The organism is Micromonospora sp. NPDC047465 (assembly GCF_040643125.1).
In the GTDB taxonomy this organism is placed as follows: Bacteria; Actinomycetota; Actinomycetes; order Mycobacteriales; family Micromonosporaceae; genus Micromonospora.
Window position 1 is genome coordinate 113,418 of record NZ_JBEYTP010000004.1, and the last position, 51,686, is coordinate 165,103.

The 51,686-nt window shown below is 71.9% G+C and carries 77 protein-coding genes and 1 pseudogene (2 of these 78 cut by a window edge); 55 read left to right on the plus strand and 23 right to left on the minus strand.

What is annotated here, in order from left to right:
* The 19 genes from ABZ793_RS06030 to ABZ793_RS06120 all read left to right on the plus strand — a co-directional run.
* Positions 1–126, plus strand: the 3' portion of a protein-coding gene (locus ABZ793_RS06030; protein WP_357452605.1) for a hypothetical protein. It extends 36 nt beyond the left edge of the window; 126 of the gene's 162 nt are visible here — the last part of the coding sequence; its start codon lies beyond the left edge, outside the window; the stop codon is at positions 124–126.
* The gene (locus ABZ793_RS06035) at positions 123–1,427 is read left to right on the plus strand and encodes an AAA family ATPase (RefSeq protein ID WP_357452608.1); all 1,305 of its coding nucleotides are present in this window, start codon (positions 123–125) and stop codon (positions 1,425–1,427) included. The genes ABZ793_RS06030 and ABZ793_RS06035 overlap by 4 nt, the downstream gene beginning before the upstream one ends.
* Positions 1,424–1,783, plus strand: coding sequence for a hypothetical protein (locus ABZ793_RS06040; protein ID WP_357452611.1), 360 nt, complete (start codon positions 1,424–1,426; stop codon positions 1,781–1,783). The genes ABZ793_RS06035 and ABZ793_RS06040 overlap by 4 nt, the downstream gene beginning before the upstream one ends.
* Entirely contained in the window at positions 1,780–2,241 is a 462-nt protein-coding gene (locus ABZ793_RS06045) for a hypothetical protein (RefSeq protein ID WP_357452614.1), read from the plus strand. The genes ABZ793_RS06040 and ABZ793_RS06045 overlap by 4 nt, the downstream gene beginning before the upstream one ends.
* The gene (locus tag ABZ793_RS06050; RefSeq protein WP_357452618.1) at positions 2,241–2,468 is read left to right on the plus strand and encodes a hypothetical protein; all 228 of its coding nucleotides are present in this window, start codon (positions 2,241–2,243) and stop codon (positions 2,466–2,468) included. The genes ABZ793_RS06045 and ABZ793_RS06050 overlap by 1 nt, the downstream gene beginning before the upstream one ends.
* Positions 2,465–2,659 (plus strand): hypothetical protein, encoded by a 195-nt coding sequence (locus ABZ793_RS06055; RefSeq protein ID WP_357452621.1) that lies wholly within the window; start codon positions 2,465–2,467, stop codon positions 2,657–2,659. The genes ABZ793_RS06050 and ABZ793_RS06055 overlap by 4 nt, the downstream gene beginning before the upstream one ends.
* Positions 2,656–3,057 (plus strand): hypothetical protein, encoded by a 402-nt coding sequence (locus tag ABZ793_RS06060; protein WP_357452623.1) that lies wholly within the window; start codon positions 2,656–2,658, stop codon positions 3,055–3,057. Before ABZ793_RS06055 ends, ABZ793_RS06060 begins: the two co-directional genes overlap by 4 nt.
* Complete coding sequence (locus ABZ793_RS06065; protein WP_357452626.1) at positions 3,054–3,419, plus strand: VVA0879 family protein; 366 nt, start codon at positions 3,054–3,056, stop codon at positions 3,417–3,419. The genes ABZ793_RS06060 and ABZ793_RS06065 overlap by 4 nt, the downstream gene beginning before the upstream one ends.
* A 76-nt stretch (positions 3,420–3,495) precedes the next feature.
* Positions 3,496–4,377, plus strand: coding sequence for a hypothetical protein (locus ABZ793_RS06070; RefSeq protein ID WP_357452629.1), 882 nt, complete (start codon positions 3,496–3,498; stop codon positions 4,375–4,377).
* Positions 4,374–4,580, plus strand: coding sequence for a hypothetical protein (locus ABZ793_RS06075; protein WP_357452632.1), 207 nt, complete (start codon positions 4,374–4,376; stop codon positions 4,578–4,580). The genes ABZ793_RS06070 and ABZ793_RS06075 overlap by 4 nt, the downstream gene beginning before the upstream one ends.
* Positions 4,573–4,911 (plus strand): hypothetical protein, encoded by a 339-nt coding sequence (locus tag ABZ793_RS06080; protein WP_357452635.1) that lies wholly within the window; start codon positions 4,573–4,575, stop codon positions 4,909–4,911. Before ABZ793_RS06075 ends, ABZ793_RS06080 begins: the two co-directional genes overlap by 8 nt.
* 10 nt (positions 4,912–4,921) lie before the next feature.
* Complete coding sequence (locus tag ABZ793_RS06085) at positions 4,922–6,022, plus strand: hypothetical protein (RefSeq protein ID WP_357452638.1); 1,101 nt, start codon at positions 4,922–4,924, stop codon at positions 6,020–6,022.
* Between the two features lie 3 nt (positions 6,023–6,025).
* Positions 6,026–6,304 (plus strand): hypothetical protein, encoded by a 279-nt coding sequence (locus ABZ793_RS06090; protein WP_357452641.1) that lies wholly within the window; start codon positions 6,026–6,028, stop codon positions 6,302–6,304.
* Positions 6,301–6,489, plus strand: coding sequence for a hypothetical protein (locus ABZ793_RS06095; RefSeq protein ID WP_357452644.1), 189 nt, complete (start codon positions 6,301–6,303; stop codon positions 6,487–6,489). The genes ABZ793_RS06090 and ABZ793_RS06095 overlap by 4 nt, the downstream gene beginning before the upstream one ends.
* Positions 6,486–6,812, plus strand: coding sequence for a hypothetical protein (locus tag ABZ793_RS06100; protein WP_357452646.1), 327 nt, complete (start codon positions 6,486–6,488; stop codon positions 6,810–6,812). The genes ABZ793_RS06095 and ABZ793_RS06100 overlap by 4 nt, the downstream gene beginning before the upstream one ends.
* The gene (locus tag ABZ793_RS06105) at positions 6,809–7,489 is read left to right on the plus strand and encodes a hypothetical protein (RefSeq protein WP_357452649.1); all 681 of its coding nucleotides are present in this window, start codon (positions 6,809–6,811) and stop codon (positions 7,487–7,489) included. The genes ABZ793_RS06100 and ABZ793_RS06105 overlap by 4 nt, the downstream gene beginning before the upstream one ends.
* Positions 7,490–7,502: 13 nt before the next feature.
* Positions 7,503–8,138, plus strand: a complete 636-nt coding sequence (locus tag ABZ793_RS06110) for a hypothetical protein (RefSeq protein ID WP_357452651.1) — start codon at positions 7,503–7,505, stop codon at positions 8,136–8,138.
* Positions 8,139–8,300: 162 nt separating this feature from the next.
* Positions 8,301–8,759, plus strand: a complete 459-nt coding sequence (locus ABZ793_RS06115; RefSeq protein WP_357452653.1) for a hypothetical protein — start codon at positions 8,301–8,303, stop codon at positions 8,757–8,759.
* Positions 8,760–8,797: 38 nt separating this feature from the next.
* Positions 8,798–8,992, plus strand: a complete 195-nt coding sequence (locus tag ABZ793_RS06120) for a hypothetical protein (RefSeq protein ID WP_357452656.1) — start codon at positions 8,798–8,800, stop codon at positions 8,990–8,992.
* Positions 8,993–9,147: 155 nt separating this feature from the next.
* Here the strand turns inward: ABZ793_RS06120 and ABZ793_RS06125 are convergent, their stop codons facing one another.
* Positions 9,148–9,336, minus strand: a complete 189-nt coding sequence (locus tag ABZ793_RS06125) for a hypothetical protein (RefSeq protein WP_357452659.1) — start codon at positions 9,334–9,336, stop codon at positions 9,148–9,150.
* Positions 9,337–9,448: 112 nt separating this feature from the next.
* On the opposite strand from ABZ793_RS06125, the gene ABZ793_RS06130 reads away from it, so the two are divergent.
* From ABZ793_RS06130 to ABZ793_RS06155, 6 genes are read left to right on the plus strand one after another with little or no spacing between them, the layout of a single operon-like run.
* Entirely contained in the window at positions 9,449–9,928 is a 480-nt protein-coding gene (locus ABZ793_RS06130) for a helix-turn-helix domain-containing protein (RefSeq protein WP_357453169.1), read from the plus strand.
* On the plus strand, positions 9,928–11,220 hold the full coding sequence (locus tag ABZ793_RS06135; protein ID WP_357452662.1) for a PBSX family phage terminase large subunit: 1,293 nt from the start codon (positions 9,928–9,930) through the stop codon (positions 11,218–11,220). The genes ABZ793_RS06130 and ABZ793_RS06135 overlap by 1 nt, the downstream gene beginning before the upstream one ends.
* A gap of 14 nt (positions 11,221–11,234) precedes the next feature.
* Positions 11,235–11,537 carry a hypothetical protein gene (locus ABZ793_RS06140; RefSeq protein WP_357452665.1) on the plus strand — a complete coding sequence of 101 codons (303 nt, stop codon included), beginning with the start codon at positions 11,235–11,237 and terminating at the stop codon, positions 11,535–11,537.
* Positions 11,537–11,797 (plus strand): hypothetical protein, encoded by a 261-nt coding sequence (locus ABZ793_RS06145; protein ID WP_357452668.1) that lies wholly within the window; start codon positions 11,537–11,539, stop codon positions 11,795–11,797. The genes ABZ793_RS06140 and ABZ793_RS06145 overlap by 1 nt, the downstream gene beginning before the upstream one ends.
* 12 nt (positions 11,798–11,809) lie before the next feature.
* Positions 11,810–13,402 carry a phage capsid protein gene (locus ABZ793_RS06150; protein ID WP_357452671.1) on the plus strand — a complete coding sequence of 531 codons (1,593 nt, stop codon included), beginning with the start codon at positions 11,810–11,812 and terminating at the stop codon, positions 13,400–13,402.
* Positions 13,403–13,405: 3 nt separating this feature from the next.
* Complete coding sequence (locus tag ABZ793_RS06155) at positions 13,406–14,551, plus strand: phage minor capsid protein (protein WP_357452674.1); 1,146 nt, start codon at positions 13,406–13,408, stop codon at positions 14,549–14,551.
* Here ABZ793_RS06155 and ABZ793_RS06160 read toward each other — a convergent pair.
* The gene (locus tag ABZ793_RS06160; protein ID WP_357452677.1) at positions 14,548–14,946 is read right to left on the minus strand and encodes a hypothetical protein; all 399 of its coding nucleotides are present in this window, start codon (positions 14,944–14,946) and stop codon (positions 14,548–14,550) included. The two genes, ABZ793_RS06155 and ABZ793_RS06160, sit on opposite strands and share 4 nt — an antisense overlap.
* A gap of 89 nt (positions 14,947–15,035) precedes the next feature.
* Here ABZ793_RS06160 and ABZ793_RS06165 point away from each other — a divergent pair, with 89 nt between their 5' ends.
* From ABZ793_RS06165 to ABZ793_RS06245, 17 genes are read left to right on the plus strand one after another with little or no spacing between them, the layout of a single operon-like run.
* Positions 15,036–15,890: a hypothetical protein gene (locus ABZ793_RS06165; RefSeq protein WP_357452680.1), complete on the plus strand. Its 855-nt coding sequence runs from the start codon at positions 15,036–15,038 to the stop codon at positions 15,888–15,890.
* Between the two features lie 9 nt (positions 15,891–15,899).
* Positions 15,900–16,868, plus strand: a complete 969-nt coding sequence (locus ABZ793_RS06170) for a major capsid protein (RefSeq protein WP_357452683.1) — start codon at positions 15,900–15,902, stop codon at positions 16,866–16,868.
* Between the two features lie 46 nt (positions 16,869–16,914).
* Positions 16,915–17,358, plus strand: a complete 444-nt coding sequence (locus ABZ793_RS06175) for a hypothetical protein (protein ID WP_357452686.1) — start codon at positions 16,915–16,917, stop codon at positions 17,356–17,358.
* A gap of 58 nt (positions 17,359–17,416) precedes the next feature.
* Positions 17,417–17,785 carry a hypothetical protein gene (locus ABZ793_RS06180; RefSeq protein ID WP_357452689.1) on the plus strand — a complete coding sequence of 123 codons (369 nt, stop codon included), beginning with the start codon at positions 17,417–17,419 and terminating at the stop codon, positions 17,783–17,785.
* Between the two features lie 3 nt (positions 17,786–17,788).
* Positions 17,789–18,136 carry a hypothetical protein gene (locus ABZ793_RS06185; protein WP_357452692.1) on the plus strand — a complete coding sequence of 116 codons (348 nt, stop codon included), beginning with the start codon at positions 17,789–17,791 and terminating at the stop codon, positions 18,134–18,136.
* A gap of 3 nt (positions 18,137–18,139) precedes the next feature.
* Positions 18,140–18,496, plus strand: a complete 357-nt coding sequence (locus tag ABZ793_RS06190; RefSeq protein WP_357452695.1) for a hypothetical protein — start codon at positions 18,140–18,142, stop codon at positions 18,494–18,496.
* Positions 18,497–18,498: 2 nt separating this feature from the next.
* Positions 18,499–18,948 carry a minor capsid protein gene (locus tag ABZ793_RS06195; protein WP_357452698.1) on the plus strand — a complete coding sequence of 150 codons (450 nt, stop codon included), beginning with the start codon at positions 18,499–18,501 and terminating at the stop codon, positions 18,946–18,948.
* 15 nt (positions 18,949–18,963) lie between these two features.
* Positions 18,964–19,725 (plus strand): IPT/TIG domain-containing protein, encoded by a 762-nt coding sequence (locus ABZ793_RS06200; RefSeq protein WP_357452700.1) that lies wholly within the window; start codon positions 18,964–18,966, stop codon positions 19,723–19,725.
* Positions 19,725–20,270, plus strand: a complete 546-nt coding sequence (locus tag ABZ793_RS06205) for a hypothetical protein (RefSeq protein WP_357452703.1) — start codon at positions 19,725–19,727, stop codon at positions 20,268–20,270. The genes ABZ793_RS06200 and ABZ793_RS06205 overlap by 1 nt, the downstream gene beginning before the upstream one ends.
* Positions 20,267–20,467 (plus strand): hypothetical protein, encoded by a 201-nt coding sequence (locus tag ABZ793_RS06210; RefSeq protein WP_357453172.1) that lies wholly within the window; start codon positions 20,267–20,269, stop codon positions 20,465–20,467. The genes ABZ793_RS06205 and ABZ793_RS06210 overlap by 4 nt, the downstream gene beginning before the upstream one ends.
* Positions 20,468–20,485: 18 nt before the next feature.
* Positions 20,486–22,447, plus strand: a complete 1,962-nt coding sequence (locus tag ABZ793_RS06215) for a phage tail tape measure protein (RefSeq protein ID WP_357452706.1) — start codon at positions 20,486–20,488, stop codon at positions 22,445–22,447.
* Positions 22,448–22,453: 6 nt separating this feature from the next.
* A complete protein-coding gene (locus tag ABZ793_RS06220) occupies positions 22,454–25,081 on the plus strand; it encodes a hypothetical protein (RefSeq protein WP_357452709.1) in 2,628 nt (875 codons plus the stop codon).
* A gap of 9 nt (positions 25,082–25,090) precedes the next feature.
* The gene (locus ABZ793_RS06225) at positions 25,091–25,594 is read left to right on the plus strand and encodes a hypothetical protein (protein WP_357452711.1); all 504 of its coding nucleotides are present in this window, start codon (positions 25,091–25,093) and stop codon (positions 25,592–25,594) included.
* 11 nt (positions 25,595–25,605) lie between these two features.
* Positions 25,606–25,896 carry a hypothetical protein gene (locus tag ABZ793_RS06230; protein WP_357452713.1) on the plus strand — a complete coding sequence of 97 codons (291 nt, stop codon included), beginning with the start codon at positions 25,606–25,608 and terminating at the stop codon, positions 25,894–25,896.
* Positions 25,896–26,747 carry a hypothetical protein gene (locus tag ABZ793_RS06235; protein ID WP_357452716.1) on the plus strand — a complete coding sequence of 284 codons (852 nt, stop codon included), beginning with the start codon at positions 25,896–25,898 and terminating at the stop codon, positions 26,745–26,747. The genes ABZ793_RS06230 and ABZ793_RS06235 overlap by 1 nt, the downstream gene beginning before the upstream one ends.
* Before the next feature lie 6 nt (positions 26,748–26,753).
* Positions 26,754–27,062, plus strand: coding sequence for a hypothetical protein (locus ABZ793_RS06240; protein ID WP_357452719.1), 309 nt, complete (start codon positions 26,754–26,756; stop codon positions 27,060–27,062).
* A 29-nt stretch (positions 27,063–27,091) separates the two neighbouring features.
* A complete protein-coding gene (locus ABZ793_RS06245) occupies positions 27,092–27,658 on the plus strand; it encodes a hypothetical protein (RefSeq protein ID WP_357452722.1) in 567 nt (188 codons plus the stop codon).
* 131 nt (positions 27,659–27,789) lie between these two features.
* Here the strand turns inward: ABZ793_RS06245 and ABZ793_RS06250 are convergent, their stop codons facing one another.
* Positions 27,790–28,083, minus strand: coding sequence for a hypothetical protein (locus tag ABZ793_RS06250; RefSeq protein ID WP_357452725.1), 294 nt, complete (start codon positions 28,081–28,083; stop codon positions 27,790–27,792).
* 85 nt (positions 28,084–28,168) lie between these two features.
* Between ABZ793_RS06250 and ABZ793_RS06255 the strand changes: the two genes are divergently transcribed.
* Positions 28,169–28,552, plus strand: coding sequence for a hypothetical protein (locus ABZ793_RS06255; RefSeq protein ID WP_357452728.1), 384 nt, complete (start codon positions 28,169–28,171; stop codon positions 28,550–28,552).
* Between the two features lie 168 nt (positions 28,553–28,720).
* On the opposite strand, the gene ABZ793_RS06260 is transcribed toward ABZ793_RS06255, so the two are convergent.
* The 6 genes from ABZ793_RS06260 to ABZ793_RS06285 form a co-directional block, all read right to left on the minus strand.
* Positions 28,721–29,227, minus strand: a complete 507-nt coding sequence (locus ABZ793_RS06260) for a hypothetical protein (RefSeq protein ID WP_357452731.1) — start codon at positions 29,225–29,227, stop codon at positions 28,721–28,723.
* Entirely contained in the window at positions 29,227–29,736 is a 510-nt protein-coding gene (locus ABZ793_RS06265) for a hypothetical protein (protein WP_357452734.1), read from the minus strand. Before ABZ793_RS06265 ends, ABZ793_RS06260 begins: the two co-directional genes overlap by 1 nt.
* A 14-nt stretch (positions 29,737–29,750) precedes the next feature.
* The gene (locus ABZ793_RS06270) at positions 29,751–29,987 is read right to left on the minus strand and encodes a hypothetical protein (RefSeq protein WP_357452737.1); all 237 of its coding nucleotides are present in this window, start codon (positions 29,985–29,987) and stop codon (positions 29,751–29,753) included.
* The gene (locus ABZ793_RS06275; RefSeq protein WP_357452740.1) at positions 29,987–30,334 is read right to left on the minus strand and encodes a hypothetical protein; all 348 of its coding nucleotides are present in this window, start codon (positions 30,332–30,334) and stop codon (positions 29,987–29,989) included. The genes ABZ793_RS06270 and ABZ793_RS06275 overlap by 1 nt, the downstream gene beginning before the upstream one ends.
* Before the next feature lie 75 nt (positions 30,335–30,409).
* A complete protein-coding gene (locus tag ABZ793_RS06280) occupies positions 30,410–30,586 on the minus strand; it encodes a hypothetical protein (protein ID WP_357452743.1) in 177 nt (58 codons plus the stop codon).
* A 2-nt stretch (positions 30,587–30,588) separates the two neighbouring features.
* Complete coding sequence (locus tag ABZ793_RS06285) at positions 30,589–32,061, minus strand: hypothetical protein (protein WP_357452746.1); 1,473 nt, start codon at positions 32,059–32,061, stop codon at positions 30,589–30,591.
* A 133-nt stretch (positions 32,062–32,194) separates the two neighbouring features.
* On the opposite strand from ABZ793_RS06285, the gene ABZ793_RS06290 reads away from it, so the two are divergent.
* On the plus strand, positions 32,195–32,410 hold the full coding sequence (locus tag ABZ793_RS06290; protein ID WP_357452749.1) for a hypothetical protein: 216 nt from the start codon (positions 32,195–32,197) through the stop codon (positions 32,408–32,410).
* A 4-nt stretch (positions 32,411–32,414) separates the two neighbouring features.
* On the opposite strand, the gene ABZ793_RS06295 is transcribed toward ABZ793_RS06290, so the two are convergent.
* The 3 genes from ABZ793_RS06295 to ABZ793_RS06305 all read right to left on the minus strand — a co-directional run bounded on the left by ABZ793_RS06295 (position 32,415) and on the right by ABZ793_RS06305 (position 34,236).
* Positions 32,415–32,618, minus strand: coding sequence for a hypothetical protein (locus tag ABZ793_RS06295; RefSeq protein WP_357452752.1), 204 nt, complete (start codon positions 32,616–32,618; stop codon positions 32,415–32,417).
* A complete protein-coding gene (locus ABZ793_RS06300) occupies positions 32,615–32,812 on the minus strand; it encodes a hypothetical protein (protein WP_357452755.1) in 198 nt (65 codons plus the stop codon). The genes ABZ793_RS06295 and ABZ793_RS06300 overlap by 4 nt, the downstream gene beginning before the upstream one ends.
* 194 nt (positions 32,813–33,006) lie before the next feature.
* Positions 33,007–34,236, minus strand: coding sequence for a helix-turn-helix transcriptional regulator (locus ABZ793_RS06305; protein ID WP_357452758.1), 1,230 nt, complete (start codon positions 34,234–34,236; stop codon positions 33,007–33,009).
* 180 nt (positions 34,237–34,416) lie between these two features.
* Between ABZ793_RS06305 and ABZ793_RS06310 the strand changes: the two genes are divergently transcribed.
* From ABZ793_RS06310 to ABZ793_RS06320, 3 genes are all read left to right on the plus strand, one after another.
* Positions 34,417–34,821, plus strand: coding sequence for a winged helix-turn-helix domain-containing protein (locus ABZ793_RS06310; RefSeq protein ID WP_357452760.1), 405 nt, complete (start codon positions 34,417–34,419; stop codon positions 34,819–34,821).
* A gap of 187 nt (positions 34,822–35,008) precedes the next feature.
* On the plus strand, positions 35,009–35,992 hold the full coding sequence (locus ABZ793_RS06315) for a hypothetical protein (protein WP_357452763.1): 984 nt from the start codon (positions 35,009–35,011) through the stop codon (positions 35,990–35,992).
* Positions 35,993–36,082: 90 nt separating this feature from the next.
* Positions 36,083–36,397 (plus strand): hypothetical protein, encoded by a 315-nt coding sequence (locus ABZ793_RS06320; protein ID WP_357452766.1) that lies wholly within the window; start codon positions 36,083–36,085, stop codon positions 36,395–36,397.
* Positions 36,398–36,651: 254 nt separating this feature from the next.
* Here ABZ793_RS06320 and ABZ793_RS06325 read toward each other — a convergent pair whose 3' ends face one another.
* Positions 36,652–37,173 carry a tyrosine-type recombinase/integrase gene (locus ABZ793_RS06325; protein WP_357452769.1) on the minus strand — a complete coding sequence of 174 codons (522 nt, stop codon included), beginning with the start codon at positions 37,171–37,173 and terminating at the stop codon, positions 36,652–36,654.
* A gap of 216 nt (positions 37,174–37,389) precedes the next feature.
* Positions 37,390–37,983, minus strand: a complete 594-nt coding sequence (locus ABZ793_RS06330; protein ID WP_357452772.1) for a hypothetical protein — start codon at positions 37,981–37,983, stop codon at positions 37,390–37,392.
* A 541-nt stretch (positions 37,984–38,524) separates the two neighbouring features.
* Here ABZ793_RS06330 and ABZ793_RS06335 point away from each other — a divergent pair.
* Both ABZ793_RS06335 and ABZ793_RS06340 read left to right on the plus strand, forming a co-directional pair.
* Positions 38,525–38,854 carry a hypothetical protein gene (locus tag ABZ793_RS06335; protein WP_357452774.1) on the plus strand — a complete coding sequence of 110 codons (330 nt, stop codon included), beginning with the start codon at positions 38,525–38,527 and terminating at the stop codon, positions 38,852–38,854.
* Positions 38,855–39,342: 488 nt separating this feature from the next.
* Positions 39,343–39,603, plus strand: a complete 261-nt coding sequence (locus tag ABZ793_RS06340; protein WP_357452777.1) for a hypothetical protein — start codon at positions 39,343–39,345, stop codon at positions 39,601–39,603.
* A 177-nt stretch (positions 39,604–39,780) separates the two neighbouring features.
* On the opposite strand, the gene ABZ793_RS06345 is transcribed toward ABZ793_RS06340, so the two are convergent.
* Entirely contained in the window at positions 39,781–40,779 is a 999-nt protein-coding gene (locus ABZ793_RS06345; protein ID WP_357453175.1) for a hypothetical protein, read from the minus strand.
* Between the two features lie 135 nt (positions 40,780–40,914).
* Positions 40,915–41,550, minus strand: a complete 636-nt coding sequence (locus ABZ793_RS06350; RefSeq protein WP_357452780.1) for a flavin reductase family protein — start codon at positions 41,548–41,550, stop codon at positions 40,915–40,917.
* Between the two features lie 206 nt (positions 41,551–41,756).
* On the opposite strand from ABZ793_RS06350, the gene ABZ793_RS06355 reads away from it, so the two are divergent.
* The 3 genes from ABZ793_RS06355 (at position 41,757) to ABZ793_RS06365 (ending at position 43,243) form a co-directional block, all read left to right on the plus strand.
* Positions 41,757–42,302, plus strand: coding sequence for a DUF4240 domain-containing protein (locus ABZ793_RS06355; RefSeq protein WP_357452783.1), 546 nt, complete (start codon positions 41,757–41,759; stop codon positions 42,300–42,302).
* Positions 42,303–42,357: 55 nt separating this feature from the next.
* Complete coding sequence (locus ABZ793_RS06360; protein WP_357452786.1) at positions 42,358–42,774, plus strand: ester cyclase; 417 nt, start codon at positions 42,358–42,360, stop codon at positions 42,772–42,774.
* Positions 42,775–42,838: 64 nt separating this feature from the next.
* Positions 42,839–43,243, plus strand: coding sequence for a VOC family protein (locus tag ABZ793_RS06365; protein ID WP_357452789.1), 405 nt, complete (start codon positions 42,839–42,841; stop codon positions 43,241–43,243).
* A 406-nt stretch (positions 43,244–43,649) separates the two neighbouring features.
* On the opposite strand, the pseudogene ABZ793_RS06370 reads toward ABZ793_RS06365, so the two are convergent.
* From ABZ793_RS06370 to ABZ793_RS06390, 5 genes and pseudogenes are all read right to left on the minus strand, one after another.
* A pseudogene (locus tag ABZ793_RS06370) lies at positions 43,650–44,099 on the minus strand (SRPBCC family protein); the annotation flags it as partial.
* Between the two features lie 224 nt (positions 44,100–44,323).
* A complete protein-coding gene (locus ABZ793_RS06375) occupies positions 44,324–44,947 on the minus strand; it encodes a hypothetical protein (protein ID WP_357452792.1) in 624 nt (207 codons plus the stop codon).
* A 109-nt stretch (positions 44,948–45,056) separates the two neighbouring features.
* Positions 45,057–46,346 (minus strand): MFS transporter, encoded by a 1,290-nt coding sequence (locus ABZ793_RS06380; RefSeq protein ID WP_357452795.1) that lies wholly within the window; start codon positions 46,344–46,346, stop codon positions 45,057–45,059.
* On the minus strand, positions 46,343–46,951 hold the full coding sequence (locus ABZ793_RS06385; RefSeq protein ID WP_357452798.1) for a helix-turn-helix domain-containing protein: 609 nt from the start codon (positions 46,949–46,951) through the stop codon (positions 46,343–46,345). The genes ABZ793_RS06380 and ABZ793_RS06385 overlap by 4 nt, the downstream gene beginning before the upstream one ends.
* A 76-nt stretch (positions 46,952–47,027) precedes the next feature.
* The gene (locus ABZ793_RS06390) at positions 47,028–47,645 is read right to left on the minus strand and encodes a pyridoxamine 5'-phosphate oxidase family protein (protein WP_357452801.1); all 618 of its coding nucleotides are present in this window, start codon (positions 47,643–47,645) and stop codon (positions 47,028–47,030) included.
* Positions 47,646–47,793: 148 nt separating this feature from the next.
* Between ABZ793_RS06390 and ABZ793_RS06395 the strand changes: the two genes are divergently transcribed.
* The 3 genes from ABZ793_RS06395 to ABZ793_RS06405 are packed head-to-tail and all read left to right on the plus strand — an operon-like array spanning position 47,794 to position 49,987.
* A complete protein-coding gene (locus tag ABZ793_RS06395; RefSeq protein ID WP_357452804.1) occupies positions 47,794–48,300 on the plus strand; it encodes a DUF2231 domain-containing protein in 507 nt (168 codons plus the stop codon).
* 22 nt (positions 48,301–48,322) lie between these two features.
* Positions 48,323–48,856 (plus strand): Hsp20/alpha crystallin family protein, encoded by a 534-nt coding sequence (locus ABZ793_RS06400; protein ID WP_357452807.1) that lies wholly within the window; start codon positions 48,323–48,325, stop codon positions 48,854–48,856.
* Positions 48,857–48,865: 9 nt separating this feature from the next.
* Positions 48,866–49,987 carry a glycosyltransferase family 9 protein gene (locus tag ABZ793_RS06405; protein ID WP_357452815.1) on the plus strand — a complete coding sequence of 374 codons (1,122 nt, stop codon included), beginning with the start codon at positions 48,866–48,868 and terminating at the stop codon, positions 49,985–49,987.
* A gap of 52 nt (positions 49,988–50,039) precedes the next feature.
* Here the strand turns inward: ABZ793_RS06405 and ABZ793_RS06410 are convergent, their stop codons facing one another.
* Together ABZ793_RS06410 and rfaE2 are read right to left on the minus strand one after the other, a co-directional pair.
* Positions 50,040–50,918 carry a glycosyltransferase gene (locus ABZ793_RS06410; RefSeq protein WP_357452818.1) on the minus strand — a complete coding sequence of 293 codons (879 nt, stop codon included), beginning with the start codon at positions 50,916–50,918 and terminating at the stop codon, positions 50,040–50,042.
* On the minus strand, positions 50,915–51,686 hold the 3' end of the coding sequence (gene rfaE2 / locus ABZ793_RS06415) for a D-glycero-beta-D-manno-heptose 1-phosphate adenylyltransferase (protein ID WP_357452821.1). 1,157 nt of this gene lie beyond the right edge of the window; 772 of the gene's 1,929 nt are visible here — the last part of the coding sequence; the start codon falls outside the window, past its right edge; the stop codon is at positions 50,915–50,917. The genes ABZ793_RS06410 and rfaE2 overlap by 4 nt, the downstream gene beginning before the upstream one ends.

A 51,686-nucleotide genomic window follows, 5' to 3' on the forward strand; every position in this document is an offset into this window, starting at 1 on the left:
GACAGCCTCGCCGCCGGCCAGGAGCCCGACCCCATCGAGCAGTGGATCGCCGACCTCGGCAGCCCCGACACGGCGGCCACCGAGCCGCAGACCGACACCGACATCGACCAGGGAGCCGACCAGTGACCGCCCTGCGCACCCGCAAGCCCACCGGCCGCGTGCCGTGGCCGCTCATCCTCGTCGAGGGAGGCGAGAAGTCCGGCAAGAGCTGGGCCGCCGCCACCCTCAGCGCCTCGCCCCGGGTCGGCCGGACCTTCTGGATCGACCTCGGCGAAGGAGCCGGCGACGAGTACGGCGCCATCCCCGGCGTCCGCTACGAGATCGTCGAGCACGACGGCACCTGGCCCCAGATCATCGGCGCGGTCGAGGCCATCCGCGACATCGCCCGCCAGGCCGCCGACGCCGGAGAGCCCCCGGTCGTCCTCGTCATCGACTCGATGACCGCTCTCTGGGACATGCTGAAGGACTGGGCTACCAACCGGGCCCGGGCGACCGACAGCAACCGGAAGAAGCTCCGCAACGACCCGAACGCAGAGATCGTCGTCTCCCCGAACTTCTGGAACGACGCGAACGCCCGGCACCGCCGGCTGATGACCATGCTGATGACGTGGCCGGGCATCGCGGTGGTCACCGCCCGAGGTAAGGAAGTCGCCGAAATCGGCGGCGGCGGAGCGCCGACCGGCCAGAAGGTCTACAAGGTCGAGGGCCACAAGGATCTCGCGTTCGACGCGACCGCCTGGGTCCGGATGTCCCGCGACGACCACCCGCTGATCGTGGGCGCCCGGTCGGTGCACGCCGGCATCCAGCCGGGCAGCGACAAGCCGCGCAAGGTGCCCGGCCTGGAGCTGGAGCGGCTGATCTTCGAGGTGCTGCGCTGCAACCCGGGTGAGGCGCACGTCCGGGACCTGGCCCCGTTGCGGGCGGGTGACGCCGGCCCGGACGGCGAACCGGCCGCACAGTCCCGCCCGGTGTCCGGACCACCGGCCAGCCGGCCGGTCTCAGGCCCGCCTGCCGCCCTGTCGGCCGCCGCCACGGGCTTGCTCGACGACCTCAAGAAGGCCGCCGACGAGACCGGCCTCCGCCGGCTGTGGAAGGACGGCGGCGAGGCCGCCAAGGAGGGCCGGATCAGCCCGGCCGAGCTGGAGCACTTCCGCACCGAGTGGAAGGCCCGCAAGGAGCAGCTCTTCCCGCCGGCGCCGAAGAACCCGGGCAACGACCCGCAGCGGCGGAAGATGTTCGCCCTCCTCGGCCAGGCCGACATCACCGACCGCGACGAGCGCCTGGCCTTCGTCAGCGACGTCGCCGGCCGACCGGTCGCCAGCACCAACGACCTGACCGATGACGAGGTCGCCCGGGTGATCGAGCGGACCGAGTCGTACATCGCGCAGAACACCCCGCCGGCCGAGGAGCTGGGAGCGGCGTCGTGACCGCGATCCTGCCCGACTGCACCATCTGCGGCGGCCGCGTCCGGCCCAGCTTCAACGCCGGCGGTCCGATCGAGGTGTGCGTGGGCTGCGGCCACGCGGAGCGGCCCATCGCGCCGGCCATCGATCTGCGGGACCTGCGCGAGCAGATCGCCACGGTGGTCGAGGCCCGCCCGGTGCTGTGCGACGCCTGCGTGATGAAGCGGTGCACGGCGTGCCGGACGGCTGGTTGCGACTGCCCCCGGCAGCGGCACCCCCAGCGTCCCGCCGGGGACGTCACCCCGGAGGGCCTGGCGTTGCTGGCCGGAGAGCGGCAGGGCCACCTGGAGCCCGCCGAGATGGCGGGAGTCACCCGGTGAGCCGCCAGGACCCGGGGGCCGCGAACGGTATCGCCGCCGTCGAGCCCGGTCGGTGCAAGTGCGGCCACCTGGCCCCCCTGCACCGACCCGAGCGGGGCGTCCTGAAGCGGTGCGAGCACCGCGCCTGCGGCTGCACGATGTACGCCGAGCGTCCCGCCGGCGTGGTCGTCCGCTTCCCCGGGGCCGGCACCACGCCGGCCCCGGGCCGGGCCCCGATCACCATGCCCGACCGGGACGCCATGGGGGAGCGGTACGTCGCCTACTGCGAGGCCCGCGACTCCGGCCAGGCCGCCGACCCCCTGCTGCTCGGTCAGGCGGACCTGCTGGCGCACGCGGTGGCAGAGGACTGCGGCCGGTGGCGGGACGAGGTCGACCGCGTCGACGCGCTCCGCGCCGAGCTGGGCGCCGAAGTCGACCGGCTCCGTGACGAGCTGGCCCGGCTCCAGGGCGGCGCGTGATGGCCGACCGGCGACCCAGCTACATCGGCTACTGCGACCAGCACGGCAAGCGGCTCTACCCCAGCCGCAAGCTGGCCCGGCGGCAGCTCCGCGCGCACCGCGACAGCCAGGGCATGCGGGCGTACCCGTGCCCCCTCGTCGCCGGCCACTGGCACATCGGGCACCTGCCGAAGGACGTGCGGGAGGGCCGCATCACGGCCCCGGAGATCTACAGGGGCCAGCGGTGAGCCGCGGCCGGCGGCGCACGGGCCGCCCGCACCCGTACATCCCGTCCTCCGTCATCCCTGCCGACCACAACGGGCAGCGGCCGTGCATCTGCGGCCGGGCCCAGGCCAACGGGGTGCACCGGCAGGACGCGGTTGCCCGGGTCGACGCCGAGCAGGCGGAGCACCTCCGCCGGATCGGAGACGACCGGTGACCCGCGAGGAGTACGCCGACCACCTCGCCGCAGTCGCCGCCGAACTCGCCGTCCGCGTCCGCGACGACGACCCCCAGGCCAACGCCCGCTGGCTCGCCGCCGCGCTGCCCACCTACCAGGAGCGCTTCGACCTGCTCTTCGTCCTTGCCGCGGCCGTGCCCGATGACCGGTCCTGGACCGCGCTGACCGCCTGGACGGTGCAGAGCCGGGTCGAGGAGCAGGGGTTGCAGCCGCACGGCACGCACGCCGCCGCGCAGCGGCACCGGTACCACGGGGAGCCGCTGTGCGACCCGTGCCGGGACGCCGAGCGGGCCCGGGACCGAGACCGCAAGAGGACCGCCTACTGGGCCGCCAAGGGGCAGCCCGCCACCACGACCGAGGAGACCCGAGCCGCATGACCACCGCGCTGAAGCACCGCAAGCTGACCCAGGACGAGCTGATGACCGAGGCCGCCGCCCTCTTCGGCGACGACCCGATGAAGTGGGCCTTCCGCTGCCCGCACTGCGGCGACGTCGCCACCCCCGCCGACTTCAAGGAGGCCGGCGCGTCACCCGGCATGGCCGGCCAGGAGTGCATCGGCCGTTCCCTCGGCGCGCTGAAGAAGCCGAAGCCGACGAACACCCGCGGCTGCGACTGGGCCGCCTACGGGCTGTTCCGCGGGCCGTGGGAGGTCGTGGTGCCCGCCGAGGGCGACAAGCCGGAGCGGTCGATCTGGGCGTTCCCGCTCGCCGTGCCCGAGCCGGTCGCTGCCGACGCCTGACCGGGCTGGCCGGGCCCGCTTCCCCTGGGCCCGGCCAGCCACCCCGCACAGACCGCACGACAGTCAGGAGCCCAACGTGGGTGCACGCCTCGTCTCCCTGGTCCTCGCCAGGTGGAGCCATCTCCCCGACCGCGCCTTCCGCGTGGTCGTGCGGATGGCGCTCACCGCGCTCGACGAGGCCACGGACAAGGTGCCCGCGGCGACCTACTTCGGCGGACGTGACCCGCTCATCGCCGTCCTGCGCAACGAGCGCGGCGGCGACCGGGACACCGCCGACCGCACCCTCAAGCGCGCCATCGGCGACCTGATCAAGGACACCGCAATCGAGCGGGTCTCCGCCGGCCGCGCGGGAAAGAACGCCGTCTATCGGCTGACGCTGCTGAACACCCCGCAGGCCATCGGTGCCCGTCACTGCACCGTGGAAATCCAGGGGGACACCGGGTGTCCCGCTGAGGGGGACACCAGCAGTCCCCTTGAGGGGGACACCGGGTGTCCCGAATGGGGGACCGCCGCTGTCCCCCCTAGGAACCACGACGAACCAAGAGAGGACCCACAAGAGGAAGTAAGGCTCCCCGTACCTCCGGTCCTCCCTGCCGTAGACACCACTGGGGGCGCGCCGCCCCCAGACCCCCGGCGACCCGACGACCCTTCGGGCCGCCGGAACGAGTCGACAAGCGAAACCTCCGCCGAGGACCAGCAACCACCCCGGCCTGAGACCGCAACTCACGACCGCGCGCACGCGAGCGACGCCCCGCCGGCTCTCCGCCTCGTCCCCGGCAACCCTGACGCCACTCCCAACGAGGACCGGACCAGCAGCCTGTTCCCCGCTCCGGTGCCCGGACCGCCCGGCAACCCGCTGCGCCGCGCCGACCGCGCCGCCCAGGCCATCGCAGAGGCCACCGCACGCCGCGCAGCCGCCCGCGCCGCCCACCGAGCCGCCCAGGGAGAGACCGGATGACCACGCTGCCCCGGCATCGCACCCCGGGCGAGCGGCGCGCCCAGGCGTCCGCACAAGCCGCCATCGCCCGCGCCCTCGCCCACGTGCCCCCACCGCCCCCCGAGGACGAGGACGAGGCCCTCGGCGAGCAGTACCCGTACGTCACCCCCGCCCGAGCCCGCGCCATCCGTGAAGAGATCGAGGAGACCCGCCGCCATGGCTGAGATCCGCATCGCCCGTACCGCCCGCAAGACCCACCGCTGCGGCAGCGAGACCGGCAAGTGCCACACCACCATCCAGCCCGGCGACCGCTACCTCCTCGCCTCCCTCCCGCCCGACAGCGAGATGGGCAACACCGACTGGTGGCACCTCAAGGTCTGCCGCGGCTGCGCCGAGGTCTACGGCCAGTCGATGGAGGAGCAGGTCACCCCGCGCCGCTCCACCCGCCGCCGGCGCCCGCGCACCCGGCCCGCCCAGCACCGCCGCCACGTCGACGAGCCCCGCTTCGACCGCCCCGTGATCGACGTCCACCTCCCCGCCACCGACGCCGCCTGAGGAGCCCGCCATGACCCAGCAGACCCCACTCAGCCCCACCGAGGCCCGCAAACACATCGCCGACCTCCTGACCGCCCTCGCCAAGGACGCCGACACCAGCACCCTCCGCGGCCACTTCCACAACCGCGGCTACCCGCACCTCGACGACGCCGCCCTCACCGCCCTCCGGCGGCTCATCTCCACCGCGGCCGTCGCAGTCACCTGGCCCGACCACACCACCACCGACGCCAACGCCGTCCTCGCCGCCATCCAGCAGCCCGCCGACGCCCCGTACGCCGCCGGAGACGCCGCACCCACCCACCGGCCCAGCTTCGCCACCTACCTCGACGCCAGCGACCGCGTACGCCTCGATGCCCGAGCCGCCACCGCCGAACAGGAGCGCGACGACGCCCTCGACCAGCTCCGCGAACTCCAGGCACACCACACCCAACTCCACACCCGCCTCAACGCCACCGAGAACGACCTCCGCAGCCAGACCCGAGCCGTACGCGAAACCCTCGCCGAACGCGACCAGGCCCGCGACCACGTCCACCGCGACATCGCCCGCCAGATCGGCATGCTCGCCGCCGACCCCGGTCTGCTGCGCGACTGGCTCACCACCTGCCATCCGCTCCCAACCAGCTACGCCGAACTGCTCCAGGCCCTCGCCGAGAAGCTCAGCCGCCCGAACCCGATGACCTCGCCGGCCGGCCTCGGTTCCTCGCGTCGCGCGCAGGAGCCGCGCTGCCCCGTGCACGTGGCTCCGCTGCCCGGGTGCTCGGGTTGCCGCCCGAGCCGGCTTGAGCGGGAGGCCCCTCGCGCGCAGGAACAGCCGCACCCTCGCCAGCCGGCCTGGGACGCCGTGTGGGCGCTCATCGCCGCGTCCCCTGCCGTCGCCACCACCGACTACGGCAGGGCGTGTGAGAACGCCCGGGTGTGGCGGGCGGTGGAGGCTGCCCTGGACGCGATGGAACAGGCCGGCCCGCGTCGCGCGCAGGAGCTACCCGCCCTGGTCTTCAACGCCATCAGCCGCGCCCTGCAGGACGTCTGGCCGATCAGCGTGCCGTTGCCGGTAGTGCGGGAGCGATGCACTGAGGCCGTCCTTGCCGCTCTCGACGAGCGGGAGGGCTGACCGGTGCAAGGCCAGCTCGACCTCTTCGCCCTCGACGCGCCCCCGATCGCCACACCCGTTCGCACCTGGGCCGACGTTCGCCCCGGCGAGCGCCGCACCTACGACGTGCCCGGATCGCCCTGGCGCGGCACCTGGACCGTCCGCCGCATCGAGCAGCACCCCAGCGCTCCGTACGCGCTGATCGTCGACCTGGTTAACGACGACGGTCGGGTCTGGCAGGCGTGCCCGCACCGCGACGCCGCTGCCGACGTCACCGTCGAGCTGCCCGGGGTGTCCCGGTGATCCGCCGCCTCCTGGTCGCCCTCGCCGCCGCACTGGCGGCGGGGGTGGCCGCCATCCTCACCGCCACCGCCGCCCTCGACGTCACCTGGGACCCGGCAGCCGCCGTCGTCCAGGCCGTGTGCGCCGTGTGGCTCGGCCAGTACCTGCTCGTCGCCCTCATCGTCACCTGGAGACGCCGCCCGTGAAGATCGAGCCCAGACCCACCGAGTACACCGTCTGCGCCCTCCCCGAGGACGACATCAACGCCCACAGCTACGCCATCACCGTCGCGTACCGGGGCCGCGGCCTCTGGGCCGTCACCCGCTACCGCCGGTGCCTCGGCACCGATGGCGAGTGGGACTGGGAGTCCATCCCGTCCGAGCGCGAAGACGAGTGGCTCGCAACCCACCGCTTCGCCCTGGACGAGGCGTTGCGCCTCGCCGCCGAGCACGCCCCGAAGATCACCGTCAACGGCTGGACCGTGGCTGACGCCCTGGCCGCCGCCGAGCGCCGCAAGGACCGCAAGTGACCTCTCCGCACCACCTGCACGCCACCGCCGCCGCCTGGTCCCTCCAGGCGGCCCGACGCCGCCTCGCCGAGCTGGCCCTCCAAGAGGCCCGCCGCAACGCCCACGGCCTCCTCGACGCCGCCCCCGTGCTCCGCTCCAGCTCCGCATACGGCATCCGCCACGGCGTCGGCGGCCACGGCGACCCCACCAGCAGCCTCCTCCTGCTCGCCAGCCGACCGACCCGGGACACCACCTGGGCCGACCTCGACCAGCGGCTGTCCGGCAAACTCGACTGGCTCGCCGGGCAGCTCGACCACCGCAGCCCCGACGCCGCCTTCGGGATGGACCCGATCGCCCGGATCCTCGCCATGATGCCGAAGGTCCAGCCCGGCACCGCGCGGATCGTCGCCCGCCACCTGGCCGATGAGGACGCCTGGGCCCGCGAGGCCATCCGCCAGCCGCGGCCCGCCCAGCCGCTCACCGGCGTCCCCTGCCCGCACTGCGGGGAGCGGCAGCTCGTCGTGCAGACCGCTGGCCCCGTCGATGCGTGGACCGTCGTGTGCGCCACCGGCCGGCTGTGCGTCGGCCAGGGCTGCCCGTGCGGGATGCCCGGGGCGGTGGAGGGCGCCGCCCACATCTGGCCCCGTGACGCCGTCATCGGTGCGGTCGCGGGGGACGCACCGAGCAGCGCCGAGTGACTACCGTGCAGCCATGAGCGACGACTACCAGGAAGTCGAGATTCCCCTCATCAAGCTCGCGAGGCCCTACCGTGAACAGCTCGAAGCGCGAACTCGCCAGCTTGACGAGCAGATTGAGCCCCTTGATCGACAACACGACGAGGTCTACGAGAAGGCACAGCCGAAAATCGAAGCTCTCGAAGCTGCCCTGCCTCCTGAGTTCGACGACGAGCAGGCACCAACAGCCGTTGAGTGGCTAACCAGACGAGCGGCCCTCATCGACATGGACGTCGCCATCTATGTCCGTGACGTCGCAGCAGCGGAGGCCTACATCAAGTACTGCAAGGCCATCGCCGAACGTGACGAGATCGAGCTGCGCGTAGGTCAACTCGATCACTTCACCGAAGCCAGCGACCCCGTGCTATCCGTTGGCCATGACGACCAGCTCGCGATCTGGACGCTTCAGGCGCAGGAATCGGCCATTGAACTAGCCAGCGCAGAGACTGCCCTCCAGTTTGCGCGTCGTCGACTGGAGCACGCCAAGAAGGCCCAGCGCGAAATCCAGAACGCGCTGCGGAGGGAGAAGCGGAGCGAGGAGCAGGCGGCAAAGCAGACGCCGGCTAAGACCCGCTCAAGGTCAACTGCTCACAGTCGACGCTCAGATAAGTGACCCAAGAATGACTCTTATGGTGTAACGGGCCGGGTATCAGCCTAGGAAGCTACCGATCAGGCTTCTCTCGCGGTTCACCCGTACCATCGACGAGTAGGCACGGTCAGGTCTCTCGATCGCCGGCTTACACCCCTCTGGTAACCGAGAGCAGGGACGATGCCGATGACTGCCACCCACCAAAAGCCCTCCCCCGAAGACACTCCGGAGCTTCCCGACGCTTCGCTTCCGGATGTGGTACTCCAGATCCTCGCGAAGGGTGCCCAGGAGGGCGGCCTCGAGCTCGGAGTCACCCTCAGCGTCAGTGGCGGGCTCGTCACCGGCACTCTGGTTGGCCGTGACCGATGGTTCCAGGAGCTGGGTGACTTCATCGAGCAGGCGGCAGACCGACCTGATGCACGCAGCCTCGCCGATGAGCTTGGAGAGCTGATGAGCGAGGTTGGGAAGCCAGCCGACGGCGAGGACGGTTTCGTGTCCACGTTGCAGTACGTGTTCATCCACCTCATCAACGCGCGATACGTCCAGGGCTCTCAGCTGATGCCGAATCAGGGAACCATGCTGTGGCGCGGCCGGATCTCTGAGGTTGCCGGCTTCTCCGTCGGCACCCTTGCAGCGGGCCAGTGATTGCCGTAAACGGGCGGAGGTACGGGACGGCGGCCGAGTTGGCCGCCGTCCTCGGCTCCGATGTCACCGAAGCGATGGTTCGCCGCTGGCGCGACCGCGACCACCTCACCATCATCCGCGTCGGCCGCACCGCCTACTCGCCCCTCGACGAGGCCGCCACGATCGAGGCCGCCAAGCGGCGGTCGACACGCGGCCGGCCGCGTCGAGTTGACATGGCCACCGCCGCAGCCTGATCATTTGTTCACTCACCGCTACAGGCGGAGTGTGCCCGCAGCCCGGTCGAGCCGTACGGCTCCCGGGCTGTTCTGCGTCCGGGGTCGGGACGCGCGGGCGCGGGGGGACGCGGGCAGGCCGCTGTGGTGGCCGGCCTGCCCGCACACCCCGACTACTAGATCACGCGACTGAACGTGCAGTCCTCACCGCAGTCGTTGCACTCGTACTCGACCGTCTGCTGTCGCCGGAGCACTTGACCTCCCCATGCGCGCTGGAGGGGCTCGATGTGCTCCCGCACGAAGGCGACGTTCGTGCTCTTGCAGCTCGGGTTGGTGCAGGCCAGGGTGATCTGTCCGTCGCTCATGGGTGTGCTCCTTGGGTCGGTGGCCCTACCGCCGGCCATTACCGGTGGTCAACCTCTACACCGGACACCACATTCCCCTCCATGCCTGGCGAGGTGACGCCGTGAGGTGACCATGGCCCCCTTCACCGACCGCGAACGCGAACAGGTCGCCGAGCTGCACGCCAAGGGCAAGGGCCGCAACGCCATCAGCCGCGAGACCGGCATCCACCAGAAGCGCGTCTCCGCCATCGCCGCCGAGCTGGGCCTCAGCTTCCAGCGGGGCGGTGCCCGCACCGCGGCCGCGACCGAGGCCCGCAAGGCCGACGCCGCCACCCGCCGCGCCCGCATCGAGGAGCAGGCCCTGGCCGCCGCCGAGAAACTCCTCGGCCAGATGTTCGACAAGGCCAAGGTCTTCAACTTCGGCGGCAAGGAGAACGACTACAACGAGGTCGAGCACAACGAGCCGCCGTTCGCCGACAAGAGGGCCATCGCCACCAGCGTCCAGGCGCTCATGGCCACCGCGCTGAAGATCGCCGAGCACGACCGCGCCGACGTCGCCACCTCCGGCGTGGACGCCTGGCTGGAGCACATGACCGAGGACGGCGACGACTGATGATCAAGCCGCTGACCGGCAAGGCAAAGCGCTCGGTCAAGCTGGCCACCGCCCGCTACAACATCTGGGAGGGCGCGGTCCGGAGCAGCAAGACCGTGGCGAGCACCTTCCGCTGGATGCAGTACGTCCGCACAGGACCCGGCGGCAACCTCGCCATGATCGGCAAGACGGAGCGGACCCTCAAGCGCAACGTCATCGACCCGATGACCGACATGGTGGGGTCGAAGCGGTGCCGCTACATGGCCGGTGCCGGCGAGCTCTACCTCTTCGGCCGGCGCATCTACACGGCAGGCGCCAACGACGCCCGCGCCGTCGAGAAGATTCAAGGTCTCACCCTGGCCGGCGCGTACGGCGATGAGGTCGCGACCTGGCCCGAAGAGCTCTGGGACATGCTCGGCACTCGGTTGTCGATCCCGGGCGCGCAGTTCTTCGGCACCTGCAATCCCGCCGGTCCCGTGCACTGGCTCAAGCGGATGCTCGACCGGTCAGCCCTGTGGGTCGGCCACGACGGCACGACCTCCACCGGCCACGCCGCGGAACCGCTCGACCTGCACAGGTTCTCGTTCACGCTCGACGACAACCCGCACCTCTCCCCGGACTTCGTCGAGAGCTTGAAGCGGCAGTACGTGGGCCTGTTCTTCAAGCGGTACATCCAGGGCCTCTGGGTGCCGGCCGAGGGCGCCATCTTCGACATGTTCGACGAGAAGCGCCACGTCGTCTCCGACCTGCCCGCCATCAGCCGGTGGATCAGCCTCGGCGTCGACCACGGCACCCGCAACCCGTTCCACGCCGTGGTGTTGGGCCTGGGCGCGGACCGGCGGCTGCACATCACCCGCGAATGGCGCTGGGACTCCGCCCAGAAACGCCGGCAGCTCTCCGACGCCGAATACTCCCGCGAGCTGCGCCAGTGGCTGACCACCGTGCCCGTACCCCGCAGCGACGTCACCGGCGTCGCCCCGGAGTACACGATCGTCGACCCCTCGGCGGCGAACTTCCGGGTGCAGCTGCACAACGACGGAGTCGGCGCCCGCCTGGCCGACAACAACGTCCTGCCCGGCATCAGCACCCTCAGCACGCTGTTCGCCCTCGGCCTGCTCGACGTGCATGAGTCGTGCCGAGAGCTGCTGCTGGAGATCCCGGGCTACTGCTGGGACGACAAGGCAGCGGAGAGGGGCGAGGACAAGCCCATCAAGGTCGCCGACCACGGCATCGACGCCACCCGGTACGCCGTGCACACCCCGCGCAACCTGTGGCGGCCGACCGTCCGCCCCAACCTCCAGATCGCCGCCTAGCGAAGGGAGCCACCATGCAGCCCACCATCGGCCGCATCGTCCACTACCGGATCAGCGAGGCCGACGCCAAGGCAATCAACGCCGGCATCGACCCCATCGCCGTCCAGAAGCACCGCAACCCGGTCCGTGCGGGCCAGGTCTACCCGGCCATCGTCACCGCGGTGTTCGGCGGCTCCGGGGCCAACCTGGTCGTCCAGCTCGACGGTATCCAGCAGCACTGGGTGACCTCGCGGAAGCGGGGCGAGCCCGCAGACGGGCACGAGCCGGCCGGCGGCACGATCCCGCCGGGCACCTGGTGCTGGCCGCCGCGCGTCTGATGCGACCCACCACGATCCCCGACGAGCAGGTTGCCGCCCACCCCGGCTCGATCAAGGGCGTCATCGCCGGCCCGCCCGGCGTCAGCCCCGTGGAGGCGCTCTTCGACGGCCTCGTCGACGGCGGCTTCGAGCGCGCGATGGTGCGCTGCGAGCTGGAGCCTGGCGACCTGGAGAAGCTCGCCGCTGGCGGCCACGTGTGGCTCATTTTCGCCGGCCCGATCCCCGTCTTCGGCCTGACCGTCACCCCGCCCACCGAGTAGGAGGGACCCCGCATGCCGCTGCCCTCCGACCCCCGCCAGGCGTGGCCGCCTCGCGACTTGGCCCCCGTCTTCGCGAAGATCGACGAGTGGGGGGCGTGGTACGCCGGCCAGCCGGACCAGCTTGCCGACCTCTACTCCCACAGCCGCCGACCCAGCAACCGTCCGGCGCAGTACCGCAGTGGATTCCTCGGCAAGGCGGCCCGCTGGTGGTGGGGCGAGCCCATCCCGGAGGGCGAGCGGCGGGCCAAGTTGCACGTGCCCCTCGCGGCGGATATCGCGCAGACGTCCGCTCGGCTGCTGTTCAGCGAGCCGCCGACCCTCGTTGCCGCGGACGCGAAGACCCAGGCCCGCCTGGACGAGCTCGTCGACGACGGAGCGCACGCCACGCTCCTCGCCGCAGCCGAGGTCGGCGCCGCGAAGAGCGGCACCTACCTGCGCATCGTCTGGGATCGCAGCCTGCGCCCCCGCCCGTGGATCTCCCGCGTCGACCCAGCCACCGCCGTCCCCGAATTCCGCTGGGGCATGCTCACTGCGGTGACGTTCTGGCGGGAACTGGAGCGCTCCAACCAGACGGTGATCCGGTACCTGGAGCGGCACGAGACGGGCGTCATCTGGCACGGCGTCTACCGCGGCACCCCCGACCAGCTCGGCGACCCCGTGGACGTCGGCGGTTGGCGGGACACGGCCTGGCTGAAGACCATGGAGGGCGTCCAGTGGCAGGGCCGCGCCGCAGCTGTGGCCACGGTCCCGGGCCGGCTCACCGCGGCCTACGTGCCGAACGCGACCCCCACCCGGATCTGGGCGGACATTCCCGCCGCCGTCGACCTCGGCCGGTCCGACTACGACGGCGTTGAGGGACTCCTGGACGCGCTCGACGAGACCTGGTCGTCGCTGATGCGGGACCTGCGCATCGGCGTAGCCCGGGTGTACGTGCCCGAGTCGTATCTCACCTCACTCGGCCCCGGCAAGGGTGCCGTGTGGGAGGCGGCCAGGGAGATCCTGGTCGGCCTCCAGACGATGGGCGACGACGAGCGCGGCCTGAACCTGGAGACGTTCCAGCCAGACATCCGCGTCGACCAGCACCTACGGATCGCCGAGCAGCTAACCCGGACCATCGTCGAGACTGCCGGCTACAGCGCCCAGAGTTTCGGCATGGATGACGGGGCCGCGGTCACGGCGACGGAGGTCAGCGCCCGGCAGCGGGAGTCGTTCATCGGCCGCGACGCCAAGATCATGCACTTCCGGCCTGAGCTGGCGATGCTCCTGGAGACCCTGCTCATGGTCGATGTGCGCGCGTTCGGCACCGCAGTCACGCCGGAGGTGCCGCAGGTCAGCTTCGGGGACACCGTCTCCGAGGACCCGGAGGCGCAGGCACGCACGCTCCAACTGCTCGCCGCCGCGGAGGCGATCTCGACTTGGATGAAGGTCAAGACCCTCCACCCTGATTGGGAAGACGGCGAGATCCAGGAGGAGGTCGACCGGATCCAGGGTGACGCCCCGCCCGTCGTCGACGTCGGGACCAGCCTCGGCGCGCTGGCCGGCAACGATCCGGCCGCCGGAGACGGCGGCGACCAGGGCACCGAGGAGCCCCCGGCGCAGGAGTGACCCATGGCCCTCACCGGCGACCAGATCGAGGCCATCGCCCGCAGCAGCGTCGACCTGTACCGGGTCGCCGAGCAGGCTATCCTCCGCGAGGTCACCCGGCATCTGCTCGCCGGCATGGAAGCCCCCGACTGGGCTGTCACACGGCTCGGCGCGCTGGCCACACTCCGGCGCACCGTCGAGCAGATCCTGCGTGTGGTCGAGGCGGAGGGGGCGGAGCAGGTCCGCGAGGCCCTCGCCAAGGCGTACCGAAGCGGGCAGGCAGCGGCAACCACCGGGCTGCCGGCGCAGCTGCTACCGCGTGACCCGGACGCGGTCCGCGCGGCCGGTGTCGTCGCCGAGCAGATCACCCGCGCCGGGGTGATCGAGAACCTGGCCGCCGCGCTCATCCAGGACGTGGGCGAGCGGCACAGCAACGTCTTGCGGCATGTCCTGGACGTGTACCGGGCCGTCATTCAGCAGGCGACCGCGGTGTCGGTGGCGGGCGGCCAGACCCGCCGGCAGGCCAGCCAGTTCGCCTACCGGCGGTTCATCGACCAGGGCGTGTCCAGCTTTACCGACTCCGCCGGCCGGGTGTGGCGGCTCTCCTCGTACGTGGAGATGGCCGTCCGCACCGTTACCCAGAGGGCTGCCGTCCAGGGCCAGACAGACCGGCTCGGATCGCTCGGCCTGGACCTCGTCATCGTCTCCGACAGCCCCCGCGAGTGCGAACGCTGCCGGCCGTGGGAGGGCAAGGTGCTGGCCATCTCCGGCGGCCGGCGCGGCCGGGTGGAGATGCCGAGCATGGTCGGCGACGGCACGGTGACGGTCGACATCGCCGGCACCGTGGACGAGGCCCGCGCGGACGGGCTGATGCACCCCAACTGCACGCACAGCCTCAGGGCGTACCTGCCCGGGGCGACTCGCCGCCCGGCGCGGCCCACCGCCAACCCGGCCGGATACGAAGCCAAGGACCGGCAGCGGGCCATCGAGCGGCAGATCCGCCGGTGGAAGGAGCGCGAGGCGGGTGCCCTCGACGACGTCGGCAAGGCGACCGCCGCGGCGAAGGTCCGCCAGTGGCAGGCCGCCATGCGCGACCACCTCGCCGCCAACCCGGAGCTCAAGCGGCTCCGCTACCGCGAGCAGGTCGGGGCCGGCAACCTGCCCGGCTAGAGACTGCCGGCGATGCGGACCATGTCGGCCCGCGCCTCGTCGCTGGTGAGGTCCTGGTCGCCGTTCCAGGTCAGCACGTACCGGCCGGCCTGCCGCGCGCCGTTCGTCTTGCCCAGGTCGGCCGCCTTCTTGGCGGTCTGCTCGTCCGGCCACTCGGTGACCGTCACCGCGTCGGTGGTGACCCGCGACGTGCAGCCCGGCCCGGTGTCGCCCTGCTTCGCCTTGCAGCCGTCGGACGTGTCGCGCGGGTTCGGCAGCGGCCACTTCGCCGCGATGGCGTCCGCGACCTGCTGCGCGCCCGGCTTCGCCGCCGGGGACGCCAGCTCCTTCTCGCTGCCGCAGCCCGCCAGCGCGCCGACCAGCACGGCGACCACCCAGATGTGACGTGTCCGCATCGATACCTCCCTGTAGGTGACCCGGGCACGGTACAGGCCAGCGGCAAGGACCGCTGGTCACCATTCCGACACGAGCCGGAGGCTCACTGATGACCCAGCCCGCCCAGCAGCCGCAGACTGCGCCGCCCGCCGCGCCGGCCGCCCCCCAGGGGCAGCCCGCCCAGCAGCCGCCCAGTCAGCCGCACGCTCAGCCGGCCTCGTACACCGCGCCACCGCAGGCTCCCGGCTACGTGCCGCAGGCCGCGCCCCCGCAGCAGCCGCAGCCCGCCGTCCCGGCGTGGCTTCAGCAGCCGCAGGCGCCCGGTCAGCCGCCGACGCAGCCGGTCCAGCCCGCACCCCAGCAGCAGCCGTACGCGCCGCAGCCGTACCCGCAGGCCCAGCCGGGCCAGGGGTACCCGATGCTGCCGGCCGCCTACCCGCCCCCGCCGGCCCCGGCCGACGGCGACGACGGCCAGGGCGGCTACGACTTCGCCCGCCTGCCGAAGGGCGCGCGGGAGGAGATCGAGCGGCTCCGCGCCAGGGACCAGCAGCACACGACGCAGCTACGCGTCGCCGCGGTGTCCCAGCAGGCGTGGGCGCTCGCCCCGCAGCTGGGCGTCAACCCGCAGGCCCTCGTCGGGTCGATGGCCTGGCAGCAGGCCGCAGCCCAGCTGGACCCGAACGCCCCGGACTACGCCCAGCGGTTGCCCTGGACCATCCAGGGCGTCCTGGCAGCGAACCCGTGGATGGCCGCTCCGGCCCAGCCGGCACCCGCTCAGGGCGGGCAGCCCGGCCAGGGCCAGCCCACCCCACCGGCACCCCCGCAGCCCCCGACGCCGCCGCAGCCCACAGGGCCGGCGCGCTCCGGCGGTGACTTCAGCGGCGGACCGGCGGGCGGCGCACAGCAACACGTCGGGACCGGCGTCGACCGGCTTCGACACGCCTACAGCCAAACCTCACCCTAGGAGTCCACCGTGGCGGTGACCCTTGCCCAGGCCGCAGTCCTGAGCCAGAACGACCTCCAGCGCGGCGTCATCGAGACGTTCGTCCAGGTCAGCCCCATCCTCGACCGCATCCCGTTCATGGAGATCGAGGGCAACGCGTACGCCTACAACTCGGAGGGCACGCTGCCCGGCGTGGAGTTCCGCGCGGTCAACGGGCAGTACACCGAGTCGACCGGCGTGATCAACCAGGCGACCGAGTCCCTGGTCATCCTCGGTGGTGACGCCGACGTCGACACGTTCATCGCGAAGACCCGCTCCAACCTGAACGACCAGCGGGCCGTCCAGACCGCGATGAAGGTGAAGGCCGCGAGCTACCGCTTCCAGGACGCGTTCTTCAACGGGGACGTGGCTGGCGGCGGGGACGCGCCGAACGGCTTCGACGGCCTCCGCAAGCGGCTCACGGGTGGCCAGGTCATCGCCGCTGGCGCCAACGGTGCACCGGTCCTCGGCAACGGCGACTCGGACGTGCACGCGTTCTTCGACAAGCTCGACGAGCTGATCTCGCTGGTGCCCGGGATCAACGGCGAGAACGGCGCCCTGTACGCCAACAGCGCCATCCTGGCGAAGATCCGCTCCGCCGGTCGGCGGCTCGGCGGCGTCGACATCGTTCGCGAGGACCTCACCGGCAAGCGGGTGCTGACGTGGAACGGCATCCCCGTCCTGGACCCGGGTGACACTGCGGCCGGCGTGCGGATCCTGCCGCAGACGGAGACCCAGGGCACCGCCGCCGGCACCACCAGCTCGATCTACGCCGTCAAGTACGGGCAGGACGAGGGCGACAAGGGCGTCACCGGCCTCACCAACGGCGGAGTCGACGTCCGCGACCTGGGCGAGCTGGACGCCAAGCCGGCCTACCGCACCCGGATCGAGTTCTTCACCGGTGTCGCCGTGTTCGCGGGCAAGGCCGCCGCGCGGCTGACCGGGGTCCTCAACCAGTAACCCGCGCCGGCCACCGGCACGACACCACCGAAGGGAGGCGCGGGTCATGGCACCCAGCGCACGGAGCAGCCAGCAGCAGAAGGCCAAGGAGACCGGGGACACCGAGACGGCCCAGCAGGCGGCGGAGAAGGTCGCCGCGGAGGGCCACGCCACCGGCCAGCCGGCGCCGCAGGCCACGGTCGCGGAGGGCCAGGTGCCCGGCGAGCGGCAGATCACTGCGCCGGGCGACGGGCCGGCCGACACCACCAATCCGCGCGAGCGGGTGTCCACCGTGGTCGTGGCCGGCGACAAGCTCGCCGAGGCGGCCAAGGACGGGGTCGGGGCCGTCGTCGGCTACGTCAAGACCGGCGAGGCACCGGAGCCCGGCGCGCCGGACCCGAACCGGGACGCCAAGAAGGACCGGTACGAGGAGTACGAGGTCGGCGGCGTGAAGCTGCGCCGCAACCTGGAGACCGGCAAGTCCGAGCGGGTCGGTCCGGCGTCCGAGTGATTCGTGGGGTGGTCGGGTTCGCGGCCCGGCCACCCCGCCCGTACCCGAAGGGGGAGCGGTGGCGTACGCGACCATCGAGCAGCTCAACAACAAGCTCGGCAAGACACCGGTCAACGCGCAGCAGCTCCTCGACCGGGCCTCCCGGGACGTTGACCGGGCGCTGCTTTGCGCCGTCTACGACCCAGAGGACGCGGCCGTCGTCAACGCGTTGCGGGAGGCGACGCTGGAGCAGATCGCCGCCGGCCTCGACCACGGCGACGTCACCGGCACCGGCCGCACCCGCCGGGGCGGCTTCTCGATCGGCCGGCTGGCCGTCCAGGCCGCCTCCGCCGACGACGCCCCGGTCAAGATCAGCGGCCTGTGGGAGCAGGCGTGGACGATCCTCCAGGCGGCCGGGCTGACCGGCCACGGCCCGCAGAGCAGGTGAGCCGTGACGTGGGAAGAGTTCGTCGACTGGCACATCCCGGAGCCGCGGACCATCCAGGTGCAGGCGTACGAGGGCTCCGGCGCGTACGGAGACGTCCACGCGGACCCCGTCGACGTGGGCCCGTGCGTCGTCGACGACACCACCCGCCGCGTCGTTGTCCAAACCCAGGACGCCGAGGGCGCCGAAGGGGTGTCGAGCACCACCGTGTTCGCGCCGATGGGCACCGCCGCGCCACCCGGGTCGCTGGTCACCCTGCCCTGGACCGGCCGCACCGCCCGCGTCCTGGCGGTCAGCGTCATGGAGGACCACGGCCTGGACCTGCCCGAGCACGTCGAACTGTCCCTGGAGTGAGCCGTGGCCGACGACGCCTTCGAGCTGACCTGGGACGGTGACGACGTCCTCGCCGCGCTCAAGGGCGCGTCCATGGAGGGCCTGGAGCTGGCCGCCGAGCACCTCTTGCAGGTGTCGTCGAGCCAGGCGCCGCACGAGGAAGGCGACCTGGAGCGGTCTGGCGAGGTGTCCAAGGACCCGTCGACGGGCGCCGTGGCCGTCTCCTACGACCGGCCCTACGCGGTCCGCCAGCACGAGGACATGACGCTGCGCCACGACGACGGCCGCAAGGCGAAGTACCTGGAAGACCCGATGAACGAGGAACGTGACGTGATGCTGGCGCTGATCGCGAAGGCCGCCGGCAAGCCCCTGGGAGGCTGACTGTGGCGACCGGTGACGGCTGGACCTCCCGACTCCTGACCGGCCTCGCTCTGGACCTCCAGGCCGCCGACATCGGCGTCTTCCGCCCGGACGGCCCGTCGTACACCGCCGCCGAGGTCGGCATCGTCATCCGCGGCATCCCCACCAGCCCGGACCGGATCATCACCCTCGCCCCGTACGTCGTCGCCTCCCCACCCGGGATGGCCGACGTGATCCAAGGCGTGCAGATCCGCTGCCGCGGCACGAAGGACCCCCGCGTCGTCGAAGACCTGGGCGACGACATCTTCGACCGCCTCGACAGTCGCTCCCACGAGGTCATCAACGGAATCGCGGTCGTCCAGATGTACCGGCAGTCGTACTCGGCCCTCGGGTCGGACAGCAACGGCCGGTGGGAGAGCAGCCACAACTACTACGTCGAGGCCATGAGGGCCACGGCACACCGCACCGACTGACCCGAGGAGTACGTCATGGCGACGACCCCCACCGACCGCAGGACCATGCTCGCCCGGCGACTCCGGGTCGACATCGACACCGCCGCCTTCCCGGCCAGCCAGTACCAGCGGCTGATGGGCGTGCAGGAACTGAAGCCCATCGACGAGCTGCGCACCGAATCCGACGAGGCGTACGAGGACGACGGCGCCGCCCGCGAGTCCGTCACCGGCTACAACTGGCGGCTGGAGGTGAAGATCCTCCACTCGACGAACGCGGCCGGCACCGCGCTGGACCCGGTGCACGCCTTCCTCCAGACCAAGTACCACGCCGCCAAGAACGGCGTGGCCAACGGCGAGTTCGGCGTCCGCTGGTACGACCGCAACGGGGTCGGCGACGCCAAGGAAGGCCGCGCGTACGTCAAGCAGTGGTCCCCGGACGGCGGCAACGGCGGCGCCCAGGACACCGTCTCCATCGTCATCCAGGGCCAGGGCCCGCTCGACGCTGAGGTGACCAACCCGGTCGCCGACCTGACGCCGGCCGTGACCGGCCTGGCCCCCGCAGGCGGCCCGACGGCCGGCGGGAACCTCGTCAACGTCTACGGCACCCACCTCGCCGGCACTACCGGGGCAACCGGGGTGAAGTTCGGGGCGAACAACGCCGAGAACTACATGGTGGTCAGCGACTCGCACATCGTGGCGACCGCCCCGGCCGGCGTCGCCGGCACCGTCCAGGTGTCCGTGACCACGCCCGACGGCACCAGCCCGAACGTCAACGCCGACAACTACACGTACGCCTGATGGCCAACAAGCTCGCTGACCTCGACGAGTACTGGAGCCCCGGGCTCACGCTGACCATCAAGGGCAAGGAGTACGTCGTGCCCCTGGCGTCGGCAGAGCTGGGGCTCTGGTGCCGTCGCATCGCCCAGCTCACCGGCGAGATCCACACCGCCTCGACCGAGCAGGAAATGCAGGCCGCTGTCGCCCGGATCGACGCCCTGCCGGAGCTGCCCGGCAGCGACCTCAGCCTGCCGGAACGGGTCCTGGGCGACGTGTACCAGCAGATGATGGCCGACGCCGTACCAGACCCGTACATCCAGTTCGCCGGGCAGACGGCGTACCTGTGGATCATCGGCGGTGAGGAAGCCGCTGAGCGCTATTGGACGTCCGGTGGCCGCCCGGAAGCATGGGGCCCGACGAACCGCAAGGAGCGTCGGGCCGCTGGGCGGACCAGTACGGACGCGGGGAACGGGACCCGCACACCGGCCTCTACGAGTGGTACGAGGTCCCCGACGAAGTCCGCCGGGAGCGGTCGGGCGAGGCGGTCTCGTGGGAGACGCTCCTGACCCACTGGCGGCTCATCGAGGCCGACCTGCATGACGTCTACGGCGTCGACGTCGAGGACCGGCGGCTGATGCAGCGTCGGTCGTGGCGGTGGCTGGAGGTCCGCATCACCGGCCTCCTGTCGGCGGACACGCGCCTGTATCGGGCGCTCGCGCCGGAGCCGGAAACCCCATCGATCCCGGGCATGCCCGGGACCTGAGCCCGGAGGGAGGGCATCGTGGCGCTCAAGCTCGGCGAGCTGGTGGCCTACCTGAAGGCCGACGACACCGCCCTCGACCGCACGCTCCGCGCCGCCCGCGGCAAGCTCGAGCAGGCCGGGCAGAAGGCCCGCGAGTACGGTCCGGTCGTCGGTGCCGCGCTCGCGGCCGGCATCGGCGCCGGCCTCCTCGGCGGCCTCCAGCTCGACGCCGCTCGCGCGAAGCTGGCCGCCCAGGTCGGCGACCCGGTCCTGGCCAAGCAGCTCGGCGAGGTCGCCGGCCGCGTCTACGGGCGGGGCTTCGGCGAGACCGCCACGGACGCCATGCTCGCCGCCCGGTCGGTGATGCAGTCTGGGCTGCTGCCCAAGGGCGTCGACGCGGCGATCATCGAGGACATCACCGTCAAGGCGCAGACGCTGGCGACCGTCTTCGACCTGGACGTGACCCAGGCGGCCAGGGCCGCGGGGCAGATGGTCCGCAACGGCTTGGCGAAGAACGCCGCGGAGGCTCTCGACCTCATCACCCGCGGCTTCCAGGTGTCGGGTGACCAGGCCGGTGACCTGCTGGAGTCGTTCAGCGAGTACTCCACCCAGTTCCGCAAGCTCGGCCTGTCCGGGGCGGACGCGATGGGCCTAATGAATCAGGGCGTGCAGGCCGGAGCGCGGGACCTCGACGTGGTCGCGGACGCCTTGAAGGAGTTCGCCATCAAAGCGGCCGACGGCAGCAAGACCAGTGCCGCCGGATTCGAGGCGATCGGCCTGAACGCCCAGAAGATGACCGCCATCTTCGCCAAGGGTGGACCGGCCGCCCGGGAAGCCCTCGGCACCGTGCTGGAGCGGCTCCAGGCCATGAAGGACCCCACCGAGCGCGAGGCCGCAGCCGTGGCCCTGTTCGGCACCAAGGCCGAGGACCTCCAGGGCGCCCTGGCTGGGCTGGACCTGGACACCGCCGCGGCCTCCCTGGGCAAGGTGGGCGGTGCCGCCGGCCGGGCCGGTGACGCCCTGGAGCAGACCTCCGCCCAGAAGCTGGAGTCCTTCAAGAGGCGCGCCCAGGCAGCCCTGGTGGACAAGCTCGCCGAGGCCATCCCGATGATCGAGGCCACCTTCGGGTGGCTGTCCCGCAACTCGGGCTGGGTGGGTCCGCTGGCCGCCGGGCTCGGCCTCCTTGCCGGGATCATCGGCCTGATCGTCCTCGGCACGAAGGCGTGGGCAGCCGCCCAGATCGCGCTCAACGTGGCGATGATGCTCAACCCGGTCGGGCTCATCGTCATCGCCGTGATCGGGCTGATTCTCGTCATCGTCGGTCTGTGGATGAAATTCGAGGGCTTCCGCAATTTCTGGAAGGCCACCTGGGAATTCATCAAGGACGCCGCCCTCTGGGCCTGGGATCTGATCGTTGCCGGCGCGAAATTGTGGTGGTCGGTCTTCTCCGGCTTCTGGACGGGAGTCGGCCGATTCTTCGTCAAGCTGTGGAACGGCCTCGTTGACGGCGCCAAGGCCGGCTGGCGGAACATCACGAAGACCTGGGACCTGGTCGTCGGGTTCGTGACCGGCCTGCCGAAGCGGATCAGCCGGGCCGCGTCGGGAATGTGGGACGGGATCAAAAACAGTTTCCGAGCCGCCGTGAACTGGCTAATCCGAAAGTGGAATGGCCTGTCCCTGACAATCGGTGGTGGCTCGATCATGGGCATCTCCATTCCGAGCGTGACGCTTTCCACGCCAAACCTGCCGATGCTCGCCAAGGGCGGCCACATCCTCGGCTCCGGCATGGCCATCGTCGGCGAGCGCGGCCCGGAGCTGGTGCACCTCGGACGCGGGGCGACCGTGCAGCCGCTCGCGTCCGGATCGGCGGTCGCCGGGCTGCTGCGGCTCCTCCTCACCGGCGAGTTCCGGATCAGGGGCGGAGATCTGGTGCTGGTGCTGCGCGAGCAGGTCCAGCTCAAGGGCGGCGGGGACGTGCAGGCAGCGCTCGGACAGAGGTGAGGCGGCATGGGTAGAGACGTGCGGATCCGGATCGCGTTCGGGGCCACGATCGCCGACCCGGTCGAGACGTGGTTGTGGACCGACGTCACCTCCTACTGGCATGTGCCCCACGATGTCCAGGTCACCTGGGGCACGTCCAGCTCGGCGAGCAAGGTCGAAACCGCCACGCTCGGCCTGAGCCTGAAGAACCCCGACGCGCGGTTCACGCCGTTCGACGGGCGGTCGCCGTACTGGCCGCACGTCATCGAGTGGACGCCGATCGAGTACGCCATCGACCTGGGCGACGGCACCGGCTGGAGGGTCCGGTTCTCCGGCTTCGTGCGGAACTGGGCGGTGGAGTGGCCGGGGGCCAGCGCGCTGATGGCGGTCACCCGCGTCCAGGCGGTCGGCATCCTGGGCCGGCTGGAGCGGGGCCGGCCGCCGCAGCGGTCCGCGATGCGGCGCGCCACCGTAGCCAGCAGCCCGGGTGCGTACTGGCCGTGCGAGGACGGCGGGGATGCCACGCAGGCGGCCTCTGCCATCCCTGGGCACCCGCCGATCGGTGTCTCGGGCGTGGTGGAGTTCGCTGGCCTGTCGATCGAGACGGCCGGCGGTAACGCAGCGATCGGGAGCCTGCCCCTGCCAGACCTGTCGGCCGGTGGCCGCCTGGTGGCGTCCATCCCGGCCGACGTGACCGCCGCGTGCACAGCGGCGGGGCAGTACGCCATCGGGTTCATGGCGGAGGTCGAGGTCAGCTCGCACGCCGGGGAGCTGGCCCTGATCGAGTGGCAGACGCCCGCCGGCAGCTTCGTGCGGTGGCGGCTGGTCTTCTTCACGGCCGGCACCGTGCTGAACTGGAACCTGAGGGCGTACAACGCCAGCGGGGCCGCGACGCACGTGAACGGCGGCGCCGGCCACAGCTTCGGAGCCTGGCGCATCACCGCAGCTCAGAGCGGCGGCAACATCACCCTGACGCTGTACTTCGGCAGCAACTTCGCGATCACGTCGACCGTGGCGGGCACCCTCGCTGGCCCGACGCAGATCGTGGCGAACCCTGATGGCATCACCGCCACCGCGCCGGTGCCGATGGGGCACCTGACGGTGTGGCCCACCGCCACGCCGAGCCTGCCGATGTGGCGCGACATCACCGACCCATACGGGCGGCTGATCCGGGCCCCGGACATCCTGCCGTGGGAGGGCGAAGCCGCGCACCTGCGGCTCGACCGGCTGTGCGCGGAGGAGGGCCTAGCGTTCACGCCGCCTGTGCTTCCCGTCGACGACATCACCCGGATGGGCCCTCAGCCTGCCGGCACGTTCGCCGAGCTGGCGGGCCAGTGCGCGGAGTCCGACCAGGGCCTGCTCTACGAGGACGGTTTCGGCTTCGCGTTCCTCCCCCGGGTGGCCCTCTACAACGCCCCGGTCACCCTGACGATCGACGCCGCAGCGGGGCAGCTCGGCGGGGACCTGGCCCCCACCGCCGAGGATCCCAACCGCCGCAACCTTTGGACGGTGTCCCGGGAGGGCGGCTCATCGGGGACCGCCCGAGACGAGGCGCTCATCGCGATGCAGGGCGAGATCGAGGGCACCACCACCGTGCACCACCTCGACGACTCCCTCCTCGGGGCCCATGCCGCGTGGTGGCTGCGCCGCAACAGCGTCCAGGATCTGCGGTACCCGACGCTGTCGATCGACCTGTACGCGCACCGTGAGCTGGCTGCCGTGTGGTGCGACGTGCGGCCCGGCGCCCGGGTCCAGGTCGTCAACCCGCCGGCCCAGGCCCCTGGCGTCATCGACCAGATCGTCATGGGCGCGTCGGAGACGTACCGGGGCCGCCGGGGGTGGAGGGTCACCCTCAACGTGCAGCCGGCGGCGCCGTGGCAGGTCGCCGAGGTGGACGGCGACCAGCGGGTGCCGGCCGACGGGTCGACGCTCGCTGCCGACCTGGCCGAGGCAGGCACGGTGTGGGCCGTCGCCAACACCGCCGGGAACGGGCCGTGGACGGCTGACCCCACGGACTACCCGCTGGATGTCCGCGTCGGCGGTGAGCGGATCCGGGCCGACGCCCCCGGATCGGTCGTCAACCCGAACCCGTGGTTCGTCGCTGACGTGGCCGGGTACGCCGGCGCGGCCAGCAGCATCTCGTGGACGGCGTCGGGCCGGCCCGACACCCCGCACGGAGCGGCACGGATCACGCCCGACGGTGTGTCGGCGGTGGGCCAGATGACGTCCACGCCGGTGGCGGTGAACGCGTCGACGAGCTACCGGCTCACGATGTGGGCGCACGCCGACGTGGCGGCCGTGCAGGTGTCCATCGCGGCGGACTGGCAGACCGGCGCCGGCGTCCCGATCTCGTCGTCGTTCGGCACGCCGGTGACGCTGACGCCGGGAGTGTGGACGCCGCTGATCGTGACCTTCACCTCGCCCGCCACAGCCGGCCAGGTGGTCATGCGGGCCCGACACCAGGGCACCCCCGCGGCCACGTCGACGTGGCGGGTGGCTGGGTTCACTCTCGCGCCGGAGTCGACGGTGACGGGCTCCGGGGCGTTTCAGCGGCTGTCGTCCGCCCCGGACGGACGCGGCCTGAACGGCTTCACCCGGTCCTGGCCGGCCGGCACCCAGGTCGACGTATGGGCGCCCGCCATCGCACCCCTGTGAGGAGCCGACATGCCTGCTGTACCCACGATCGCTACTGGCGGCCGGCTGACCCCGGCGCGGCTTATGTTCATGCAGCGCCGGCCGGTGGCCATCCTCCGCCAGGGCGTGGCCCAGGCCATCTCCAACGGCGGCAACTTCACCCCCGTGACGCTGGACCTGGAGATCGAGGACACCGACCCGGACGGCATCGGCGGCCACTCCGGCAGCAGTTCCCGCTACACCTGCCGGTACCCGGGCGTGTACCTGCTGGGCGGTGGGGTCGGCTTCGCGCCAAACGCGACCGGGGCGCGGGGCGTGGGCTGGCTGATCAACGGGACGGTGCTCGACGACGTCATGCTGCCGGCGGTGACCACAGCGTCAACAGCCAGCCGAATCGCGGCCCGCACCACCCAGGTGCGGCTCGCTGAGGGCGACTACGTCGAGCTGGGCGCGTTCCAGAACTCCGGCGGGTCGCTGAACACCAGCCTTGGCTCTGCCGCGTCGTCCATGCACGTGACCTGGGTCCGACTCTGAAGGGAAAAACCATGTGGATATCGGTTGGGGACGGCCGCTGGGACTACACCGCCGACGAGGACCGGCACCTGCTGTTCCTGGACGGCGGGGTGTTTGCCGAGTACCACGGCCCCGTGGAGGCCGATGGCTCTGCCTGGGTGCACCGCTATCAGGCGGCCGCCGAGTTTGACCAGAGCTGGCCTCTGAACACGGCGGAGCACATCGACACGGTGCGGCTGGAGACGGCGGCCGAGTCGGACGAGCATGCGTGGGCCGTCCTCGCCCAGGCCGTGGCCGTCAACGACACGGGAGTGGACACCTGATGCGAGCAAGAAACATGCAGGCCCTCACCGATGCGATCAAGCGTCGGCACCCGGGGGTGGTCATTTACGGAATCGGCGACGCGGCCCACAAGCTGCGGGCGTCCGACCACAACGAGGACGACCTGTCGGGCTCCCGGGCAGCGCAGTCGGACTCGGACAACAACCCGGAGCACCGGGCCATCGACGTGATGCTCGGGCCCGCGTTCAGCCGGGCCGACGCGTACGGGCTGATCGACAACCTCGTCGGGGACCCGGGGTCGCGGGCCCGGCTGTTTTACATCATCTTCGACGGGTTCATCTGGTCGCGTTCGAGCGGCTGGACAAAGCGCGCGTTCGACGGCGATCCGCACCGGGACCACCCGCACATCTCGGGTTGGGCGGCAGACGATGAGAACGCTGCCGGGTGGCCGGCAGTCGACGGAGGGGATAGCGACATGTTCAGTCGCCGCGGTGACCAGGGCGAACACGTCCGGTACCTGCAGTACCAGCTCAAGAACGTGAACCCGACCATCAGCAACCTCGTCGGGGCGGTCGATGGCAAGTACGGCGACGCGACGGCGCGCGGGCTGGCCGCCCTCGTCAAGCTGCACAACGGCCGGACGGTCGACGGCAAGGTGTTCGGCCCGGCCGAGAAGATCTACCTGGAGTCGCAGCTCGCCCGGAAGTGGGGCGGGGGCGGCCAGCCCGGACCGCAGGGCCCGGCGGGACCGCAGGGCGAGCGTGGCCCGGCGGGGCCGAAGGGCGACCCCGGTCCGCAGGGCAGGCCGGGCCCCCAGGGGCCGGCGGGACCACCCGGAGGTGCCACCGTCGATCAGGTCGCCGCCGAGCTGGCCGCACGACTCACCGCCTGACGTCGTGTGGACTTTGCGGCACTCATCCCGCCCGGTGGACTCGGCGCGATCGGCGTCGGCGGCACCCTCCTCGGCGTGGTCATCTACCTCCTCAACGCGAACAGGGTCGATAGGCGCGAGTACCAGGACGCCATCGACCGGGCGGAGAAGCGGGCCGACGAGGCCGACGTGCGGCGCAAGGCCGCCGAGAGCCGCGTCGACGACCTCAACAAGGCCGTCGACGAGGCCCGCGCTGCCAGGCGGGTGGCGGAGGACAAGGCAGCACTCGCGGAGCGGGAGCTGGAGCGATACCGGCCGCCGGGGGGTGTGCCGTGACGGATGAGACCAGAACTCTCCGGCGGCGGATGGATCGGCGTGGCCGCCGACGTGCGGTCATCGCGCTGGTGGCCACCGCCCTGATCTTCGCGGCGGCCGGCTGGGTAGCTGCGTCGCTGGGCCGGCAGGCCACCGCCGAGCAGCAGCGCGCAGACTCCGCCGTGTCCGGGGCGGAGCAGTTGTGCCAGCAGGTGCGGCAGCTCGGCGGGACGTGTGTGGTCGACCCGTCGGAGCTGCGCGGTGAGCGCGGCGAACCCGGCCCGGCTGGTCCGCCTGGCCCGCCCGGGCTGCCCGGCCTAGACGGTGAGGATGGCCGCGACGGCTCGCCCGGGGCGACCGGCCCGGCCGGGGCCCGCGGGGAACCGGGCGAGGCTGGCCCTGCCGGCCCGGCTGGCGCCAACGGACCGCCGGGTGCAGCCGGACCCAGCGGGCCGCCCGGCCCAGCTGGCCCAGCCGGACCACGCGGCGAGCAGGGGCCGCAGGGCGAGGCGGGACCGGCCGGCGCGCAGTGCCCGGACGGCACGCACGCGGAGACGGTCACCGTGGTCACGACCAGCGGGGCCCGGCAGATCGCCGCCTGCGTGGCGGACGACTAGACCCGTCCCGTGCCGGCCGCCGGCGTGCGGGGCCGGGCGGGACGTGAAGGGTGGGGTGCGTCCCGCCCGGCTGTGGACGGCCGCGCACCTCGACCGTCCACTGTGCACAAGCGTAGGCGGTCCGCTGGGCGTTACCTCGCCAGGCGGGCACGGACCTCGGCCGCGTGCTCCTCGGCGATTCGCATGTCGGCGCCAGCCGCGCGCAGCAGCTCCACCGTCGGCCCGCTGATCCCGTGTGGGTCCGCGAGAGCCACACCGGCCTGAATACCGAGCAGCTCCGGGTCGGTGGTCACCTCGTGCACGGCCGCGATTGCCTCGTCGCGGGGCCGGTCCCGGTCGGCGCCGATGCCGTACCGGCCGGCCACGCCCGACAGCTCGGCCAGCTTGATCCGCTGCCCCTGAGGCAGCGACGGCACATGAACCATCCCCCGACCGTATCCGGTGACGCTGCCGAGACGGCACCACGACGACCATCAATCACTAGCCGCATTCCACCCCGAGGAGTGGACCATGGAATCCATCGTCCTGCCCGAGCTGCCCACCTACCTGTTCGCCCCCAACCTGGCGGGCGTGTTGTCGCTCGCGCTCACCGTCCTGCTGCCGCTCGCTGCGGCGCTGTTCATGCGGCAGTCGTGGTCAGCCGGCCCGAAGGGCCTGGTGCTGCTCGCGCTGGCCGCCCTGAAGGCGTTCCTGGAGGCGTGGTTGGCCGCCACGGACGGAGGCGTCGCCTTCAACGCGGTCGAGGTCGGCTACGCGGTGGTCGTGAACTTCGGCATCGCGGTGGGTGCCTACGTCGGTCTGTTGAAGAACACCCGGTTGCAGCAGTCCGCGATCAGTAGCGGACTCGTCCACGACAAGGTCGTCAACGGCACGGCGACGGAGCAGACTGCCTGATACCGAGTCGAGTGCGGGCCCCTGGGAGATTGTGGTTCGCCTCCTTGCGCCGCGCCGGTAGGATCGTCGGCGCGGTGCTGCCGGTGACGTCCCGGTCAGGCACCGACCAACATGCAAGCGGCCCCGCTCTCCCGGTTCGGGAGGGCGGGGCCGCTTCGTGCGTCCGGGTCAGCTTGCCGCCGCGATCCGCTCGGCGCGCACGTCCCGGATCCGCCGTTTGGCCGTCGCCTCGGACACCTCGAACTCCTCCATGATCGCCCGGACGATCTCGGCGTAGGGGTGGCCGCGGTCCAGCATCGTGCCGACGACGTCCTCGATCGTCGCCGGCTCCTCCTCGTCCTGGGCGCCGTCGAGGTCGAGGTCCAGCTCCTCGTCGACGAGCGCGGCCGGAGCGGTGGAGCGCACCCGCCGGCCGTCCGGCAGGGTGATCAGTCGCCCCCACCAGCCGGTGTCACGGCCGGTGTCATCGGTGTCAGACACCGCGCTGACCTGCGGATTGACACTGACACCCGGGTCATCCCCGTCGGTGGGGGAGGGGAGGCCCCGCGTACGCATCCACCAGTCGTGCAGGGTCGCGCCGGCGATGTAGACGGCGAGGACCAGGCCGAGGGCGATGGGGCCGCCCCAGCCGCGCGACGGCTCCTCGGCCGCGGCGAGGGTCATGGTGGTCAGCATCAGGCGGCTCCGAACAGGAGAGCGGGCAGGGGCGCGACGAGGCCGGTCACGATGTCGACCAGCGACCGGGTGATGTCGCCGATCAGGCCGCCGGGCAGGTCGGACATCATGCCGAGCAGGATCGCGACGATCCACATCTTGGCGTTGAGCCGGTACAGCGGGCTCTGGGGCCAGGTGAGGGTGGCGAACCTGCCCAACTTCTTGCCCATCTTGACGGGCAGCATGCAGCCGATGGTGTAGATCCAGAGCAGGCCGATGCTGACGCCGAGGACGGCGTTGACGCTGGCCCCGGCGATGTAGGCGCCGCCGGTGGAGTCGAGCAGGCTCTCGATGACCCCGCCGAGGGCGGCCACGGTCTTCGCGTCGGCCGGGCTCCCGTCGAAGCCCTCCTTGATCGCGGGCACGGCCATCAGGAACGCGAGGCGGTCCCGCAGCGAGTTGGGGCCGATCGACATGTAGTCGACGACCAGGGCGAGGAGCAGCAGGATCGCCACGGCGGTGGGAGACATGGTGTGCTCCACGGTCACGCCCCCATCCAGTCGAGCACGGTGGTGCCCGTCCGGGCGTCCCGGATCTCCAGGCGCGGCGAGTCCATCGGCTCGTTCTCGGCCAACGCTGCCCGGGTGAGGGCCTGGAGCAGCCGGTCGAGGATCCCGTCGAGGCCGGGGCCCTCCAGGTCGAGCTGGTAGGTGATGACGCGTTTGTGTAGCACCTCGTACTGCCCGTCGAAGACGTGCACGCGGTAGATCTGGGTGGCCATCAGCGGTCCATCTCCAGGTGCGTGAGGACGGGGAACAGGGCGATGCCGAGGAGCACCATGGCGCCTGCGGCCACCCAGGCGGTGGTGGTGTGGTCGGTGAGGATCGCGGCCAGTGCGGTGATGAGGGAGGCCAGCACGCCGCCCGTGAGCGCCCACGCGATGGGGGTCCACGGCACGCGGCGGGGGGCGGCCAGGACTACCGGCTGAACGCCGGCCTGGCGCAGCTCGCGGACCCGCTCGGCCAGCTCGGCCAGCGACCTGGCGGGCATGGTGACGATGCGGCCGGCGAGCGCCCGCAGCGGCGAGTCCTCGGGGACGTGTCCGCGGATCAGGTGTGTGGTGGGCATGATGAGGGTTCCTTCCTTCTCGGGGAGGGCCCGGGGCGCGGCGCTGCTTTGGTCGGTGAGCCGCGCCCCGGGGCGCTACTTGCGGTGGGTGTAGGGCGCGCCGATTGCGACGATGGCCAGGCTGAGCACCATGGCGAGGGCGCCGAGGGGGCGGTGGGCGGGCGCGGAGGCGAAGACGACTCCGGCGAGGCTGAAGCCGAAGAGCACCCACCCAATCGGGTAGAGGGCGTTGACGATGAAGCGCACGGGCATGCTCAGCTCTCCTTCGTGGTGGTCTTGGTCCGCTCGGCGCGGACCAGGTTGATGGCTCTCTGGGTGTCGCCGGCGCTGGTCCAGCCCATCTGGTCCATGACGGTCCGGCGCCCGGGGATGGCCCCGGGGTACGCCTCCCGGAGGGCCTGGACCATGGGCTCAACCCGGGGCGGCACGGTGCCTCCGGCGGCCGGGCTGACCGGCTTGATCTGGTCCACGCGGACGGTGGTCCGCCGGGCCGCAGTGGTTCGGGTGGCAGGCACAGACCCGCTGGTCACGACCTGGTCCACCGGAGTGGTCCGGACGTGGACCAGGTCGCGCGGTCCGGTCTGGCCCGGGGTCTGGTCCACCTCGCTGGTCCGCGGGTGGTCCATGTCGCCGGCCGGGCCCTGGTCCACCCGGACCGCCCGGTCTGGACCAGGCTCGTCCACGGGCCTAGTCCGGTGCCGCGCGATCCAGTCGGCCGGGATCTGGTCCGGGATCTGGTCCGCGATCGAGGCGGGCATGCGAATGCCGTCGATGGTCCGCAACTGGTCCACCTGGGCGCGCAACTCGGTGGTTACCTGCCGCGTGCCCATCCGGATCTCGTCCAGCTCGGTTCGCAGCTCGTTGCTCACCGGCGCCATCGGACCGCGCTTGACGTCCTCGATGATGCGGCGCATGACCTCGGAGTCGGGCCGCACCGACGACACCACCACGTGAGCGACCGCGTATCGGCGCCGAGCGGCCTCGATGACCTTCTCCTTCGTCTGCTCGGCGCGGCTGGTGAGGGCCCGGTTGCCGAGCCATGACCACGGCCAGCGGCTGTTCGCCCAGCGCATCGCGCGGGCCATCCTGCGGATCTGCCACTCCTCGTGCTCATCCGCGACGTCCTGGGACTCGGGTTCGAGTGCGCCCAGAGCGACAAACAGCCGGCGCGGTGTCCACCGGAACCGAGTGCGTTGGCCGGACCGGCGGGTTACCCGGAGTAGGGCCAGGTACCACAGGCACGCGCCGAAGACCACGATCACGGCCCGGCCGACCATCGCCCCGAAGCTGGCTCCGGCGATGACTGCCAGGACGCCGCCGAGTACGGAGAACAGCCAGAAGAATGGTCCGGCCGGGCCGAACCCGACGTTGGCCTTGCCGTGCTTGTCCTTGCCTTTGCCGTGGTCGTAGATCATGCCGACCGTGACCCAGGTCGCCGCCTCGAGGAAGACCGCAAACGCGCCGGCTTCCCACTCGGGGAGCTTGAAGACCTTGGTGCAGAACTCGTACGTGCCGGTGACGACGGCCCAGGTGACACCGGCCTGAACGAGGGCCTGACCGATGGCCAGCTTGAGGTTCGGTGCGGCACCGCGTACGGCTCGGGCGGTCTTGGCGACGAGCCGGATGACCAGGGTGACGGCGAGCACGGCGACCAGCGCCGCGCCTGCGGCCAGGGTGGCTACCAGCCATGGGCTCTCGGCCCACCATCCGTTGATCTGCTCCGTCATGCCCGCCATCATGGCGTGTCTGGCGCTTCTGGCGCAACTGTCGTGACTGGCGTAGCGTGTCGTCGTGGTTATCAGTGGCGCGACTGGCGTGAGATCATCCCCAGGGAGACGCCGACGGACCAGGGAGCGCAGGGTGAGCAGCAGCGTGTGGATCAGCCCGAGAGAGGCGGCCGACCTGCTGGAGGTCTCCGAGCGCACCGTGCAGCGGTCCCTCCAGGACGAGGGCCAGCGCGCCCGCGAGTGGGGCGCGGAGGGGGAGGGCTGGCGGTACAAGCCGCTGTCGACGCGCGGCGCCTACCAGCTGCGACGCTCGGCGGTCCTGGCGAAGGCCGGCCAGCCGGAGGCGTAGGCCCTCAGCGGTCGTGCGGCGGGATCCACCGGCCGCGGCCGACCAGCGTCAGGTAGGCGTACGCAACCTGGGTCGGCTCGCACGGCCAGGTGTGGTGGCAGATCGGGCACCAGTCCCGCACCCCGGCGCGCGGCCAGTGGTCGGTGATGATGACCCGCGCGTCGAGGATCAAGCGGTTGCGGATCTGGGCCAGGGAGAGGCCGCTCACCGGGCCAGCTCGACGCCCAGGCGGCGGGCGCGGTCGGCGCGGTATTGGGCCCGTGCGGTCCGGGCCCAGCCGAGCGCCTCGCAGCCGTCCGAGGTGCAGCCGCCGCACTTTCCGCCGTTGTCGTGGCGGTCGATGATCGTGCTGGCGACGGCCGCCACCGCAGACGGGCTGACCTCGTCGTACATGGATGTCATCGCGCTGCACCCCCTTGTCGGGGACTGAGGCGGCCGGCCCCTCGGCGGCGACCGCCCCTGCCCTTCCCGGCGGGACGGTGGCGGTGCACCGCCACCGTCCCGGGTTTCAGGCTCGGTTGTAGATCGCCGATCTACAAGGTACGCAACGGGCTACAGGCAGTGATCGACTGTGTGACTGGTACGTCACGTACCAGTCAGCACCCGACCAGCGACGCCAGCTCCGCCAGCTCGGCGCTCATCGCCCGCCGCCGGCCCTCCGCGATCGACTGCACGATCTCCCGGGCGTAGCGCTGCTGCCGCAGCCAGGCGGGCGCGGTGTCGCGCAGATCCAACAGCACCCCCGTGGCGTCGGCGTACTGGCCGGTCTCGACGTGCGACCACGCCACGTCCAGGCGGTGGCGCTGCCTGGACGACGGAGTCACCTGGGGGGACTGGGGGATTCCCTGCGCGAGCTCCAGTGCACGGTCCGGCTGCCCGGCGATGACCGCCGCTTCTACCCGCATCAGCGCGACCGCCTCCGTGGAGAAGTCGTTGCCGGTGACGGCGCCGAGCGGGTCGACGTGCTCGCCGAGCCGGTGGGCGCCCGCCGCCGCCAGGTCGAGCATCTCCCGCGCGTCGTCGTCTCGGGCGTCCCGGACCGCCGCCGAGGCCGCCTTGACTAGCAGCCATCCCCACGCCGTGAGCTGCGCCGGGGTGGCGGTGGACAGCCGCGGCTCGATCTGGTCGGCGGTGCGTACGGCAAGCTGGTCGGCCTCACCGAACCGCCCTTGGCGCAGCAGCAGCCAGCACATCTGGGCGACGGCCGCGGCGCCCACCAGTTCGTCGCCGCAGCGGCGGGCGTGGTCGAGGGACATGGTGAGGGCGACGTGGGCCAGGTCGACCTGGCGGAGCTGGATAAGTAGCCGTCCGGCGAGCTGGTGCGCTTGCGAGGCGAGCGCGTGCGCCCGGAGCTGCTGGTCGCCGTCGGTGGCGTCGACCAGGGCGCGGGCCTCGCCGAGCAGGCCGGGTACGAGGCTGATGGCGCTGGCGTAGTCGTTGGAGTGGTAGACGCGGTTGGCGACGGCGACGGCACGCTCGACGTCGGTGGCCGTGGGCGGGTTGGTCTCGGCCGTGGCGTCGACGGGGCGGCCGTCGAGGCCGGCGACGGGTGTGAGGGCGCGGCGGACGCCGACGAGGCCGAGGGGGGCGGCGTCGGGCTCCCGCATGGCCTGGGCGCGGGCGGCGGAGCCCATGAGCGCGGTGGTGGGTACGCCGAGGGCGCGGGCGAGCTTGTGGAGGGTGGACATGCGGGCGCTCTGCCGCTCTCCCTGCTCCAGCTTGCGCACGGTCTCGACGGATACCCCAGCCCGTTCGGCGAGCTGCTCTTGCGTGAGGGTGGACTGGCGGCGGATGCGAGCGAGGTGCTCGCCGATGGTCGGCTCCATGGTGGCCTCTCCCAGGTAGCGGTCTGGGCGGCGGCCCGCCGACCGCTACAACCGGCGGGGCCGCCACCTCGGACGGTACCGCTCATGGCGGTCGATGCAGAGGGAATGCGTCGATCCGGGGGCCCCCGGATCCCCGGATCCCAGGCACCTCAGTGGACACTGGGTCCGTACGGTGCGTGGGTGATCGACTTTCGCGCGGAGCGGGCTGTCTACCAGCAGCTCGCTGACCTGCTGCGCGAAGAGATCACCTCGGGACGGATCCCGCCTGGAGGGCTGCTGCCGTCGAGCACGCGCCTTGAGCAGGAGCACGGCGTGAGCCGTGAGACGGTACGCCGTGCATTGGCTGTGCTGCGCAGCGAGGGCCTGGTTGTCACCGAGCCCAGCTACGGTACGCGGGTGCGGGTGGCCGAGGAGCGTAGGCGGGTGTCTGTGCCCCGGGGTGCGACGGTGATCAGCCGTCCCGCGAGCAGCAAGGAGCGTGCGGAGCGCGGCCTGACGCTGGGGGAGCACGTGCTGGTGATAGCGGTGGGCGGCCGGGTGGTGGGGGTGCACGCGGCGAGCGCGGTGGAGCTTTCGTTCCGCTAACCAAGATCGCCGATCTTGATTTGTTCGTACGCCTGTTCGATAGCATCCCGCCCCATCTAGGTAGGCTTGTAGCCTTCGCGTAATTTTCAGATGACGCACAGCGATTCTCGCAAAGCGGTCAGGCGGCGACGATTCGGGCGGTGGAAGTTCCACGCCGAGCCGGCAAAGACTCGCGCTCGATCGACAAGTGCGCCACTATGGCTGCCTGCCGGGCAATCCCATCAATGGGACGACCAGCGAAGCTCCGGGGGGAGGCAGCTTGCGGACCAAGATCGCCGCGCGGGCCGCCCTCGTGTGTGGTCTGGCTGGGCTCGCCTGGTGCGTCTGGTCCACCCTGGACGTGTCCGCCGCCCAGGCTGATCGGCCACCTTCAGTCGAGCAACCGGGAGGGCTGCTCGACCGGGCCGGCCACCTGCCAGAACGGGCAACCGACCGGGCCCGCGAGGCCGTCGCTGAGGTGATGCCGGAGCTGGCCCGCGAGGCGGAGCCTGAGCAGCCGATCCTGTCGACCGACCCCGAGCGCGCCGCGCCCGAGCCCAGCATCGAGCTGGAGCCGCCGACAGCGCCTCCGCCGGACCCGACCTCCGCCCCGGCCCCGCCGGCCAACCCCATCGGCGAGATTGTCGAGGAGGTCGTTGACGCCTTGCCGCCAGCGGTGTCTCCGACGTCCCCGCCGCCGGCCCACACCGGCAGCGAACCCGGCCACATCGTGACGCTCCCAGGCATCGTCAACCCGACGATCCTGCCCGTCGCGCCGGTTCTCTTGCCGCTGCCTGCGGTCATCGGGCCCGTCCCCGCAGGCGAGTCCCCGGCCAACCCTGCGTCGGCCAGCGCCACCGCCGCCCGTGACGTGCCACCCTGCGACGGCAGCCGGTCGGCCCGCAACGTCGACCGCAGTCGCGGTGTCGCCCGCGCCGCCCTTGACCGGCAACCCGACCCGGGCCGCGCCGAGCATCCCCGCCCTGCGAGGCCCAGCCCGCCAGTGTCCCCGCCCCTGGGCGAGGCTGCCCCGCCGGTCGTCAAACCCGCCGACCAGGACGTGCTGTCTCTCCTCGACGGCACCCTTCCCGGCGCCGCGCGCGCACCGACGCTGGCCCGCCTCGGTGTACTGCGCCCTAGCTCCCACATGTTCACCGCCTGGGCGACACACCTCGATCCACGGCCCGCCTGATTCCCGGCCGGCCCGCAGCGCGGGCATGCTGCCGGGTACGCCCCCGGGCGCCCGGCTCGACCACAGCCGCCCCTTCGGAGGAGCTAATACGTGAAGACCTGCAAGACCGCCAACGTTCTGACCGTAGCCGCCGTTGCCGCCTGGACCGGCTACGCGCTGCTCGCCCTCTGCGAGGTGCAGGGCAGCGCCCGCCAGGCCGCGCTGGGGCTGGCGGGCGCGCTGACCGTGATCAGTGTGGTGGTCACCGTCCGCCAGGTGAGCGGCGCCGCTGTGCGTACCGTGACGGTGGCTGTGGCCGCCGCGCCCCGCGAGGCGTACTACCGCGGCTACGGCGACGCCGCCCAGGACGCCCTCGGCGGCGGCGCGGACGATGACGACGACAGCACCGATCTCCGCAACCCCTGACCGGGCGGTTGCACCAAAAGGTTGCAGTATCGGACGTGAACATGGTTTGCCATAGTTGGTAATAGCGCTCCTAGCAGGGGAGGAGCGACGCCATGAGCACCTATGTTGAGCCCAGATACGAGGACCCGATCAACTCGTAATGCGTAGGTCGACGGTTCGATTCCGTCAGGCGGCTCGGTACAGAAGCCCAGGTCAAAGACCTGGGCTTCGCCGTTTCCCGAGGTCGATCACGTCCCCGCTGGCGGGCTGAGTCCTTAGTCCTTGTCCCGTGCGGCGACCGCTTCGTCCAGCCGGGTGGCGACCGTGTCCAGGTCGTCACCGAACATCCCGGCATACCCGTCCAGCCTCATCGAGGCGGAGGCGTGCCCCAGCATCCGCTGCACTGCCTTGACGTTGGCGCCCGCCGCCACGGCGAGACTCGCGGCCGTGTGTCGCAGGTCGTGAGGAGTGAGTCCGACCAGCCCGACCGATGCCGCCGCCGGCCCGAAGACCCGCGCCCGGAAGTTGGTGTTGCGAAGCGGCCCGCCGTTCGGGGCGGTGAACACCATCTCGTTTCGACGCTTGCCGGCGACGTGCGCGGCCAGCTCGTCGACGAGGAAGCGTGGGATGGGCACTGATCGCCGCTGGTGGTTTTTTGGTGTGCCCTCCACCAGCTCTCCGCTGACCTCCACGAACGCCACCGCCACTGTCACCCGACGCCGTAGCAGATCCAGCCGAGACACCCGCAGCGCCGACGACTCACCCCACCGCAAGCCGGTGTGGGCGAGAAACCGCACGAGCAGCCCCGTACCGCCCGCACGCCTCCGCGAGCATCGCCACCTGGTCGTGGTCAAGGCGGCCCGCAAGCGGGCCGCGCCGGCCCGGCCCCGGCCTGGTGGCGACCTCCGGCCGGCATCGGCCGTGCCGGCCGGCCACGCTTGGGACGACCAAGCCCTTGAAGACCTCAGGGCTCCGCCCCGAACCCCGGCCCTCCTCAGAGATCCGCTTCAGCGCTAGCCGTGACGCTTCGCCAAATCAGCGAGGACCGTGCATGGGCGCTCAGCCCCCTGGTGCCAGGCGCTTCCCGCTACTGCGACGGGGTAGCTGACCTCTCTGACCTGTCGGTCGGCGGTCTCGACGGAGAACCTTATCGACAGCGGCTCGCTCCCAAAAGCGAGAGCGCACTCGATGCGCAGCTTGACACTGATCCAGGCGGTACCGCCAGGGCGCAGCAGTCGAGGCTGGCCGGTGTCATGGACCTGGACGCCAGGTCGTTGACCGGTAGCCGAATTCACCGTGATTGGCGCGGGGCCGGCGTTGATCACTGCCAGTTGCCCGTCCAGCTGGAGGACGTCCGTGGCGTCCGCACCCCCGCTACCGGTGGATGCAGGAAAGGCCACAAGTGAAACCGATCCGTTCCGCTCCCGCTCCTCCCGCGAGTCTCGCAGCTCACCAACACCGACACCGCCGAGCACAATGCCGACCACGAAGGCAGCCACGAGCCGTACATTCCACTTCCGGCTGGCCGCGAGGCGGACAGGGGCGGTTCGGCCCGCCGGCTGGCGATCTTTCCCGTCTAGGTCAATCACGTTGTGCTCGGCCGACATGGCGTCAGCCTAGGGCTTTCCGTGACCACGCGTCGGCCGGCCGTACAGCCAGCCATACAGTCAAGACCATCTGCTGACGCCGACGCCATCCGACAACGGCAGACGGGCTAACCAGGGAAGCAGTCACCTGACCAGCCATCCGCGATCTCCTTCTAATCCCCAGGCCAGCATGGGCCATCCTTGGGCCAGTAACCGTGGCGCGCAGCGGGCACGAGCGGGCACGAGGCGCAACCGGGCTGGCCGCCGCCCACAGGCGTTTCGGGCGTCACGACCGGTCGATCACGCTCTTCCAAACTGACGGTGCGAGCGCGACGGGCTCGTCCCGCCGTGCCCGTTGGTGCTCGTTGGGATGGGCGACGACAGTCAACGGCGGTCAGCTCCTGGACGTGGCAGCCAGCGTGGTGACGCAGTCAAGCGGTTCACTGCCGAGCAACTTGCGGCCGTATCCACACTTCCTAACCCGTGTGTCGAGCGGTTCCGCTGGCACGTTTGGTGCTGCCTGCCACGATGATCCGGTGCCGTGGCCGGAGGAGCGACAGACATGACAGAAGCCGAGGAGGCGGTCGACCGAATCCGGGCGACTTCGGCGTACCGACTGCTTGTCATCGGGTACCGCTGTCTGCCTCTCGGGCTCCTCATGTGGGGCGTTGGCGTCGCCGTGGTGGCCCTGTGGTCCCTGAAGCCGCCGGTGGTGTTCATCCCGTTCGTCGTTGCGACCGGCACGGTGCTTGCTGGAGTGGTCGCGGTATGGGCTGGCCTGCTAACCCTGTACGCCCGTCGGCTCATGCCACCTGGCGGCACCGATCGACATGGGGCCTTGATGAAGGTGCTGTGGCGGGACGTGATAGCACCAGTCAGGCCCGGTAGGTAGCGGAGCGACTGCAGCACCGGACCGGCGCGGGGCAGCCCACGGCATGGCCTGCGTCAGTCCTCATCTAGTCCTGAAGAGGCCGGACCGCGACCACCGACGCTGAGAGATGTCGAGAGGCATTTCCGCCCAATCCACATCAACATCGCGCCAGTGTCGCAGCCAAAGCTGCCTCCGGCGGGACCAGACGACTCGTAGATCGGAGGCGGCAACCGGGCCGATCAGTCAGCCACCACCGTCTTCTTGGTCAGGCCGATCACGGAGCGTCACGAGTAGCGTGATGCCTGAACGACGCCGACCGATGCCCCGAAATTGTGTACGGGGCGGTAGTCGTAAGGAAGGTGAGTTGGATCATGAAAAGACGAGTGTCGGCACTGTTGGCAGGTGTCGTATTCCTCGTTGCGGTCCTGGTTTACCCCACTCCTGCCTCAGCCGCTGTCTCGCAAATCGAGATTTCTCCGACAGCACAAGTCAGCTCCCAAGGGGTCTTCGTGACCGTCTCGGTCACCTATCAGTGCACCCCCTCCGAACCCGCCAACATCGAGGTCTACGTCGCGCAGGCCAGAGGGACTCAACTCGTGGAGGGCTTCGGCTTCCTCTTCAGCACCTGCAGTTCTTCCACGCAGACATCCCAGATCCTCGTGCAGTCGCGGAGCGGCATTCCGTACCACCCGGGCATGGCCGTGGCCACAGCTTCGGACTTCGACGGCGGTGCTTTCACCGGTCCGGTGGAAATCCGCCTCACCCGTTGATCGCCGGGTCCCAAACTCCCCACGATTGAATTTCAGCCGGCGGCGGCCTCCCGACCAGAACCGGGAGGCCGCACGCTGTGTGTCCAGGCGCGGTGGGGGCAACGATCGTTTCGCCGTTTCTTCAGGCCGCCGCCGATCAGGTGGCAGAGCGACCGGCCGAAGCCGGTCAGCCGCACCTCACTTGCGTGACGTCGGTGCCTGCCGGCAGAGCCGGCGGTACTCGGCCGTCACCACCGCGAGCAGGAAGAGGTCCACGCAGAGCGCGGAGAGCGCCCCGAACTGATCGACGGTGAAGCTGAAGATCTGCCCGAACAGCAGGTCCACGAGCAGCGCGAGTTTGAACAGCCGGAAGGCTCGCACCCGGCCGTGCGGCAGCAGCAACGCCCCGCGGATGCCGAGCACCGCGGTGATCAGCGCGGAGACCGAGACCCCGACCACCGCCCGCCACTCCCGCTGGTCGGGCAACAGGCCGGTGACCGCGTCCTGCACGACCGTGAGCACGACGACGAACGGCTCGCCCACCAGGTAGAGCACCACCAGCGACACCACCCACCGGTGGGTGGTCACCCAGATCACCGCCCGGCGGGCCCGGCTGAGCCAGGGCTGCCAGAACCGGGGGCCGGCCGGCTCACGCCGGGGTACGGCGTCCAGCAGCTTCGCCACCGCCTCCTCGACGTCCGGGCCGCAGCCGTCGACCTGACGCATGACCGCTGTGCGACGCTGATCGGTGAGCCCCGTGCGGAGCCCGCCGACCACCGTGTACAGCGCGTTGGCCGTCCGCTCCGGGCCGGAGAGCCTGGTCCGCCCACGGATCGCCTGGGTGATCACGACCAGCAGGGCGAAGGCGCCGTAGATGATGCCGGCGGCCGGGGCGTAGAAGTAGTCGGTTCCGGCCGTGACGAACTTGCCCACCTCGTCGATGAAGAGCCCGAACCCTGTCCCGCCCAGGATCGCGCCCAGGATGCGCGGGGCGCTGCCGAGGAAGACCAGCGCGACACCCAGGCCGGCGGTCATCAGCAGCCCGCCCCAGAGCACGTGCGCGATGTGGAGCCCGCCGCCGCCGAGCCGCGGAAAGCCGGCCGCCTGGAGGAAGGCCCGCGTGACCAGCACCGTCACCACCCCGGAGAGCACGAACGCCTGCAGGTACGACGGTGCCTCCAGCACCCGCGGCGGCATCGACCATCGGGACGGACGGGCGGGCATGGTCCCGACGCTAGTGGCGGCGGCCGTCACCCCGCGCCGGTTCCGCCCGAATGAGAGGCGGCCCCGGCCACGAGCGCGTGGCGGGCGGATCGTCAACGCCGTCGGCGGTCACACCGTGGGCGTCTCGGAGCGGAAGCTGTGACCGAGTTGGTCGCCGAGGCCGAAGTAGTGGCGGAAGTTGTAGATCAGCGGGTTCCAGGACTTCGGGTCGACGTGGTTGGTTCCCGGCACGACGATGCGGGCGTCGGCGTGCACGGCCAGGACGTGGGCCTCGACGATCAGGAAGTCGCCGCCTGCGTCGGCGCGGACGTGCGCGGCGCGGGCCTCCAGCTGCAGCGGGCAGTCGGCCACCCGGGGTGGTCGCACGTGTTGCGATGGCTGCGGGCGCAGCCCGGCGGCCTCGAATTTCGCCGGTTCGTAACGGAAGCGGTCACGCTTCTGGACCGGTACCGGGTGCCGGCCGGTCAGCGGGGCGAGGCGTTCGACGGCTTCCCACTGGTGCGCGGCCGGAAAGTTGATCACCATCTCGGGGCGCGAGGCGAGGTTGTCGGCGCTCTGGCCCTCGCGGCCGAGTCCGAGCACCACGACGTGGCCGAGAGCCCACGCCGAGGAGATGGGTGCGAGGTTCGCGCTGGCGTCGTCGTTCTCGGTGCTCAGCAGCACCACCGGGGTCCCGAAGTACAGGACCTTCGGGCTGATCGTCAGATGCTCGGTGGCGGCGGGGGAGCTGGTCGTCGTCGTCATGGTCGCCGACGGTACGGGCGTGACGCTTCGGTACCCACCGAAGCGATTCGCCGGCGACCGGAGCATCGCCGGCGGTGAGGCGACCGCAGGCGGACCAGGTCACGCAAGCACCGGTGGGAACGGGCGGCACGGGCAACCAGGGAGGCAGGTCGGCGGTGTCGCCTAGGCGGGGCGAGGTTGTCGGTCACGCTCGCTACGCTCCCGCCGTGACTGATCCTGCCAGTGGTATCGCCAAGCTCCCGAGCGCCGACGACGAGGCCCGGTTCTGGGCTCTCGTCGAGTCCGCCTGGGAACGGCTGGGCGCCGCGCCCGCCGCGTTCCGCCGGGCGCTCCTGACCCGCGACCCGGAAGCCGACGACGATGACGACAGCCTCTACGCCATCGACGCGTGGCTCAACCCGTTCCTCGACAACCTCCGCCAGCTCTCGGCGGATCTGTCCAGCCAGGAGCTGACCGATCTGGACCGGGTGGTCGAGCGCAAGCTGCACGACATCGACCGGGCGGACGTCCACGAGGTGACCGACGGGTCCGACGACGGCTTCCTCTACGCCCGGGGCCACATCGTCGCGCTCGGGCGCGAGTTCTACGAGGCGGTGAACGCCGACCCCGCCGTGGCCGTGCCGGACGGCACGTGCGAGAGCATGTGCTACTTCTTCGCCCACCTGCACAACAAGCGGTTCGGCGGGTGGCCGGACACCGGCTCCGGCATCTCGCGGGAGTCCTGCACGAACGCGGCGGGCTGGAGCGAGTGACCCAGGGGGGCCGGTCCGCGCCCCCAGCCCGGTGACCTGCGGGAATACTGTCGTGATGCACAGTGATCCGCTGACCGTGGTCCGGTCGTTCCTCGAGGTGGTCCGGTCCGGCGTCGACCCTTCCCAGGCCGGGCGCTTCATGGCCCCGACGGTGACGGCCCGCCAGGTGCAGGCCGAGGCCCCGGCCGTGGTCGAGCGCAGTCCCCAGCAGTACGCGGAGCACGTGACGGAGATGCTCGACGCGTACGGCCGCTTCACCCTCACCGTCGACGAGCTCTTCGGCTCCGGCGAGAAGGTCTACGCACGCTGGACGCAGCGGGGACACCACGTCGGGGAGGTCGACGGTCTCGCGCCCACCGGGGCGCCGGTGACCCAGTTGACCAGCGCGGTCTACCGGGTGGTCGACGGGCTGATCGTGGAGTACTGGATCCAGATCGACCGGTACGGCCTCCGGGCGCAGCTGGAGCGATGAGTTCCGGCGCCCGTCGGCGTCCACCCTGACGACTCACGTCGTCCGTCAACCTGGAGGCAGCCTCATGCAGTACGCACCGGTCGTCGTCAGCCTGCCGATCGCCGACCGCCCGACCTCGTACCGCTTCTATTCGGAAGGGCTCGGCCTGGACGCCGTCGGGGAACCGGCGGAGGACGGCATCCCCGAGCCGTTGCAGTTCGCGCTCAACGACGGTCTCCGGGTCATGCTGGTGCCGGTTGGCGGCTTCGGCTGGGTCATCGGCCGTCACGAGGTCGCCCGGCGCGGGCACAGCGAGTGCGTCCTCAGCCTGTCGGCGGCGACGTCGGCCGAGGCGGCCCAGCTCGTCGAGCGGGCCCGGGCCGCCGGCGCGGAGGTGGTCGTCGAGCCGGGCCAGCAGCCGTGGGGCTTCGCGGGCGCCTTCGCCGATCCGGACGGCCACCTGTGGATGGTGTCCGCGGAGACGGCCTGACGCCGCCCGCGAAAGGAAGCGCGCCACGCGGCCGTCTCAGCCATCCCCGCGCGGACGGGGCGGCGGGCGGCCGGGGTCGGGATGGGCACGAGCGACCGGCCCAGGTCACGGGACCTGGGCCGGTCGCTGGCGCTCCTGGGCGTACGGGAAAGGTTCAGAGCGTGCGGTGCGGGTAGCCGGCGGTCCCGGTCTCCGGCACCACATACCCCGCGTCGGTCCCGGTGGCCGGACGGCCGTTCTCGTCGGTGTCGGAGCGGCGCTTCGTGGCCGCGGCGGCTCCGGCCGCCGCCGCCCCGGCCACCGCGGCGCCCGCGGCCACGGCCTTGCCGGACACCCCGGCCTTGCCGCTGTCGCCCCGCGTGCCCGCGGCGTGCTCGACGCCCGGCGTGCCGACCCCGAGGCCGCCGTCGACCGTGCCGCGCCAGGCCCCGGTCTCCACGCCGCGCTCCTCGATGTACGACTTGAACTTGCGCAGGTCGGACTCGGCCTGCCGCTCGACGATGTTCAGCTTGTCGCCGGCCTTCTCGATCATGCCCTCGGGCTCGTACTCCAGGTGCAGCCGGACGATGGTGCGGTCGGGACCGACGGGCTGGAAGTAGACCGCCCCCGCGTTGGTCGCGCCCTCGGTGGCCGCCCACGCCACCTTCTGGTCGGGCACCTGCTCCAGGACCGTCGCGTCCCACTCACGCTTGACGCCCGCGATCTCGGCGACCCAGTGCATCCGTCGGTCGTCGAGCTGACGCACCTCGCGGACGCCCCCCATGAACCGGGGAAACTCCTCGAACTGCGTCCACTGGTTGTACGCGGTGCTGACCGGAACCTGCACTTCGATGGACTTCTCGACCTTCGTGGTCACGGGTGATCCTCCTCGTTGGTCGAACTGCTCTCGTCGGAGGGGAGAGCCGTCCCTCGTCCGTGTGACCTCCTACCCCCGGTGATGGCGCTCAATCGCCAGACCTGGCGGAACACCACATCGGACAGCGAGCCTGACGTCGGCGAGCCGGGCGAGGGACGTGCCGTCGACCCGCGGCGGCCGGGCGGGCGGGATGCCGACCCGGGCCTGCCGTCCGGTACGAGGGCTCAGCCGTCCGCGCGGTCCGGGCTGTCCAGCCGGAAGAAGTTGCTCTGCCGCCCGTCGGCGCGTTCCTCCTGGTAGATGAAGTTCAACCGGCGCTTGTCGAAGGCCTCGAACCACTCCTCCCAGCTGATCTCACGCAGCCGGTCCTCGCGTCCGTTGGCGGGGAAGTCGAAGCGCAGGACGCCCGCGTGGCCGTCGTGGTCGGTGCCGTCGACGGTGCACGGCACGCCCTTGCGGGCCTCGGCCCACTGCCGGATGACCTCGTGGTCGGTGGTGACCAGGCTGCGGCCCGGCCGCTCCGGCTCGTCGTCCACGGAGTCGATGACCTGCGAGTACCTGACCGACGTGGAGGTCTGCGCGCCGGTCCGGATGCCGCCGGACGAGGAGCCCGAGGAGCCGGGCCCGGAGGAGTCCCGGCCGTCCCGGAGGCTCGTGACCAGGGCCTCGACCAGGTCGTCCTTCTTCATGTCGGCGGTGTCGGTGACGCCGCGCCGGCGCAGCCGGTCGCGCAGGTCGTCGACCTTCATCCGGGCGATCTCGCTCTCGTTGATGTCCGGGGTGTTCGGCGTCTGGTTGCCCGGGGGGTTCTTGGTCGCGGTCGACCCCGAGCTGCTTCGCGTGGGCATGGGAGGTCCGTCCTTCCTTCGACCCGTGTCCAGAGAATGGCGCCGTGTGACGCGCCGGGCCGTCCCCGATAGCAGTACCCTCGGCGGCCACCTCAAACGTCCGGCCCCGTCAGTCGGCCTGTTCCGGCAGGTCACGGAGGTGGCGGACCGGCGAGAAGAACACCCAGAGCACCCCGGCGAGGGCGCCCGCCGTCGCGATCCACAGTGCCGGCCGGACGCCGAGGGTGCTGCCGAGCGCGCCGCCGAGCAGCGCGCCGATCGGCCGGATGCCGTAGTTGATGGTGCGCCGAGCCCCGGCCACCCGGGCCAGCAGCGTCTGCGGGGTCAGCGCCGTCTGCACCGAGCCGGTCGTGATGTCGAGCAGCATCACCCCGATCGCGGCGAGGAACTCCGCGGCGAAGAGCATCCCGACGACCAGCGGTGTCGGCCCGCCGGCGAGCGGAATGAGCAGCATGGGGGCAGGGAAGAGGACGAACCCGGCCAGCAGCGTCAGCCCGACGCCGAAGCGGCGGACCAGCGGGCCGGTCAGCGCCGCGCCGATCAGGCCACCCACCGCGCCCGCGCCCAGCACCGCGCCCAGCAGGCCGGGCGAGAGGCCGAGTTCCTGCGTGGCGTAGAGCACGAACAGCGCGGCCAGCATGAAGTTGAACAGGTTGAGCGTGGTGGTGCCGAGCAGGATCGCGCGTATCATCGGTGTCCGCGCGATGAAGCCCAGCCCACCGCCGAGGGCCAGGCCGCCGCGGGCGGGCGCCGGCTCCGTCGGCCGGATCCGCATCAGGAAGTACGCGGACACGACGTACGACAGGGCGTCGGCGATCAGGGCGATCGGCGCGGTGAGCACCTGTACGAGGGCCCCGCCGATGCTTGGCCCGGCCACGTGGGACATCGCCCGGCTGCCGTTGACCAGGGTGTTCGCCTCGACGTAGTCGGGTCGGGCCACGATGGAGACGAAGAGCGGCCCTCGGGCGACCTCGAAGAGCACGGCGAGCGTGCCGACCGCGAAGGCCACCACGTAGAGCTGGGTCAGGGTGAGCACGCCCAGCAGGTAGGCGACCGGCACGGCGGTGAGCAGCAGCGCCCGGCCGAGGTCGGTGAGGATCATGAGTCGGCGCTTGTGCGGGTACCGGTCCACCCAGGCGCCGGCGAGCAGCGAGAAGAGCAGGTTCGGGACGAGCGCGGCGGCGGTCAGGTAGCCCATCTCGGCGGGCGTGGCCTGGAACACCAGCACGGCCAGCAGCGGCAGGGCCAGAGCGGAGATCTCGTCGCCGAAGTACGACACGGTCTGCGCCGACCAGTACCGGCGGAACACCCTATCGCGCAGCAGCCGGGGCAGCGGACCGCGTCGGGACGGGCTGCCGGGCGGGGCGGTGACCGGGGTGGCGGTCGCCTCGGCGCTCATCGCGCACCGCCCTGCTCGCCGGCGGAGGCTCCGGCCGGCGGCGGATCGGTGAGGACGGCCAGGTGCATGAGGCTGACCTTCCGGCTGCCGGCCGGACGTTTCGTCGGGTCGGTGATCCGGTCGTCGTACTCCGCGAGCAGGGCTTCGATCCGCGCGGTCAGCTCGGCCATCTCGTCGGGGGTGACGTGCACAGGGCGGTCGCTGAACCCCGTGACCGCCCGCCATTCCGTCGGCTCGTCGGCCCGTCGGCTCAGGAACTCCTCGGCGCGGCGGGTGTAGAGGGCGAGCTGGACGGCGTTCAGCTCGTCGACGGCCGCCCGCGTCCGGGGGTCGTCGGAGGCGTCGTCCCAGGAGGTGTTGAGGGCGGTGGCCCGCCAGGGCCGTTCCCGGGCGTCGGCGCCGGGCGCCCGCTCGGCCAGCCCGTACTTGGCGAGCTGTCGCAGGTGGAACGAGCAGTTCGGCACGCTCTCGCCGAGGCGCTCGGCGGCCTGGGTGGCGGTCAACGGGCCCTGCTGCCGCAGCAGCCCGATCAGGGCCATCCGCAGCGGGTGCGCGTAGCCGCGCAGGGCCTTGGGGTCGGAGAGCTTCACCTCGGGTAGGGACATACCCTAAAGCTATCTTTATAAAGATGTCTTTAGCAATGGCGGAGGCGAGGCGGCCGGAACCGCACCGGGACGGCCGTCAGGAATAGATCGTGGCGGCGTAGCCCGGGCCGTAGTGACGCTCCAGGTCGGCCAGACTCTCGGCCGGGTTCTCGACCTCCTTGATCAGCCGGGCCCGGGACGGCAGCGCTTCCGGCTGCCAGCTCTCCGGCTGCCAGAGCTGCGAGCGCAGGAACGCCTTGGCGCAGTGGTAGAAGATCTGCTCGATCTCCACGACCACGGCGAGGATCGGGCGGTGACCCTTCACCACCATGTCGTCGAACCACGGGGCGTCCCGGACCAGCCGCGCACGGCCGTTGATCCGCAGCGTGTCGGTGCGCCCGGGGATCAGGAAGAGCAGCCCGACGTGCGGGTTGTCGAGGATGTTGCGGTAGCCGTCGGCGCGCCGGTTGCCCGGCCGCTCGGGGATCGCGATGGTCCGGTCGTCCAGCACCAGCGCGAAGCCGGGCGGGTCGCCCTTCGGCGAGACGTCGCAGCTGCCGTCCGCGCCGGCCGTCGCCACCAGGCAGAACGGTGACGCGGCGAGCCACTGCCGGTCCCTTTCGTGCAGGACGGGCCGTTCCTTGGCCAGCACCCGCGGGATCGGCGCCCCCAGCAGCTCGCGCAGTTCCTCGTGCGACGTGATCTCCACCGTCACGTGACCCTCCCCCGTGCGTTGGTTCCGGTGGCGGCGTGGCCGCCGCCCGCCAGCCTAGGGGGAGGCGGCCGGCGCGAGGTTTGCCCGTCGGCGGCGGGGGTACCGCCTCACCCGACGCGCCCGGACAGACCGAGCAGTGGAGGCCCGGATGGAGAGCCGACTCAAGGTGCTGGGCCACCCCGTCCACCCGATGCTGGTGATGTTCCCGGTGGCCCTGCTGGTCACCGCGGTCCTGTTCGACGTGGTGGACACCGTCGGCGGGCCGGACTTCCTCGGCGAGGTCGCGTACTGGAACATCACCGTCGGCCTGGTCGGCGGCCTGCTGGCCGCGGCGGCCGGGACGTTCGACCTCCTGGCCATCCCGTCGGGGACCCGCGCCAAGCGGGTGGGGCTGAGCCATGCCGCCGCCAACCTCGCCGTGATCCTGCTGTTCGCGGCGACCTGGGTGGTGCGGCTCAACGCCGACTCCCGGGCCGCCGGCGGCGCGCTGATCGCCATCGAGGTGGTCGCGCTGGCCATCCTCGGCATCAGCGCCTGGCTCGGCGGGGAACTGGTCGACCGGCTCGGCGTCGGTGTGGACCGGGACGCCGGCCTGGACGCGCCCAGCTCACTGAGGCCCTCGGCGGCCACCCACCGGATCGGAGAGGTGCGATGAGCGAGCACAGCGGAGGGCCGGCATGAGTGAGCAGGGCGGCGGGTCCGGCCGGGGCTGGCGCGGGCGGCAGCAGGGCTGGGACCCGATGGGCGAGTTGCAGTCCCTGCGCTCCGAGCTGCGCCGGCTGGTCGGCGGGCGGGCCGGGCCGCCGGACGTCGAGCTGGCCGAGACCGCCGACGGCTGGGAGGTCGTGGTGCGGCTGCCCGGGGTGGCGCCGGAGGAGGTGGCGGTCGAGCTGGACGACCGCGAGCTGTGCGTCCGGGCCCGCTCCGAGGCCGAGGTCAACGCCGACCAGGGCATCCCCGGCGGCTTCGAGACGCGGGGCTTCGAGTACAGGGTCGACCTGCCCGCCCGCGTGGACCCGGACGCCATCGACGCGGTGATGGACCATGGCCTGCTCCGGGTCCGGCTGCCCCGGGCCGCCCGCCCCACACCCCGCACCATCACCGTCGGCCGCCCCGGTGCCCCGGTGGGCACGCGGACCGTCGTCGACCCGGCCGCCGACCGGGAGATGCACCACCCGGACATCGCCGTCGGCGAGACCGACCGGCCGTAGCGGGGGCCCGTGGTCACCCCGGACGTGCTCGGCCCGGTCGCCGGGCGCGTGCCCGACGTCGAGCGGATCGCCGTGCTGCGCGCCAACGCGCTCGGCGACTTCATCTTCGTCCTGCCGGCGCTGGACGCGCTGCGCGCCGCGTACCCGGAGGCGGAGATCGTGCTGCTCGGCGCGCCGTGGCACGCGAAGCTCTGGCGCGACCGGCCCGGCCCGGTGGACCGGGTCATGGTGGTGCCGCCCGCGCCCGGGATCCGCCACCTTGAGCCGGACGAGCCGGAGTCGTCGACGGACGACTTCCTCACCGCGGCGCGCAAGGAGCGCTTCGACCTGGCGCTCCAGGTGCACGGCGGGGGCGCCAACTCCAACCCGTTCGTCGGCGCGCTCGGCGCCCGGGTCACCGCCGGGCTGCGCGCCGAGGACGCGCCGCCGCTGGACCGCTGGATCCGGTACGTCTACTACCAGCACGAGGTGGTCCGCTACCTGGAGGTGGCCGCGCTGGTGGGTGCGCCGGCCACCACGGTCGTCCCGACGCTGACCGTCACCGACGCCGACCGGGCCGAAGCGGCCGAGGTGCTCGGCCCACCGCAGCGGCCCAGGGTCGCGCTCCACCCCGGCGCGACGGACACCCGCCGGCGCTGGCCCGCCGAACGATTCGCCGGGGTCGCCCGCGACCTGGTCGGAGACGGGTACGAGGTGCTGGTCACCGGCACCCCAGCGGAGCAGGAGGTGGTCGACCGGGTGGTCGCGGCGGCCGGGGTGCCGGTCCGGCCGCAGGTGGGCACGCTCAGCCTCGGCGGGCTGGCCGGCTGTTACGCCGGCTGCGAACTGGTGATCTCCAACGACACCGGGCCGCTGCACCTCGCCGCCGCCGTGGGCACCGCGACCGTCGGCGTCTACTGGGTCGGCAACCTGATCAACGTGGCGAACATGCTGCGCGGCCGGCACCGGCCGATCGCCTCGTGGACGGTGCTCTGCCCGGTCTGCGGGGTGGACTGCACCCCCGGCATCTACCCGCACCGCCCCGGCGACGGCGAGTGCCCGCACCGGGATTCGTTCGTCACCGACGTGCCGGTGGTGGAGGTGGTGGAGGCGGCCCGCGAGCTGCTGCACCCCGAGCCCGGCGCGCCCTGAGCACGGTGCCCCGAGCCCGGCGCGCCCCGAGCACGGCCGCCGGTCGCGGGGTTCAGGCCGGCTGGGCCGCGTCCTCCTCGGCGAGCACGACCTCCCACGCCTCCACGTCCCGGTCGGTGACGGTGGTCGGCGACTCCAGGTGGTACGCGCCGCTGGGCAGGACGCCGGCGCCGCCGTGGCGCGCCAACACGGCGAGCTGGGCGGCGACGTCCTCGCCCTGGTGCTTCTCCTGCACCCGCCGCCAGAAGTCGAACCCGCCGGAATCGAGGAGCTTGGCCCGGTCGTAGAGCACGCAGCCGCCGATCCAGGACACCTTGTACGCCCGCCAGGCCCCCGACGGCAGGTCGAGCGTCCGCGTGACGTGCAGCAGGTTCGCCGCCGAGTGGATCGACGCCCGGTCCCACTCGGGGGTGCCCGGGCGGATCCGTTCCGGCGTGGGCCGCCCGGTCCACTCCTCGTAGTGCCGGTGCGTGTCCGGCCGGACGTCGTCGGCGTACGACAGCCCGTGCACGGCGTTGCCGACGAAGCCGCAGCCCAGCTCCTCGATGGCGGTCACCAGCCGGCCCAGGGTGCCCGGTTCCAGCCAGACGTCGTCGTCGAGGCAGAGCACGTACCGGGCGGCGGAGGCGGAGAGCAGGTAGGCCCGGTGCTCGGCCAGCCCGCGCCGGGGCAGCCGGCGGGTCAGCAGCACCGGGTGCCCCCGGTGGCGCAGCGCCCGGACCATGGTGGCCGACGCCGGGTGCCGGTAGGCGGCGTCGCCGTCGGACTGGTCGCTGACCACCACCCCGAAGCCGGGCACGCCCTCCTGGGCGGCCAGCCCGGAGAGCGTGACCGCCAGCTCGGCCGGGCGGTTGCGGGTCGGGATCAGCACGTCGAGCAGCCGCTCGGCGCGGAACCGCTCGGCCGTGCCGAGGTCGAGCGGGCGGCTCACGACGGCTTGCTCGTCAGGGAGGAGTCCCCCTGGGGTTCCTGGCTGTGCGACCGGATCCGGTCGATGATCGCCGAGGTGGACCGGTCCGGCACGTACCCGAGGGTGCGGACCTGCCCGCCGAGCCGGCGCACCAGCGGGCCCTCCGGGACCATCTCCGGCGGGTAGTCGCCGCCCTTGACGTACACGTCGGGGCGGACGGTCTCGATGAGACCTGCCGGGGAGTCCTCCTCGAAGACCACCACGTGGTCGACGCAGGCCAGCGCGGCCAACAGCGCGATCCGGTCCTCGACCGGGTTAACCGGCCGGTCCGGGCCCTTGAGCCGGCGTACGCTGCCGTCGGAGTTGACCGCCACCACCAGCAGGTCGCCGAGCGCCCGGGCCTGTTCCAGGTACCGCACGTGGCCGCGGTGCAGCACGTCGAAGCAGCCGTTGGTGAAGACGATCGAGCGGCCCGCCCGGCGGTGCTCCGCGACGAGCGCGGCCAGTTCTTCGGCCCCCACCAGCGACCGGTGGCCCGCCCCGTCGACCGGCACGTCCAGGGCCGCGAGCAGGTCCTCCCGGCGGCACACGCAGGTGCCGGTGTCGGAGACCGTGATGGTCGCGGCGAGCTGGGCCAGTTGGGCGGCGGTCGGCAGCGGCGCGTCGGCGGCCAGCGCCAGCGTCATCGCCGCCAGGTACGCGTCCCCCGCCCCGACCGCGTGGCTGGCGGGCACCGGGGTGCTGTGGCTGCGCCGGGGCTCGCCGTCGGCCCCGCCGACCACCGCCCCC

Coding starts and splice junctions, on each gene's coding strand:
- ABZ793_RS06050 (WP_357452618.1), top strand. CDS start 2,241: ATGGCCGACCGGCGACCCAGCTACATCGGCTACTGCGACCAGCACGGC.
- ABZ793_RS06065 (WP_357452626.1), top strand. CDS start 3,054: ATGACCACCGCGCTGAAGCACCGCAAGCTGACCCAGGACGAGCTGATG.
- ABZ793_RS06075 (WP_357452632.1), top strand. CDS start 4,374: ATGACCACGCTGCCCCGGCATCGCACCCCGGGCGAGCGGCGCGCCCAG.
- ABZ793_RS06080 (WP_357452635.1), top strand. CDS start 4,573: ATGGCTGAGATCCGCATCGCCCGTACCGCCCGCAAGACCCACCGCTGC.
- ABZ793_RS06085 (WP_357452638.1), top strand. CDS start 4,922: ATGACCCAGCAGACCCCACTCAGCCCCACCGAGGCCCGCAAACACATC.
- ABZ793_RS06110 (WP_357452651.1), top strand. CDS start 7,503: ATGAGCGACGACTACCAGGAAGTCGAGATTCCCCTCATCAAGCTCGCG.
- ABZ793_RS06115 (WP_357452653.1), top strand. CDS start 8,301: ATGACTGCCACCCACCAAAAGCCCTCCCCCGAAGACACTCCGGAGCTT.
- ABZ793_RS06125 (WP_357452659.1), bottom strand. CDS start 9,336: ATGAGCGACGGACAGATCACCCTGGCCTGCACCAACCCGAGCTGCAAG.
- ABZ793_RS06130 (WP_357453169.1), top strand. CDS start 9,449: ATGGCCCCCTTCACCGACCGCGAACGCGAACAGGTCGCCGAGCTGCAC.
- ABZ793_RS06135 (WP_357452662.1), top strand. CDS start 9,928: ATGATCAAGCCGCTGACCGGCAAGGCAAAGCGCTCGGTCAAGCTGGCC.
- ABZ793_RS06140 (WP_357452665.1), top strand. CDS start 11,235: ATGCAGCCCACCATCGGCCGCATCGTCCACTACCGGATCAGCGAGGCC.
- ABZ793_RS06145 (WP_357452668.1), top strand. CDS start 11,537: ATGCGACCCACCACGATCCCCGACGAGCAGGTTGCCGCCCACCCCGGC.
- ABZ793_RS06150 (WP_357452671.1), top strand. CDS start 11,810: ATGCCGCTGCCCTCCGACCCCCGCCAGGCGTGGCCGCCTCGCGACTTG.
- ABZ793_RS06155 (WP_357452674.1), top strand. CDS start 13,406: ATGGCCCTCACCGGCGACCAGATCGAGGCCATCGCCCGCAGCAGCGTC.
- ABZ793_RS06160 (WP_357452677.1), bottom strand. CDS start 14,946: ATGCGGACACGTCACATCTGGGTGGTCGCCGTGCTGGTCGGCGCGCTG.
- ABZ793_RS06165 (WP_357452680.1), top strand. CDS start 15,036: ATGACCCAGCCCGCCCAGCAGCCGCAGACTGCGCCGCCCGCCGCGCCG.
- ABZ793_RS06175 (WP_357452686.1), top strand. CDS start 16,915: ATGGCACCCAGCGCACGGAGCAGCCAGCAGCAGAAGGCCAAGGAGACC.
- ABZ793_RS06200 (WP_357452700.1), top strand. CDS start 18,964: ATGGCGACGACCCCCACCGACCGCAGGACCATGCTCGCCCGGCGACTC.
- ABZ793_RS06205 (WP_357452703.1), top strand. CDS start 19,725: ATGGCCAACAAGCTCGCTGACCTCGACGAGTACTGGAGCCCCGGGCTC.
- ABZ793_RS06220 (WP_357452709.1), top strand. CDS start 22,454: ATGGGTAGAGACGTGCGGATCCGGATCGCGTTCGGGGCCACGATCGCC.
- ABZ793_RS06225 (WP_357452711.1), top strand. CDS start 25,091: ATGCCTGCTGTACCCACGATCGCTACTGGCGGCCGGCTGACCCCGGCG.
- ABZ793_RS06230 (WP_357452713.1), top strand. CDS start 25,606: ATGTGGATATCGGTTGGGGACGGCCGCTGGGACTACACCGCCGACGAG.
- ABZ793_RS06235 (WP_357452716.1), top strand. CDS start 25,896: ATGCGAGCAAGAAACATGCAGGCCCTCACCGATGCGATCAAGCGTCGG.
- ABZ793_RS06245 (WP_357452722.1), top strand. CDS start 27,092: ATGGATCGGCGTGGCCGCCGACGTGCGGTCATCGCGCTGGTGGCCACC.
- ABZ793_RS06250 (WP_357452725.1), bottom strand. CDS start 28,083: ATGGTTCATGTGCCGTCGCTGCCTCAGGGGCAGCGGATCAAGCTGGCC.
- ABZ793_RS06255 (WP_357452728.1), top strand. CDS start 28,169: ATGGAATCCATCGTCCTGCCCGAGCTGCCCACCTACCTGTTCGCCCCC.
- ABZ793_RS06260 (WP_357452731.1), bottom strand. CDS start 29,227: ATGCTGACCACCATGACCCTCGCCGCGGCCGAGGAGCCGTCGCGCGGC.
- ABZ793_RS06265 (WP_357452734.1), bottom strand. CDS start 29,736: ATGTCTCCCACCGCCGTGGCGATCCTGCTGCTCCTCGCCCTGGTCGTC.
- ABZ793_RS06270 (WP_357452737.1), bottom strand. CDS start 29,987: ATGGCCACCCAGATCTACCGCGTGCACGTCTTCGACGGGCAGTACGAG.
- ABZ793_RS06275 (WP_357452740.1), bottom strand. CDS start 30,334: ATGCCCACCACACACCTGATCCGCGGACACGTCCCCGAGGACTCGCCG.
- ABZ793_RS06280 (WP_357452743.1), bottom strand. CDS start 30,586: ATGCCCGTGCGCTTCATCGTCAACGCCCTCTACCCGATTGGGTGGGTG.
- ABZ793_RS06285 (WP_357452746.1), bottom strand. CDS start 32,061: ATGACGGAGCAGATCAACGGATGGTGGGCCGAGAGCCCATGGCTGGTA.
- ABZ793_RS06300 (WP_357452755.1), bottom strand. CDS start 32,812: ATGACATCCATGTACGACGAGGTCAGCCCGTCTGCGGTGGCGGCCGTC.
- ABZ793_RS06305 (WP_357452758.1), bottom strand. CDS start 34,236: ATGGAGCCGACCATCGGCGAGCACCTCGCTCGCATCCGCCGCCAGTCC.
- ABZ793_RS06330 (WP_357452772.1), bottom strand. CDS start 37,983: ATGTCGGCCGAGCACAACGTGATTGACCTAGACGGGAAAGATCGCCAG.
- ABZ793_RS06335 (WP_357452774.1), top strand. CDS start 38,525: ATGACAGAAGCCGAGGAGGCGGTCGACCGAATCCGGGCGACTTCGGCG.
- ABZ793_RS06345 (WP_357453175.1), bottom strand. CDS start 40,779: ATGCCGCCGCGGGTGCTGGAGGCACCGTCGTACCTGCAGGCGTTCGTG.
- ABZ793_RS06350 (WP_357452780.1), bottom strand. CDS start 41,550: ATGACGACGACGACCAGCTCCCCCGCCGCCACCGAGCATCTGACGATC.
- ABZ793_RS06360 (WP_357452786.1), top strand. CDS start 42,358: ATGCACAGTGATCCGCTGACCGTGGTCCGGTCGTTCCTCGAGGTGGTC.
- ABZ793_RS06365 (WP_357452789.1), top strand. CDS start 42,839: ATGCAGTACGCACCGGTCGTCGTCAGCCTGCCGATCGCCGACCGCCCG.
- ABZ793_RS06375 (WP_357452792.1), bottom strand. CDS start 44,947: ATGCCCACGCGAAGCAGCTCGGGGTCGACCGCGACCAAGAACCCCCCG.
- ABZ793_RS06380 (WP_357452795.1), bottom strand. CDS start 46,346: ATGAGCGCCGAGGCGACCGCCACCCCGGTCACCGCCCCGCCCGGCAGC.
- ABZ793_RS06385 (WP_357452798.1), bottom strand. CDS start 46,951: ATGTCCCTACCCGAGGTGAAGCTCTCCGACCCCAAGGCCCTGCGCGGC.
- ABZ793_RS06395 (WP_357452804.1), top strand. CDS start 47,794: ATGGAGAGCCGACTCAAGGTGCTGGGCCACCCCGTCCACCCGATGCTG.
- ABZ793_RS06400 (WP_357452807.1), top strand. CDS start 48,323: ATGAGTGAGCAGGGCGGCGGGTCCGGCCGGGGCTGGCGCGGGCGGCAG.